The sequence below is a fragment of the Roseburia sp. AF20-18LB genome (assembly GCF_003461185.1).
GTDB lineage: Bacteria > Bacillota > Clostridia > Lachnospirales > Lachnospiraceae > Roseburia_C > Roseburia_C amylophila.
This window is the reverse complement of record NZ_QTWP01000001.1, coordinates 920,428-978,098: the sequence shown is the minus strand read 5'-3', so window position 1 is coordinate 978,098 and position 57,671 is coordinate 920,428. Positions and strand designations below refer to the sequence as shown.

The 57,671-nt window shown below is 41.0% G+C and carries 48 protein-coding genes and 5 tRNA genes (2 of these 53 only partly in view); 47 read left to right on the top strand and 6 right to left on the bottom strand.

The genetic code is table 11. The annotated features are described in order from the left end of the window. Positions 1–557: the 5' portion of a GntR family transcriptional regulator gene (locus tag DWX65_RS04650; RefSeq protein ID WP_117697741.1), read on the bottom strand. Its footprint begins 154 nt before the window's first position; the window shows 557 of its 711 coding nt (coding positions 1–557); it begins with the start codon at positions 555–557; the stop codon falls past the left edge of the window. A gap of 164 nt (positions 558–721) precedes the next feature. On the opposite strand from DWX65_RS04650, the gene DWX65_RS04645 reads away from it, so the two are divergent. The 28 genes from DWX65_RS04645 to DWX65_RS04510 all read left to right on the top strand — a co-directional run bounded on the left by DWX65_RS04645 (position 722) and on the right by DWX65_RS04510 (position 30,679). Further along, the gene (locus DWX65_RS04645) at positions 722–1,732 is read left to right on the top strand and encodes an SIS domain-containing protein (RefSeq protein ID WP_117697739.1); all 1,011 of its coding nucleotides are present in this window, start codon (positions 722–724) and stop codon (positions 1,730–1,732) included. Continuing rightward, entirely contained in the window at positions 1,732–2,361 is a 630-nt protein-coding gene (locus tag DWX65_RS04640; protein WP_117697737.1) for an HAD family hydrolase, read from the top strand. The genes DWX65_RS04645 and DWX65_RS04640 overlap by 1 nt, the downstream gene beginning before the upstream one ends. Before the next feature lie 296 nt (positions 2,362–2,657). Continuing rightward, positions 2,658–3,971 (top strand): anaerobic C4-dicarboxylate transporter family protein, encoded by a 1,314-nt coding sequence (locus DWX65_RS04635; protein WP_117697735.1) that lies wholly within the window; start codon positions 2,658–2,660, stop codon positions 3,969–3,971. A gap of 234 nt (positions 3,972–4,205) precedes the next feature. Then, positions 4,206–4,730, top strand: coding sequence for a PfkB family carbohydrate kinase (locus DWX65_RS15320; RefSeq protein ID WP_330414749.1), 525 nt, complete (start codon positions 4,206–4,208; stop codon positions 4,728–4,730). Between the two features lie 23 nt (positions 4,731–4,753). Further along, positions 4,754–5,110 (top strand): PfkB family carbohydrate kinase, encoded by a 357-nt coding sequence (locus DWX65_RS15315; protein WP_242997797.1) that lies wholly within the window; start codon positions 4,754–4,756, stop codon positions 5,108–5,110. A gap of 22 nt (positions 5,111–5,132) precedes the next feature. Further along, on the top strand, positions 5,133–5,552 hold the full coding sequence (locus tag DWX65_RS04625) for a cupin (protein ID WP_199535027.1): 420 nt from the start codon (positions 5,133–5,135) through the stop codon (positions 5,550–5,552). A gap of 42 nt (positions 5,553–5,594) precedes the next feature. Beyond that, the gene (locus DWX65_RS04620; protein WP_118172886.1) at positions 5,595–6,578 is read left to right on the top strand and encodes an SIS domain-containing protein; all 984 of its coding nucleotides are present in this window, start codon (positions 5,595–5,597) and stop codon (positions 6,576–6,578) included. A 133-nt stretch (positions 6,579–6,711) separates the two neighbouring features. Next, positions 6,712–7,413: an aspartate/glutamate racemase family protein gene (locus tag DWX65_RS04615; protein WP_118172885.1), complete on the top strand. Its 702-nt coding sequence runs from the start codon at positions 6,712–6,714 to the stop codon at positions 7,411–7,413. A gap of 268 nt (positions 7,414–7,681) precedes the next feature. Continuing rightward, the gene (locus DWX65_RS04610) at positions 7,682–11,011 is read left to right on the top strand and encodes a tetratricopeptide repeat-containing diguanylate cyclase (RefSeq protein WP_118172884.1); all 3,330 of its coding nucleotides are present in this window, start codon (positions 7,682–7,684) and stop codon (positions 11,009–11,011) included. Between the two features lie 22 nt (positions 11,012–11,033). Further along, complete coding sequence (locus DWX65_RS04605) at positions 11,034–12,368, top strand: CCA tRNA nucleotidyltransferase (RefSeq protein WP_118172920.1); 1,335 nt, start codon at positions 11,034–11,036, stop codon at positions 12,366–12,368. A 50-nt stretch (positions 12,369–12,418) separates the two neighbouring features. Continuing rightward, entirely contained in the window at positions 12,419–13,426 is a 1,008-nt protein-coding gene (locus DWX65_RS04600; RefSeq protein WP_158564696.1) for a phosphotransferase, read from the top strand. 66 nt (positions 13,427–13,492) lie between these two features. After that, positions 13,493–14,755, top strand: coding sequence for a hypothetical protein (locus DWX65_RS04590; protein WP_147339133.1), 1,263 nt, complete (start codon positions 13,493–13,495; stop codon positions 14,753–14,755). A 94-nt stretch (positions 14,756–14,849) separates the two neighbouring features. Continuing rightward, the gene (locus tag DWX65_RS04585; protein ID WP_118172881.1) at positions 14,850–16,586 is read left to right on the top strand and encodes a phospho-sugar mutase; all 1,737 of its coding nucleotides are present in this window, start codon (positions 14,850–14,852) and stop codon (positions 16,584–16,586) included. Between the two features lie 134 nt (positions 16,587–16,720). Further along, positions 16,721–16,996: an HU family DNA-binding protein gene (locus tag DWX65_RS04580; RefSeq protein WP_022242343.1), complete on the top strand. Its 276-nt coding sequence runs from the start codon at positions 16,721–16,723 to the stop codon at positions 16,994–16,996. Positions 16,997–17,608: 612 nt separating this feature from the next. After that, positions 17,609–17,848, top strand: coding sequence for an RNA-binding S4 domain-containing protein (locus DWX65_RS04575; RefSeq protein ID WP_118172919.1), 240 nt, complete (start codon positions 17,609–17,611; stop codon positions 17,846–17,848). A gap of 82 nt (positions 17,849–17,930) precedes the next feature. After that, positions 17,931–18,218, top strand: coding sequence for a sporulation protein YabP (gene yabP, locus DWX65_RS04570; protein WP_022242341.1), 288 nt, complete (start codon positions 17,931–17,933; stop codon positions 18,216–18,218). Continuing rightward, positions 18,215–18,691, top strand: coding sequence for a spore cortex biosynthesis protein YabQ (gene yabQ / locus DWX65_RS04565; RefSeq protein WP_118172880.1), 477 nt, complete (start codon positions 18,215–18,217; stop codon positions 18,689–18,691). Before yabP ends, yabQ begins: the two co-directional genes overlap by 4 nt. A 14-nt stretch (positions 18,692–18,705) precedes the next feature. After that, entirely contained in the window at positions 18,706–19,008 is a 303-nt protein-coding gene (locus DWX65_RS04560) for a septum formation initiator family protein (RefSeq protein ID WP_022242339.1), read from the top strand. A gap of 170 nt (positions 19,009–19,178) precedes the next feature. After that, positions 19,179–21,014 carry a SpoIIE family protein phosphatase gene (locus tag DWX65_RS04555; RefSeq protein ID WP_242997796.1) on the top strand — a complete coding sequence of 612 codons (1,836 nt, stop codon included), beginning with the start codon at positions 19,179–19,181 and terminating at the stop codon, positions 21,012–21,014. 1 nt (position 21,015) lies between these two features. After that, a complete protein-coding gene (gene tilS / locus DWX65_RS04550; RefSeq protein ID WP_118087833.1) occupies positions 21,016–22,476 on the top strand; it encodes a tRNA lysidine(34) synthetase TilS in 1,461 nt (486 codons plus the stop codon). Further along, a complete protein-coding gene (gene hpt, locus DWX65_RS04545) occupies positions 22,469–22,993 on the top strand; it encodes a hypoxanthine phosphoribosyltransferase (RefSeq protein ID WP_022242336.1) in 525 nt (174 codons plus the stop codon). The genes tilS and hpt overlap by 8 nt, the downstream gene beginning before the upstream one ends. Positions 22,994–23,005: 12 nt before the next feature. Then, complete coding sequence (gene ftsH, locus DWX65_RS04540; protein WP_022242335.1) at positions 23,006–24,856, top strand: ATP-dependent zinc metalloprotease FtsH; 1,851 nt, start codon at positions 23,006–23,008, stop codon at positions 24,854–24,856. 786 nt (positions 24,857–25,642) lie between these two features. Next, positions 25,643–26,377: a LytR/AlgR family response regulator transcription factor gene (locus DWX65_RS04535; RefSeq protein WP_117697707.1), complete on the top strand. Its 735-nt coding sequence runs from the start codon at positions 25,643–25,645 to the stop codon at positions 26,375–26,377. Next, complete coding sequence (locus DWX65_RS04530) at positions 26,374–27,684, top strand: sensor histidine kinase (protein ID WP_242986082.1); 1,311 nt, start codon at positions 26,374–26,376, stop codon at positions 27,682–27,684. The genes DWX65_RS04535 and DWX65_RS04530 overlap by 4 nt, the downstream gene beginning before the upstream one ends. An 85-nt stretch (positions 27,685–27,769) precedes the next feature. Further along, positions 27,770–28,099 carry an LptM family lipoprotein gene (locus tag DWX65_RS04525; protein WP_118087832.1) on the top strand — a complete coding sequence of 110 codons (330 nt, stop codon included), beginning with the start codon at positions 27,770–27,772 and terminating at the stop codon, positions 28,097–28,099. 141 nt (positions 28,100–28,240) lie between these two features. Further along, on the top strand, positions 28,241–30,352 hold the full coding sequence (locus DWX65_RS04520) for a glycoside hydrolase family 13 protein (protein ID WP_118057119.1): 2,112 nt from the start codon (positions 28,241–28,243) through the stop codon (positions 30,350–30,352). Between the two features lie 106 nt (positions 30,353–30,458). Then, a tRNA-Tyr gene (locus DWX65_RS04515) sits at positions 30,459–30,540 on the top strand. A 55-nt stretch (positions 30,541–30,595) separates the two neighbouring features. Further along, positions 30,596–30,679 (top strand) — tRNA-Leu (locus tag DWX65_RS04510). Between the two features lie 90 nt (positions 30,680–30,769). On the opposite strand, the gene DWX65_RS04505 is transcribed toward DWX65_RS04510, so the two are convergent. Beyond that, complete coding sequence (locus DWX65_RS04505; protein ID WP_118172879.1) at positions 30,770–31,789, bottom strand: LacI family DNA-binding transcriptional regulator; 1,020 nt, start codon at positions 31,787–31,789, stop codon at positions 30,770–30,772. A gap of 336 nt (positions 31,790–32,125) precedes the next feature. On the opposite strand from DWX65_RS04505, the gene malQ reads away from it, so the two are divergent. The 9 genes from malQ to DWX65_RS04460 all read left to right on the top strand — a co-directional run bounded on the left by malQ (position 32,126) and on the right by DWX65_RS04460 (position 41,498). After that, positions 32,126–33,577, top strand: coding sequence for a 4-alpha-glucanotransferase (malQ, locus tag DWX65_RS04500; RefSeq protein WP_199535025.1), 1,452 nt, complete (start codon positions 32,126–32,128; stop codon positions 33,575–33,577). Between the two features lie 75 nt (positions 33,578–33,652). Beyond that, positions 33,653–34,936, top strand: a complete 1,284-nt coding sequence (locus DWX65_RS04495; protein ID WP_117697701.1) for an extracellular solute-binding protein — start codon at positions 33,653–33,655, stop codon at positions 34,934–34,936. 130 nt (positions 34,937–35,066) lie between these two features. After that, on the top strand, positions 35,067–36,449 hold the full coding sequence (locus DWX65_RS04490) for a carbohydrate ABC transporter permease (protein WP_117947132.1): 1,383 nt from the start codon (positions 35,067–35,069) through the stop codon (positions 36,447–36,449). Further along, entirely contained in the window at positions 36,449–37,327 is an 879-nt protein-coding gene (locus DWX65_RS04485) for a sugar ABC transporter permease (protein ID WP_117947131.1), read from the top strand. The genes DWX65_RS04490 and DWX65_RS04485 overlap by 1 nt, the downstream gene beginning before the upstream one ends. 606 nt (positions 37,328–37,933) lie before the next feature. Beyond that, positions 37,934–39,646 (top strand): alpha-amylase family glycosyl hydrolase, encoded by a 1,713-nt coding sequence (locus DWX65_RS04480; RefSeq protein ID WP_118172878.1) that lies wholly within the window; start codon positions 37,934–37,936, stop codon positions 39,644–39,646. Positions 39,647–39,778: 132 nt separating this feature from the next. Continuing rightward, positions 39,779–39,851, top strand: a tRNA-Phe gene (locus DWX65_RS04475). A gap of 21 nt (positions 39,852–39,872) precedes the next feature. Continuing rightward, positions 39,873–39,942: transfer RNA gene (locus DWX65_RS04470), tRNA-Gly, on the top strand. A 21-nt stretch (positions 39,943–39,963) separates the two neighbouring features. Beyond that, positions 39,964–40,036 (top strand) — tRNA-Gly (locus tag DWX65_RS04465). A 229-nt stretch (positions 40,037–40,265) separates the two neighbouring features. Further along, a complete protein-coding gene (locus DWX65_RS04460; protein ID WP_118172877.1) occupies positions 40,266–41,498 on the top strand; it encodes a DUF4317 domain-containing protein in 1,233 nt (410 codons plus the stop codon). A 95-nt stretch (positions 41,499–41,593) separates the two neighbouring features. On the opposite strand, the gene DWX65_RS04455 is transcribed toward DWX65_RS04460, so the two are convergent. Beyond that, positions 41,594–42,013 carry a restriction endonuclease gene (locus DWX65_RS04455; RefSeq protein ID WP_158564695.1) on the bottom strand — a complete coding sequence of 140 codons (420 nt, stop codon included), beginning with the start codon at positions 42,011–42,013 and terminating at the stop codon, positions 41,594–41,596. A gap of 194 nt (positions 42,014–42,207) precedes the next feature. Between DWX65_RS04455 and DWX65_RS04450 the strand changes: the two genes are divergently transcribed. Then, on the top strand, positions 42,208–43,995 hold the full coding sequence (locus DWX65_RS04450) for an aminopeptidase P family protein (RefSeq protein ID WP_334294267.1): 1,788 nt from the start codon (positions 42,208–42,210) through the stop codon (positions 43,993–43,995). 104 nt (positions 43,996–44,099) lie between these two features. Here DWX65_RS04450 and DWX65_RS04445 read toward each other — a convergent pair whose 3' ends face one another. Then, complete coding sequence (locus DWX65_RS04445; RefSeq protein WP_242988748.1) at positions 44,100–46,100, bottom strand: amylo-alpha-1,6-glucosidase; 2,001 nt, start codon at positions 46,098–46,100, stop codon at positions 44,100–44,102. 714 nt (positions 46,101–46,814) lie between these two features. On the opposite strand from DWX65_RS04445, the gene DWX65_RS04440 reads away from it, so the two are divergent. Both DWX65_RS04440 and DWX65_RS04435 read left to right on the top strand, forming a co-directional pair. Continuing rightward, positions 46,815–47,318 carry a hypothetical protein gene (locus DWX65_RS04440; RefSeq protein ID WP_117841622.1) on the top strand — a complete coding sequence of 168 codons (504 nt, stop codon included), beginning with the start codon at positions 46,815–46,817 and terminating at the stop codon, positions 47,316–47,318. A 13-nt stretch (positions 47,319–47,331) separates the two neighbouring features. After that, on the top strand, positions 47,332–47,514 hold the full coding sequence (locus DWX65_RS04435) for a DUF6472 family protein (RefSeq protein ID WP_117697689.1): 183 nt from the start codon (positions 47,332–47,334) through the stop codon (positions 47,512–47,514). Between the two features lie 3 nt (positions 47,515–47,517). Here the strand turns inward: DWX65_RS04435 and DWX65_RS04430 are convergent, their stop codons facing one another. Further along, entirely contained in the window at positions 47,518–47,802 is a 285-nt protein-coding gene (locus tag DWX65_RS04430; protein ID WP_117841623.1) for a GNAT family acetyltransferase, read from the bottom strand. Between the two features lie 67 nt (positions 47,803–47,869). After that, positions 47,870–48,919 carry an AraC family transcriptional regulator gene (locus DWX65_RS04425; protein ID WP_118057068.1) on the bottom strand — a complete coding sequence of 350 codons (1,050 nt, stop codon included), beginning with the start codon at positions 48,917–48,919 and terminating at the stop codon, positions 47,870–47,872. A 193-nt stretch (positions 48,920–49,112) separates the two neighbouring features. Here DWX65_RS04425 and DWX65_RS04420 point away from each other — a divergent pair, with 193 nt between their 5' ends. The 7 genes from DWX65_RS04420 to DWX65_RS04390 all read left to right on the top strand — a co-directional run. Then, positions 49,113–50,630, top strand: coding sequence for a sugar ABC transporter ATP-binding protein (locus DWX65_RS04420; RefSeq protein ID WP_118057069.1), 1,518 nt, complete (start codon positions 49,113–49,115; stop codon positions 50,628–50,630). A gap of 12 nt (positions 50,631–50,642) precedes the next feature. Then, the gene (locus tag DWX65_RS04415; protein WP_242988749.1) at positions 50,643–51,602 is read left to right on the top strand and encodes an ABC transporter permease; all 960 of its coding nucleotides are present in this window, start codon (positions 50,643–50,645) and stop codon (positions 51,600–51,602) included. Positions 51,603–51,668: 66 nt separating this feature from the next. Continuing rightward, on the top strand, positions 51,669–52,922 hold the full coding sequence (locus DWX65_RS04410) for a sugar ABC transporter substrate-binding protein (RefSeq protein WP_118057070.1): 1,254 nt from the start codon (positions 51,669–51,671) through the stop codon (positions 52,920–52,922). 78 nt (positions 52,923–53,000) lie between these two features. Further along, positions 53,001–54,008 (top strand): ABC transporter permease, encoded by a 1,008-nt coding sequence (locus tag DWX65_RS04405; RefSeq protein ID WP_118057071.1) that lies wholly within the window; start codon positions 53,001–53,003, stop codon positions 54,006–54,008. Further along, positions 54,009–54,644, top strand: a complete 636-nt coding sequence (gene pgmB, locus DWX65_RS04400; RefSeq protein WP_117697681.1) for a beta-phosphoglucomutase — start codon at positions 54,009–54,011, stop codon at positions 54,642–54,644. It abuts the gene before it with no gap. Positions 54,645–54,698: 54 nt separating this feature from the next. Beyond that, entirely contained in the window at positions 54,699–56,381 is a 1,683-nt protein-coding gene (locus DWX65_RS04395; protein ID WP_022242961.1) for a glycoside hydrolase family 3 protein, read from the top strand. Between the two features lie 33 nt (positions 56,382–56,414). After that, positions 56,415–57,671: the start of an alpha-L-rhamnosidase gene (locus DWX65_RS04390; RefSeq protein WP_118057072.1), read on the top strand. The gene runs 1,284 nt beyond the window's last position; 1,257 of the gene's 2,541 nt are visible here — the first part of the coding sequence; the start codon lies at positions 56,415–56,417; the stop codon falls past the right edge of the window.

Here is a 57,671-nt window from a genome sequence, read left to right as displayed (position 1 = left end):
ATATCAAGTGTTTTACGTGAATGATCCAGAATGATATTGTGTTTTCTTAGTATTTCATACAAAGATGAGTCGTTTAAATCTTCTCCAAATAAAAAAGAAAAGGATTCAGGAAATTTATTGAACTCTAAGATGACAGGGACATTATCCATATAACGGATTCTTTCCACTACGAGTATTTTATCCCCTTCGTGTAGTGACATTTCAGTTAAATCCCGTTCAGAAGGATCTTCCAATGCAATTTTTATGGTCTTAGCTCCAGGTGTTGCGTTTTTCATCCGGCACATATCAGAAAAACTTATGACTTCTGTAATATTACGCTGCAATTTTTTTTCCGCTACAAAAGTTCCTTTTCCTGATTTCCTTTCTAAATATCCGGATTCAGATAAAACGGCTAATGCTTTTCGGACAGTAACTCTGCTCACATGGTATGATTCACTTAATTCATTTTCTGTAGGCAGACGACTGCCGGCCGCCCGTTCTCCGGCGTCAATTTCTTTTCGTATTTTTTCCTCCAATTGTTTGTACAGTGGTGTGGCAATGGTGTTGTTCAGTTCCATATAAATACCTCTCTCCTAATATAACTTTCACAAATATTATAAAACAAAGTTGCAAAAATGTATATATTTTCCTATATTGTATGATATATATTGACAGAATGTATTATATTGTATTATAGTAAACACATAGAACAAATAAATACATTATAAAAAGGAGAGAAAAAATGGGATACGTAAGTAAAGACATTAAAAACATTGTGAAAGAAATTTTAGAAGAAAAAAAAGACATCGGTGGAATTAAAAATATTTATTTTGTGGGATGCGGAGGATCACTTGGCGCACTTTATCCGGCAAAAACATTTATGGAGAGAGAATCACAGGTTTTGAGATCAGCCTGGATAAACAGTAATGAGTTTGTGCATAGCACACCAAAGGACTTTGGAGAAAATTCTATTATATGTCTTGCCTGCCACAAGGGAAATACACCGGAAACGATTAAGGCTGCCAAATTAGGAAAAGAAAAAGGAGCGGCGGTTATTATTCTGACATGGCTGGAGGAATCAGAAATTATAGAATTTGGAGATTATATTATACATTATACATTTGATGCAAGTCCTGATCATCTTGCAGGGGATATTGATTATGCAGGAGAAAAGACGCAGTGTGCATTGCTTGTGGCAGTGGAATTAGTTGCACAGACGGAGGGATATGCTAATTATGATAAATTCTATGAAGCTTTAGGCATGATTAGCAATATCATCAGAAATGCACGTACACATGTGGCTGCCAGGGCAGAGGCATTTGCAGAAGAGTATCAGAATGATTCAGTGATTTATACAATGGGAAGTGGTGCAGCATATGGAGCTGCCTATATGGAGAGTATCTGTATATTTATGGAGATGCAGTGGCTTGATTCAAGCAGTATTCATACCGGTGAATTTTTCCATGGTCCATTTGAAGTTACAGATGCAAACCGTCCGTTTATGATTCAGATATCAGAAGGCTCAACCCGCGAACTGGATGAGAGAGCACTTACATTCCTGAAAACATATGCAAAACGTATTGAGGTTCTTGATGCGAAAGAGCTTGGCTTATCCACAATTGATGCAACAGTAGTAGATTACTTTAACCATGCACTGTTTAATAATGTATATCCGATTTACAACCACGCACTGGCAGTAAAGCGTGAACATCCGTTAACAACCCGCCGCTATATGTGGAAGGTAGAATATTAATGAAAAAATTCTGTGAAAAAAAATATGTATTGTTTGACTTTGATGGAGTTATAGCAGATACAGAAGAGAGTAATGGTAATTATCTGGGTCTGGCATTAAAAGAGTTTGGAGTGGAACTGACACAAAAAGACAGGGATAGACTAATTGGCTCACATGATTCCCATATTCTGCTGGAACTGCTGGAACGCTCGCCGGAGAAAATAACAATGGAACAGCTTTTGCAAAAAAGAAAAGAAATAGGAAATACATATGAAAATGGCTGCATTAAGCCGATGGAGGGATTACTGGAGTTTATTGCCGGTTTGAAAAAACAGGGGAAAAAGCTGGCAGTGGTTTCTTCAACCTCTACACGGCTGATTGTAGTAGCATTGAACCGGATGAAAATGCTGGGTTTGTTCGATGTGCTGGTATGCGGAGACATGTGCCGGAATAGAAAACCGGATCCGGAATGCTATAGAAAAGCAATGCAATATTTAGAAGCAAAGCCGGAAGAATGTATTGCAATAGAAGACTCGTTTATTGGTATACAGGCAGCAAAGGCTGCAAATATAGAGGTAGTTGCGTATACAGGAGCTGGTGAGAATCAGGATGTAAGTCAGGCGGATTATGTTATTTCTTCATACGTTTAACTGCCTGAGTGAAAGAAAGAGAAAACAGAAGAATAAAAAGTATTTAATTGTATGCCCGCCAGTGCTCCTGGCGGGTTTTACTATGCACAATTAAATTGATATTGATGTACAAAAAGTGAAACAAAAAATTGTGCATAATGTCGAAAATGTATTTCTTTATTGACACAAATGTATGGAATCTATATAATACAAATAGATACAAAATAAAACAATACAAATAAAAACAAATTAATACATTTTGGTTTTAAAGTAGTGCACATGCTTTGGAATAAATAAAAAAGAGGAGGTAGATGTCCATGTTTTGGATTGAATTTATTGTTTTAATGCTGATTATTGTGTGGGGAACCAGAAAAGGTGGAAGTTTCCTGGCAATGGCTGGCGGCATCGGAATGTTGATTTTCGTATATATCTTTAGAGTGACTCCATCAGATCCACCGATTACTGTTATACTGATTATGTTGGCAGTAATTACCGCAGCCTGTACGATGCAGGCGACTGGCGGATTGGATTTTATGGTACAGCTTGCAGAAAAAATATTACGGAAAAATCCGAAAAACATTACTTTGGTAGCACCTTTTGTAGCGTATTTATTTACATTCTGTTGTGGAACCGGACATATTGTATATTCGTTACTTCCGGTTATTAATGAAATAGCATTGGAAAATGGAATTCGGCCTGAGCGCCCGATTTCTGTTAGTATTATTTCATCCCAGCAGGCAAATACCGGATCACCAATAACAGCTGCAACAGTAGCTATTGTGGGTTATATGACTATTTTTGAAAAAGTAAATCTGGCAACAATTATGCTGGTAGCAATTCCGGCAGCACTGATAGGAGTATTGGTTGCAGCATTGTCTGTATACAAGAAAGGTCTGGAATTAGAGGATGATCCTGAATATCAGCAGAGGGTTGCAGATGGACTGGTAAAGGATTTTAAAAAGAAAGTAGAAGGAGAAAAACAGGTAACCAAAAAAGCAAAGATTTCTGTTGCTATCTTCCTGGTTTCTATGGTAGTAATTGCAATATGCGGTATTTTCCCGGCACTCCGTCCAACATTTAGCGATGGTACACAGTTAGCAATGACATCTTTAATCCAGATTATTATGTATGTAGCTGCCGCAATTATTGTTATTGTAAGTAAAATTGATAGTAACGACATTTTAGAAGTACCGTTGTTAAAGACTGGATTCTTTGCTGTTATTCTTGCAGCGGGACTTTGCTGGCTGGTAAATACTTTTGTTGGTGCACAGACAAACTTCATTACAGAAAATTTGTCAGCTTTAACAAATGAACATCCATGGATTTATATTATTGCAGTATTTCTGGTAGGTGCACTGACAAGTTCACAAGCGTCTACGACAATGATTATGATTCCAATTGCAATTGCATTGAATCTGCCGGCTTATATTATTGTAGGTGGATGGATGGCATGCTCATCCAACTATTTTATCCCGGATTCCAGCCAGTGTATAGCAGGTCTTGCTTTTGACACGGCAGGTACTACGAAGATTGGAAAATTTATATTTAATCACAGCTATATGCGGCCGGGACTTGTATGTACAATTGTATCAGTATTAGTAGCAACAGGAATAGGATATTTTGTTTTCTGATAAAAACCGGTGGTGGCAAAATAAAGAAAACAATAACAGCACACAGCCTGTGTTATTCTGACAGGCTGTGGGAACTGCCACCTCATGATGGATTGCCAGATATACATAAATATTAATAATGGCTATCTGAAAAAATGAAAGAGCGAATCTGGAAAAATAATTGCTTGTTGCAAAAAGAAGAGGTGAGGGAGTCTGGGTGAAAGAAAAATTGAAAGAAAGGAGAAAGAAATAAAAATGAGACAGCCTAGAATAATTGCAATTGGAGATGCAGTTTGTGACAAATATCTTTCCAGGGGGAAAATGTATCCAGGAGGTCAGTGTGTTAACACATGTGCATATGCACATATGAATAATGCAGAAAGTGCATTTTTAGGTAAATTTGGAAATGATGAAGTAGCAGAATGCATTCAGGCAGCACTGAAAAATATGAATGTAGACTTTTCACATAGCAGGAATTATGAAGGTGAAAATGGATTTGCATGTGTGACACTGAATCAGGGAGATCGCGTATTTGTCGGATCCAATCATGGAGGTGTGGCAAAAGAGTATCCTTATGATTTTACGCAGGAAGATTTTTCATATATAAGAAAGTTTGATTTGATTTATACAAATCTGAATGCCTATATAGATGATGACATAGAAGAAATTGCTTCTTTGGGTCTTCCAGTTGCATTTGATTTTTCAAATCGATGGACAGACGAATATCTGAAAAAATTTGTCCGCATATTAAAGTGGCAATGCTTTCCTGTGCACATTTAAGTGATAAAGAACGCGAAAGGGAAATGAGTAAAGTAAAAGAGCTTGGAGTTCCGCTTGTTCTGGGAACAATAGGAGAAGATGGCTCATACATTTTATACCATGGTGAAATGATGTATGAAAAAGCTGTAAAGGCAGAAAGCATTATGGATACTATGGGTGCAGGAGACTCTTATTTCGCGACATTTTTGACATATATTTTACGGTATAAAGAACCGGAATTTTTTAAAGAAGAAAGTAAAGATGATGGGAATGTTAAAGAACTTTTAAAGAAAGCCATGCAGGCTGGAGCAGAATTCGCTTCAAAGATTTGCGGTGTCGAAGGAGCGTTTGGGTATGGAACGCCAATTGCAGGAAGAATAATTGATAATAGAAATAATTAAAAGGTTTAAGGAGGAACGCTATATGGATATAAAGCCGACAAGTTACAGGTATGATGGAGAAGGAATAGAATGTGCATATCGGAATGAAAAATGGGTTGTTTGTATCAAAAATTGGAAACCGAATAATGACATTGATGGGTTAGAGCATTTAGAGATACATCATACGACAGATGAACAATTCATTTTGATTTCTGGGAAATGTATTATTATTACAGCGGACAGAAAAGATGGAAAGTTTAATATTGAATTAACTCCGGTGGAGAAAGGAACATTGTACAATGTACCGAAAGAGCGTTGGTTTTTTACCATTGTAGAAAAGGATACCAAAATGATGTATGTGCAGGATGCCGGATGTAGTATGGATAATAGTGAGTATTGTAAACTGAGCCAGGAAGAAATTTCATATATTCAGAAATTAGCGAGACCAATGCTTGCAGAATAATATAACAACAATTTATTAAAAATATTTATGGGAGGATTATCAATGAAGCCAACAGAAATCAAGAATGTAATTACAGAAATTTTAGAAAGCAGAAAAGAAGAAGGTGGTATTAAAGCATTATATTTTGTGGGATGCGGTGGTTCTAATGGAGCACTTTATCCAGCGAAAACATTTATGGAAAGAGAATGTGCAAATATTAAGTCAGCACTAATTAATAGTAATGAATTTGTATATAGTACTCCGAAGGATTTGGGAAAAAATGTAATCGTGTGTTTATCGTGCCATAAGGGAAATACACCGGAAACAATTAATGCAGCGAAGCTGGCAAAGGAAAAAGGTGCAGCTGTAATTATTCTGACATGGAAAGAGGAATCAGAGATTACCCCATTTGGTGATTATATTATCAATTATACTTTTGGAGATAACAAGGATATTGCTGGTGAAAAAATTATCTGTGCACTTCTGGTGGCAGTGGAACTGTTGAATCAGACAGAAGGGTATGAGCATTATGAAGAATTTATGGATGGTGTTGGACGTATTGATGGTATTGTGAAACATGCATGTAAGCATGTGGAAAAACGGGCTGAACTGTTTGCCAGGGAATATAAAGATGATAAAATTATTTATACTATGGCAAGCGGAGCGGGTTATGGTGCAGCATATATGCAAAGTATATGTATTTTTATGGAAATGCAGTGGATTCATTCTTCCAGTATTCACAGTGGGGAATTTTTCCATGGACCTTTCGAAATTACAGATAAAGAAGTACCATTTGTGCTTCAGGTTTCTGAGGGAACCAATCGACCGTTGGATGAACGTGCATTGAAGTTTTTGAAGACTTATGCAAAACGGATTGAAGTAATTGATGCAAAGGATTTAGGGCTGTCTACAATTGATGCATCAGTCGTAGACTATTTTAACCATTCCTTATTCACAAATGTATATCCGGTTTATAATAAGGCTTTGGCTGAGGAGAGACAGCATCCACTGACAACACGACGCTATATGTGGAAGGTAGAGTATTAAAAAATGATGTAAACATACAGCATGTCAGATTTTGATGGAAAATTTGAAGTACATTACAAGGAAAGCCTGGAAATGATAATGATTTCCGGGCTTTCTGAGCTTTGACACATGACCTGAGGAAGAAGGAACGGAATTGAAAAAAACAATAGGTATTATTGGTGGCATGGGACCGATGGCTACCTGCGATTTAATGAAAAAGATTTTTGAAGTGTCAGATGCAGACTGCGATCAGAACTATGTGCATGTTTGTGTTGATTGTAACACGAATATTCCGGATAGAACGAAAGCTATTCTTGAAAAGGGAGAGGATCCTATACCAGAGATGGTAAAAAGTGCAGTAAGTCTGCAAAATATGGGAGCAGATTTATTGATGATACCTTGTAACACAGCACATTTTTTTTATGATCGGTTAAAAATATTTACTGATATCCCGATATTGCATATGCCCCGCGAGACAGTAAAAGCTTTAAAAGAGCAGAATATATCATGTGCAGCCGTATTGGCTACGGATGGCGTGATAAAGAGTGGGGTTTATGAGAAAGAGCTTCGGACACAGGGAATCAAAACGATTTATCCGGATGCAGAGCAGCAACAGAAAATTATGGCAGTAATCTATCAATGTATTAAAGCTGGAAAAAAGGATGTAGAAAAGTACGGACTTGACGATATTTTAAAATCCTTGATTAAACAGGGTGCGCAAAGTGTGATTCTGGGATGTACTGAATTACCAATTGCTTTTTCCTTGGCAGGAATCAGAGAAAATATAGTTGACCCAACGGAGATTGCAGCAAGAGCTGCATTAAAATTTCTGCAATTACCAATACATGCATTATAAAACTGCAGTATTTTAATGAAAATAAATGATATCGGGAAAGGACGGGATTTCTATTAAAACCTGCTTCAGGACTTCATTCAAACTCCCTTCAAAAAGCCCCCAAAAAGTCGCAACAAACATTGACAATCCGTGGGTTTGAGGACTATACTAATATATAAATTATAAATACCAGACAGGTTATTACAGAAAGAGAAAGGGAGGTATATGATAACAGGGAATTATCATATATTTTCAGAGCCTTTTTGAATATTTCTGAAGGGGGAAACAGATGATTCAAAAATATTATAACAGTATTCTGGAACAGGTTTTTGCACAGATTGGAAAGAAAGAACACAACATTGTTCTGGCAAAATACAGCAATGATTTTTCATTAAAGCAGCTGGAAATATCAGAGCAGATAACGAATAATAAAGAGGTTCGTTTTGTAGCCTACGAATTCCGGGCAGAGAAATTATCGGGAGCATATGAGCCTTTTCTGGATTTGATTTTGGAACTTTTCGACCAGCAGAAGGAGATGACATTTGATGAATTCCTGGACAAGTGTAATGTCTATTCCCTGCAGCGTCCGATTATTGCAGCATACCGGGAGAGTGGAAAATGTATCCGGAAAGAGAGTTTATTGTATACAGAAGTTGACTATGAGCGGGAGCGGATGCATGATGCTATTGTGGCAATGCTTGTTGAAGTTTCTAAGATACAGCCGTTTATGCTTTGGATTAACCGCATGCAGTTTGCCGGAAATGGAACCATAGAAATAGTCTATGAACTGTTAAAAGCAGAGCATACAGAGAATATCGGAATCGTTCTCGGCATGAATGAGCAGCAGCGTCTGCCGGAATATATGCTGCCGGGCTGGGAAAACGTAACGGAGGAATTGGATAATAATGTTGCAATATTCCGCATTGGAAATGCCGGAGAATCCCGGGAACAAAGAGATGAGGTTATTACAGCAGAAAGTATTGAAGATGATATCAGAACATTGCAGAATCTTGTCTTTTTCATGGATTTTGAACAGGCGTTGTTTTATCTGGAAAAAGTAGACCGCAGAATCAGATTTGATAATTTTACAGTATCGGATGAAGTGAAATACGAACTCTGGCAGTTCTATGCATATGTATCGGTATATATGAGGGATTTGCCAAAAGCACTGGAAATAAGTGAGGGTATCTTACAGCTTGCAGAGAAGAAAAAGAACCGCAGGATGCGTTTTTATGCATATTATCTCCGCTCTGTAATTTATATGTATCAGTCAAAACTGCAGGAAGCCACTGAATGTGCAGGTGTTGCAAAAAGTATTGCAATAGAAGGCGGCATGGAGCGCGGTCAGTTTGAAGCAGAGCTGGTAGAAATACAGGCGAAGATGGCAGGCTGGAATAATATTTTCTTCTGTGCACAGAATGTGGAAGTCAGTGATGCCATGATTGAAAAATTAATGAAATATGACTACCGGAATCATCTGGCGTACATTTATGTATATGCCTATGACAATAAGCCGGAGATTGTGGCAAAGGCATATTATTCCGAATCCCAGCTTATTTATTTCAGTAAGGGAATCAGACTGGCAACAGAAATTGGCAATACACAGCTTATTTACAATGCATATCAGAAGAACATTATGCTGGCGTCTACCAACGGTATGTATCCGATTGCGCTGCTGTATTCGGTAAGAACTTTTGAAGCACTGGATAATAAACGCTCCTTGGAAAGTGGACGTATTTTCTCGGGAATCGGTTATACCTTAACGGCATTAAGACAGAACGACCTTGCAAAGCGTTATTTTCAGAAAGCAGTAGAAATTTTATATAATCTGGAATTGCCGGAGGATATTGCGGAAGTATATTACAATATGGCAATTAACTGTATTGCAGCAGAAGAATTCAAGGAAGCCAATGAATATCTGATGCGCTGTATGAAGACCATTGAACGTCTGCATTTAAATAGTCTGAGGGTCTGTAATTTAAGTAAATTGTATGGACTTCTGGCACTGTGCAGCCAGAAACTTGGCAACCGCTTCAACTGTGAACAGTACCTCAATAACTGCAAACAGTTCTTGAATTACATAATTGAAAAAGAAAAGCTTCAGAATGATGTGGGAATCATCCACGATTATGCACGTTGTGATGACGATATGTTCCTTTATCATTTCACACGGGCATTACTTGGAATGGATTCCGGTAATGATTCGTCTGCATTTGAAGATTTTAATTGTGCAGAGACACATCTGGTGCGGACTGAGGGAAACCAGTTCTTCTGTTATCAGCTGTTCCGTAAGGACAGGATCCGCTTTTATGGGCAGACAGGAAGAATGGAACTTAAGAGCAATGAAGAGGCAATCTTAAAACAATATCTTGAGGATAATACCCATTCTCTCACAGATGAAGAAATTAAGGTATTAGAGCCATTAGAACAGTATTTATCAGAAGAACCTCTTCATGTGATATCTTCCCAGGAGATGGAAATGCAGCTGAAGCAGGAAAGCATAAACCGTGCTTACAAGCAGGAACGCCGTCAGATGGATTTTCTGTCGACATGGCAGAAGACAATTGATGTGACGGATGTTTCGGCAGAAGTAATGGTAGAGAATGTTATGCGGACATTCCTGTATCATTTTAATTTGGACCGGGCATTATATATACAGTATCATGGAAGAAAACCAAAGGTACTTTATGATAATACAGAAGCCAGCCTTTCTATGAAGGAGCAGAAGTATTTAAAGGAAGTGTTCGAAAAGACACAGAGAGGGTTTGTTGTATCGAAAATCAGCAGTAACTATTCGGAACATCTGAATGTGGTCAAACTGTTTGGTGAAGATAATGTATGCTCCCTTGTTGCTATTCCATTCTTTGACAATGGAAAAGTAACAAGTATTATGATAGCATATATTCTGATGAAGGATAACTGGCATTCCTCCATCAGCCGCTATATGTTAGATGAGAGTGATATGCGGATTTATGAGCTTTTGTTCCGGGAAGTGCAGTATGCACTGAATCGTCTCTATGCATATGAGAAGCTCTACGAAATGAATACTGCATTGTATAAATCTGCAGTAACCGACCAGCTGACAGGAATTCTCAACAGGAAGGGATTCTATCAGAACATCGGGGAAATTATCCGGAAGATTAAAAAGGGCCACATGAAGCATGATTTTGGTATTATGTTTATCGATCTGGATAATTTCAAAGGATATAATGACACCTTTGGGCATGATGTGGGAGATTTGCTGCTTAAGTCCATGGCAAATATCTTCAGCAGGGTCTGCAGGGACAAGGGCTTTGTGACACGTTTCGGTGGTGATGAATTTATTATTTTCCTCTACACCGGAGAAAAAAAGACCTTAGAGGCTACCGCAAAGGCTATCTATAAAGAGATTAAGAAACAGGATGGGTTCAGGGAACTGATTGCAAAAGAAATCGGACAGCCGGTTGAGATTGATGATAAGAAATTACTTTCCTGCTCTATTGGTATTATTTCTTCCAATCAGGTAAAGAAGGCAGAAGACATTGATGAAATGATTAAAGTGGCAGATGATCTTCTGTATGCAGTAAAAGCAGAATCCAAAGGAACGTATAAGTTCTTTGAAGAACAGGAACAGAAGTAAAGCAAAGGAAACGGGAAAACGTATGGTAATGAAGCTTCCAGAGCATGTTAAGTTTATAATTGAGAAGCTGCAGGAAGCAGGCTTTGAAGGATATGCAGTAGGAGGGTGTGTCAGAGACACCCTCCTTCAACGTGTGCCTCAGGACTGGGATATTACCACTTCTGCTTATCCGGAAGACGTAAAAGAAATTTTTGGGCGCACCATCGATACCGGAATTGAGCATGGAACGGTAACGGTAATGCTGGATAAAAAAGGGTATGAGGTGACAACTTACCGGATTGATGGCGAATATGAGGATGCCAGACATCCGAAGGAAGTAACCTATACAGATAATCTTTTAGAGGATTTAAAACGCAGGGATTTTACCATTAATGCCATGGCATATAATGAACAGCGGGGACTGGTGGATGCTTTTGACGGAGCAGGAGATTTAAAGCGTGGCATCATCCGCTGTGTAGGAGAACCAAAGGAGAGATTTGGGGAAGATGCTTTAAGGATGCTTCGGGCAGTGCGTTTTGCGGCACAGCTGGGCTTTGATATAGAAGAAGAGACAGCAGAAGCGATTCAGGAGCTTGCACCGATGTTAAAAAAGGTCAGTGCAGAGCGTATTCAGGTAGAACTGGTTAAGCTTCTTACCTCAGTCCATCCGGAGGAGATGCGTACCGTATATGCCACAGGAATTGCGGATGTGGTACTGCCGGAATTTTCGGTGATGATGCGTACACCACAGAATAATCCCCATCACTGTTATACAGTAGGAGAGCATACCATTGAAGTGTTAAAAGGTGTGGAAGCAGACAAGGTGCTACGGCTTGCAGCATTATTTCATGATGTGGCAAAGCCCGACTGCCGCAGTACAGATGAAGATGGAATTGACCATTTCTACGAGCATCCGCAGGTGGGAGCAAAGAAGACGAAGACAATTTTACGCAGATTAAAATTCGACAATGCAACCATTGATATGGTCTGCCGGCTGGTGGCAATTCACGATATTAACCCGGTACTGACACCGGAGTCCGTACGAAAGGCGGTACAGAAAGCCGGATTAGAGTGCTACCCGGTTATATTTGAACTGAAGAAAGCAGATATTTTAGCCCAGAGTGATTATCAGAGGAAAGAAAAGCTTGAAGCATTGGACGGATATCATAAGATTTATGATAAAATAATCGAAGATGCAGACTGTCTGACACTAAAAGACCTTGCACTTAACGGACGGGACTTAATAGAACTTGGTGTGAAGCCCGGTCCGCAGATAGGGAACATTTTGGCAAAACTTTTAGATGTGGTAATTGAAGAACCGGAAAAGAATACAAAAGAATATCTGACAGGTTATACTTTAAAGAACCTCTTCATATGATAGAAAGACGCATAAAGATTTGTGCGAATTCGTCGTATGGAGGGGTTTTTGTGTATAATTTATCGAGCCAGTTGTTAGAACAGTATCCGTTTGAGGTAACCGCCATCCAGAAAGGAAGGGGAACCTATATCTGCACGACATCAGAGGGCGGAAAAATAATAATAGGATCTTTTCGCGGGTCAAAAGGCAGAGCGGAAGCTATAGAACATATTCTGCTCCGTCTGAAAGAAAATGGAATAGAAGCAGATGAAATCATACATACCAGGGAAGGAGAAATTTTAGTCCAGGAGGTGGATGAAACATGGTACTATGCCAGAAAATATATGGAGGGCAGGGAGTGTGAGACCAGGAGCCGTGATGATGTACTTGCTGCGGTAGAAGAACTGGCAAAGCTGCATCTTGTCCTGCAGAAGGTGGAGGATGAAAATTTAAAAATTGGCGGACAGGATTATGCCATGGAGGTATTCCGGCACAACCGGGAGCTTAAAAAGGTGCGCAATTATATTCATGGAAAGCATAAAAAGAATGAGTTTGAAATGATATTTATGCGCAATTATGAGATTTTCTTAAAACAGGCACTGGACGTGGAACATCGGCTGATGAAACCAAATCCGGGTGAAACGCAGGGGCAGAGCGGAAAGCAGAGCCGGGAAGCAGCAATGTATGGAATCTGCCATGGAGACTTTAACCAGCATAATGTATTATTTGCCCATGGTAAAATTATAATTACAAATTTTGAACAGGCACATTATGATGTGCTGGTAGGGGATCTGGCGCATTTCTTACGGAAACTGATGGAAAAACATAATTTTAATATCGGGCTGGCAACGGATATGCTGGCAGCTTACGAAAAAAGACGAAAATTATTACCAGAGGAATGGGAGCAGCTTTATGTAAGGATGGCATACCCACAGAAGTTCTGGAAAGTGGCAAATCACTACTTTAATGCCAATAAGGCGTGGGTGTCCGGCAGAGACATTGAGAAGTTGAACCGGGTTATCGAACAGGAAGAAATCCGCCAGCAGTTTTTAAGAATGTTATTTTATTTTGTGGAATAATCATGTATAATCATGTACAGGCAATTGCCGGAGGAAAAGAGCATACAGGAGAAAAAGAGGTGCGAAATGAAGCAATCAGGGAAGCACTGGCTGTTGGCCTTGGCTATTTTCACAGTATTTGTGGCCTTGAGCGGCTGTGGAAGGAAAGACGATGGGCCTGTCAGCATGAAAGGCTATGTATCAGGTGTTGAGGCAGCAACGGAGGAAGTGACACAGGCAGAGGAAAGCAGCCTGTATACGGTAAGTGGTGCTGATACAACACTTTCAACAATGACATTTCTGAATATTGACACGGGACGTTATGAACAGTATTCTTATACAGATGGGACAATTTTTAAAGACAGACATGGCAGTCTGATTTCGGCTGCATCCATGGTACCGGGAAAAGTGGTTACTTTAACACTCCGGGATAAAGACCTGATATTAGAAAAGGTGGAGCAGTCGGCAGATGCATGGGAGATGGACGATATCGGAAAATTTTCCTATAATGAAGAAGATAAGATATTTACCATAGGAGACACAAAGTATTCTTATGATGAAGAATTACAAGTGTTTTCCGGAGATGCAGCCATAGAATTGTCCGCAGTTACCGGACAGGACACCTTAAGAATACAGGGAATTGACCGGAAAGTGCTGTCAGTGTCCGTTACAACAGGACACGGAGTCATCCAGCTTGTAAATACACAGGCATTAGAGGGCGGCTGGTTAAGCCTGAATCATAAGAATTATTATAAGATCACGGAGAATATGCAGTTAGAGGTGCCGGAAGGAACCTATGAATTAACCGTTGCCGGCAATGGCTACGGCGGTTCCACAGAGGTAGCTGTAACAAGAAATGAGCAGATTTCCGTGGATGTAGATTCCATAAAGGGTGAGGATCCGAAATATTGTACTTTAACCTTTGCGGTTGATGTTGCAGGCGCTTTGATGTATATTGATGGTAGTCAGGTTGATTATACACAGCCATTACAGCTGCAGTATGGCATCCATTCCATACAGATTACTGCAGATGGATATGACACCTGGTCGAAGCGGCTATATGTAAATTCGCCGGAAGCGCAGATAGAGATTGCGTTGTCAGGTGATGATACGGGCAGTACAGAGACAGAATCGACGGAAACTGCCGGAAATGAAGAGAACACAACCGTGGAGCATAAGCATTCCGACAGTACATCGAATTCCAGTGGAACGAACAGCTCCAGTGGAAGTTCATCCAGTGACTCTGATGCATATAGGAAGGCATTGAGTGAAATTATTGATACATTAACCAGTAACAATAATTCTTCGACAAGTACATTAAATCAGGTAGTTAACAGTCTTACGGATTAGTGAGAGAAATGAAAGGGCGAGACATCCGAAGGAGGCTGCCACTGGCAGGCTCTTTTGGTAAACAACATAAATGAAAAGTAGGAGGAAATCAGGAATGGGTTACAAGGAAACTTACGAAGCATGGCTTGAGGGAGCGTATTTTGATGAGGCAACCAAGGCTGAACTTCAGGCAATCAAAGACAATGACAAGGAAATTGAGGATCGTTTCTATAAAGATCTTGAGTTTGGTACAGCAGGATTACGTGGGGTAATCGGTGCCGGTACCAACCGTATGAACATCTATACTGTCCGCAAAGCAACACAGGGTCTTGCAAATTATATTTTAAAAGTAAATGCACAGGATAAGGGTGTGGCAATTGCCTTCGATTCCAGACATATGTCACCGGAATTTGCAGATGAATCCGCACTTTGCCTTGCAGCAAACGGAATCAAAGCATATGTATTTGAGTCATTAAGACCAACACCGGAATTATCTTATGCAGTCCGTAAATTAGGATGCACTGCCGGAATTAATATTACAGCAAGCCACAACCCGCCAGAATACAATGGATACAAGGTATACTGGGAGGACGGTGCACAGATTACACCACCTCATGATACCGGAATTATGGATGAAGTAAAGAAAGTAACTGATTACAGCACCGTTAAGACCATGTCCTTAGAGGATGCCAGGGCAGCAGGTCTTTATGAGACTATCGGCGCGGCAATCGATGATGCTTATATTGCAGAGCTTAAGAAGCTTGTGGTACATCAGGATGCCATTGATGCAGTAGGCAAAGACCTTAAGATTGTATACACACCATTACATGGAACAGGAAATATCCCGGTCCGCCGTGTGTTAAAAGAGCTTGGCTTTGAAAATGTATATGTTGTTCCGGAACAGGAGCTTCCGGATGGAGATTTCCCAACCGTAAGTTATCCGAACCCGGAGGCAGAGGAAGCATTTGCATTGGGACTTGCACTGGGCAGGAAAGTAGATGCAGACTTAATCCTTGCAACTGACCCGGATGCAGACCGTCTCGGTGTATATGTAAAGGATTCTAAGACGGGAGAATATCATTCCTTAACCGGAAATATGTCCGGCTGCCTGATTGGTGATTATATCATCGGACAGAAGAAAGCAATCAACGGCTCCCTGCCGGCAGATGGTGCGTTTATCAAATCCATCGTGTCTACCAATATGGCAGATGCCATTGCAGAATACTATGGCATTCAGTTAATCGAAGTATTAACCGGATTCAAGTTTATCGGTGGCAAAATCTTAGAGTTCGAAAAGACCGGAAAAGGAACCTACCTCTTTGGTATGGAAGAAAGCTACGGCTGCCTGACCGGAACCTATGCAAGAGATAAGGATGCAGTGGTAGCATCTATGGCGTTATGTGAGGCTGCTGCATATTACAAGACCAAGAATATGACTCTTTGGGATGCAATGCTTGCCATGTATGAAAAATATGGATACTATAAAGACCATGTTGAGTCTATTACATTAAAGGGAATCGAGGGTCTGGCTAAGATTCAGGAAATCATGGATACACTGCGCAGCGAAACTTTAACTGAAATCGGTGGCTATAAAGTTGAAAAAGTACGTGATTACAAGAAGGATACCATTACAGACCTTGCAACCGGGGCAGTAACAGCAACAGGACTTCCAAGCTCTAATGTACTTTACTATGAATTAAACGATGCTGCGTGGTTCTGTGTAAGACCATCCGGTACCGAGCCGAAGGTAAAATTCTACATCGGAGTGAAGGGTTCCTCCATGGAAGAAGCAGAGCAGAAATATGAAGCTCTTGGAAAAGCAGTTTTGGACAAAATCAACAAAATGTTATAGACCAAATTGTATGCCTTAATTTACCGTATTTTCCTTGACAAATAAAGGAAAAACAAGTATAAATATATTCGTAGGTAATCTTGGAGAGTGTAGACCTCAAGAAGAATTATAAAATCCAGAGGAGGAATTTTAACATGAACAAAGCAGAATTAGTATCAGCTATGGCTGAAAAAACAGCTTTATCTAAAAAAGATGCAGAGGCAGCTTTAAAAGCTTTCACTGATATCGTAGCTGAAGAATTAAAAAAAGGTGAGAAAATCCAGTTAGTTGGATTCGGTACTTTCGAAGTATCTGAAAGAGCTGAAAGAACAGGAAGAAACCCACAGAGCGGTAAAGAGATGGTTATTCCAGCTTCTAAAGCACCTAAGTTCAAAGCAGGAAAAGCTTTAAAAGATTTAATCAATAAATAAGTTGATAAAATGATTCTGATTAGAGGTGTAACGAAAGTAGAAAACTGCTTTTGCTACACCTTTTTTTATTGAAATTCGAAGGAGAAAAGAATTTTCTATCATTCTATATGCATGAAGACACAGAAACGGAAACTGTTTTTGTGAAACCAGAATGCTGTAATTGCAGCCCTGATTTTTCCTTTTGTTAATTGAGCCTGTCTTTCCAATGTTTGACAAAATGCGGTGGGTGTTCGCCTGTATGCGGATACATGAACGAGACGGTTAGGGTGGCTTGCATTCTGCATAGCAACCGGCAACGCTGACACAGGGAGGTGTCAGCGAGGTGCAATTGGAGCATGGATGCGACTTTGCGCCGGTTGCCAGAATAACCATTTTCTTTAAGCAGAATGCTTAGCCCCCCTTGCTGGCGAGTGGTCGTATCCGCAGCAGACGGACAACCGCCGCATTCCGTCAAAACAAGCGGAAAGACAGCCTTACATCAAGGAAAAATCAGGACAGAAATTACAACGCATTCTGATTAGATACAAAAGCCAGTTTCCGTTTCTTTGCTTCATGGAACATAGAAGGATGGACAATGCTGCTTTGAATTTCAAAAAGAAAGAAGGTAAGCAAATGAGATTAGACAAATATTTAAAGGTAACCCGCCTGATTAGACGCAGAACCGTTGCCAACGAAGCCTGTGATGCCGGACGTGTTACCGTAAATGGCAAACCGGCGAAAGCATCCGTCAATGTAAAAGCAGGTGACATCATCGAAATCATGTTTGGCCAGAAGACGGTGAAAGTAGAAGTGGTTGCAATCGCAGATACCACCAAGAAAGAAGAGGCAGGAGAATTATTCCGCTATCTGTAAAAGAGTAAAAACGCATAAAAAGAGAAACAGTCTCATATATTTTGGAAAGGACTAACTTTCGGGTAAAGGAGTATGAGACTGAATGGAAGAATTGAAAACAGCAAAAGCACATAAAGTATTGCTGGCAAACCGGAAAAGTGCAAACTTCAGCGGAGTGCTGGATGTGCTTTCTTTTGATGTAAATGAAATTTTACTGGAAACAGAACAGGGAATGCTTCTGATAAAGGGAAATGACCTTCATGTAAACCGCCTGTCCTTAGAACAGGGGGAAGTGGATGTCACAGGGAAAATTGATGGCTTAACCTATTCGGATGTGGAAACCTATCACAAAGGTGGCGGAGAATCCTTCTTAGGCAGGTTGTTTAAATGATAGAAATCAGCCCGGAAATTTCCGGTGAAGCCTTAAGGTTCCTCCGGTTCATACTGGCAGGGATATTATTAATCTTAGCCTTTGACCTGCTTCGGATTCTGCGCAGGCTGATACCCCATAGAACCGGAGTGGTTGCAGTGGAGGATATGCTGTACTGCACCGGCAGCGCCATATTTATATTTATTATGCTCTGCCGGGAAAATGACGGAGCAATCCGGGGCTTTTGCATGCTGGGCATGAGCGTTGGGATGCTGTTATGCAATTATGCCATCAGTCCATGGCTGGTGAAGGGAATCGTAAAAGTATTTAAGAAACTGTTTCAAGTAGTGGGGAAACCATTGCGGGCAGTATTTCGCATAGTGGCAGTACCCTTACGTTTCCTGAAAGGGAAAATCAGAAGATTATTACGAAAATTACAAAAAACGTTGAAAAAAATCCGTAAAACTATTAGAATGGTGTTATGTAAACTATAGATGAGGAAATGAGTATGACAAATAGTCGAAGAAAAAGAAAACAGAAACGAAACGGAAGAATCTGTATCTCTTTGATTGCGATAATGTTCTTAGTGATTATGTCAGTTCAGATTGTTAAGCTCTACCAGAAGGAGCAGGAGTATACTGCCAGAGAGAAGGCACTGACGGAATCTTTAGAAGATGAAACAGAACGTCAGAATCAGCTGGATAATTACGAAGAATATACCAAGAGTCAGGAATATATTGAAGACCAGGCAAAGAGCAAGCTGGGACTGACCCATGAAAATGAGATTATCTTCAAGGAAGACAAGAAGTAGAACAGCTTCGAAAACATAAAGACCATAGAAAAACTTAAAATAGACAAACCATTCCGCTTTTTGCCGAAAACTTTTTTGAAATGAGACAACGGTTTGACAAAGATTTCGGACAAACATTTCTATAATAGCTTCTGCTGTCACAAATGACAGGAGAAGGAGGAACAATGGAAATGAAGAAATTGAGAACGAAACAGGCGGTAATATGCTTTATAGGGGTAGCAGTGTGTAAATTAGGATTTGCAGGCTGCTACCCTTTTATCCCGGCATATTTTGCGGCAGCTTACCTGGAACGGGGTGGACGGCTGCTGCTGGGAATTGGAATGTTTCTTGGAATGGCATTTATGCTGCCGCTGACACTGATGACAAAATATGTAATGACACTGCTGGTAACCATAGTAATCATCAAGCTGGCAGAATGGGTAAATAAAGGCTGCTATACCTGGATAGCTGCCTTTGGCGCAGGCTGTTCGGCAACCTTATTATCCGTATTTGGAGAAATGTTAAACGTAAGAGACGGAATGCGGACGGAAATGGCGGTCTTAGAAGGAGTCTTTATATTTGCAGCCACCATGGTGTTAAGTCGTATCATACATAGCTTTCTGGAATTCACATTTGTGAATCAGCCAATACCGGAGATAAAGAGTAATGAAGAAGAAAAACTACTGACCTATGCAAAGTCCTTTCAAAGCCTTTCAGATATATTCGGGCGGATGAATGTGGAACATACCAGTTTCTCGGCAGAGGAAATGGGCAGGATGCAAAATGAGATAACCGGGAAAATGTGTGTTTCCTGCGACCAGTGCGCTCTTTGCTGGGAAAAGGATGACAGCCCCATGTACGGCTATTTGTCGTCACTGCTGCAATCTATCCGGGAGGCGGGAAAGACAAACCGCGATATTGAAAAGAAAATGGAAGAATATTGCCCCTATATGCAGGAAATGACGGCGGAGGCTCTTCGGATATTTGAAAAAGCTTCTTTAAATATGGCGTGGTACAACCGGCTGGTAGAAAACCGTGAGGTCATAGCCGAGCAGCTGGATGCCATGGCATATATCATGGAGGATTGTGCAAAGAAGCAGAAAAATATTACAGAAGAGTGCCGGTCAAATCTGCAGGACATAGCTTACCGGGCAAGAGAGCGGGGCATAAAAGTGATTGATGAACAGCTCTGGGAAAAGGAAAACGGCCGCTGGCAGCTTGTGATGAAAGTCATGGTAAAAGATGGCTGTGTCACTACGAGAGAACTGACAAAGGCAGTAGCCGGAGCACTGAACCGGCGCATGATTCCGGAGAAGGATACCAAGACGCTGATTGGAAAAGGCGTCAACCTCTATACCTATGAAGAAGAGCCGCGGTTTCAGGCAATTTATGGCGTAGCCCGGATGGTAAAGGATGGAGCAGCAGTTTCCGGGGATAACTTTTCCTTTTTGGAGCCGGAAAGTGGAAAAATGGTCATGTGCTTATCGGATGGCATGGGTTCTGGAAGTCTTGCCTGCAAGGAAAGTGAAATGGTTATTGAACTGGTGGAAAAATTCCTGGAGGCGGGATTTGATGTGGAAACGGCAGTCCGCATGATGAATTCTGCCATGGTGATGAAAGGGCAGGAGGATTTATTTTCCACGGTGGATATCAGTGAACTGGATTTATATGACGGAACCTGCCACTTTTATAAAATCGGAGCGGCGGCAACCTTTATCCGGCGAAATGGCATAGTGGAATGTCTTATTTCCACCAGTCTTCCGGTGGGCGTGTCTTATAAACTGGATATGGAAAAAAGCGAAAAGGACTTATATAACGGAGATTTCCTTGTCATGGTATCAGATGGTGTGCTAGAATATTTACATGTGCCGAATCCGGAAGAAACCATGCAGGAAATTATAGAAAGCATTGAGACCAATAATGCAACAATTCTTGCAAAACGCATTTTGGAGCGGGTGTTACTTTTTACCGGAGGAAAGGCAGCAGACGATATGACGGTGCTTGCTACCGCAATTTGGGAGAAATAATATGATTCCTGGTGTAGAATCTTTTCTGGAACAATATCATATGATTGAGCAGTCGGATGTAGTGGTTGCCGGAGTGTCCGGTGGTGCAGATTCCGTATGCCTGCTGCTGCATCTGCTTGAATTGAAAGAAAAACTTTCCTTTACGCTGGCAGCAGTCCATGTGCAGCATGGCATCCGGGGCGAAGAAAGCCTTCAGGATGCAGCGTTTGTAGAGGAACTTTGCAGGCGGTATCAGGTGCAGCTATTCCGCTATGATTATGATGTGCCGGAATATGCAAAGCAGCATGGATATTCGGAAGAAGAGGCGGGAAGAAATTTACGATACGAAAGTTTTCATAAAGCGTTAGAAGAACTGGGTGCGCCGGAAGGGAAAATTGCAGTTGCCCATAACCGTAATGATCTGGCAGAGACCATGCTCTGGAATATGATCCGGGGCAGCGGCATGCGTGGCATGGCTGGAATTCCGCCGGTGAGAGATGGCATCATCCGTCCGCTTCTTCATACGGCAAGGGTGGAAATCGAAAATTATTTAAAAGAAAAAGGTGAAAGCTACTGTACGGATGCTACCAATGCATCTTTGGATTATAGCAGAAACCGGATCCGTAATCAGGTGCTTCCAGTGTTGGAGGAACTGAATGCCGGAGTTTATGCCCATATGGAACAGCTTGGGGATGACATCCGGAAGACACAGGAATATCTGTCTGCTGTAATAGAAGAAAAAAAAGCACAATATGTAGAAAAAGATTTCCGGAAGACGCAGGCTTTCCTGATATCGGAGGAACTTTTAAAAGAACCGGAAATCCTGTATACAAGCATGATAAAGGAGTGTATCTGTGAGACGGCCGCAAGCAGTAAAGATATTACAAGAACCCATGTAGAACTGGTGCAGAAACTTTTTGCCATGCAGACGGGAAGAAGCGTGAACCTGCCTTACCAGGTGGTGGCAGAGCGGACTTACGGCGGGGTGCGTCTGCAAAAGTGCGAAAAACAACCGGAGCATAAAATTACAGAACCGGTAGGAATGCTATCCAGTCAGTCTTCCAGTCAGCCGGTCGGACGACAAAGCGGTCAACCAGCCGGTTGTTGTGGGATTTCAATAGAAGAACATCCGGATTTTACCTGCCGGATTTATAAACGGGAAGAGTTACCGGAAGGAATTTCTAAAAAAAAGTATACGAAATGGCTGGACTATGATAGAATAAAAAATAGTCTTTTGATTCGGAACAGACAGCCGGGCGATTATTTTGTGCTGGATGAGACGGGCAGAACACAGAAGCTGAAGCAGTATTTTGTAAATGAGAAAATTTTAAAAGAGCAGCGGGACACGATTCCGTTGGTGGCAGACGGTGCTCATATCCTGTGGATTGTGGGATACCGAATCAGTGCATATTACAAAGTAAGCAGTACAACGAAGACAATTTTGGAAATACAATATCATGGAGGAAGAGAAGACAATGAGTGAGCAGATTCGTGTATTACTCTCAGAGGAAGAACTTGATCGTAAAATTGCTGAATTAGGAGAAAGAATTAGCAAGGATTATGAAGGTGAAAGCGTTCATTTAATCTGCATACTGAAGGGAAGTATATTCTTTACCTGTGAACTGGCAAAGCGTATTACCGTGCCGGTAACAATTGATTTTATGTGCGTTTCCAGTTATGGCGCGTCAACCGTGTCCAGTGGAAAAATCACCATAAAGAAAGATTTGGAAGAATCTATTGAAGGTAGAAATGTAATTGTCATTGAAGACATTATTGATACAGGAAGAACACTGCGTTATCTGCTGGATGATTTATCCGCCAGAGGACCGAAGAGCTTAAAATTGTGTGCAATGTTAGATAAACCGGATCGCAGGATAACAGACGTTGCGGTAGATTATACCGGTTTTGAAATTCCGGATGAATTTGTAGTAGGATATGGTCTTGATTATGACCAGCGCTATCGCAATCTGCCATACATTGGCATTCTTGATTTGGGATAGGAAGGAGTTTGCGTGAAGAAATCATATAGAGGATGGGGCTTTTATATCAGTCTGATTGTAGTTGTGGTTTTGGTCTGGTTCTTACTGGACGGACAGCATCTGAATCAGGATGACTATAATTATGCCCAGTTTAAACAGGAACTGGCTGATGATGAGATTAAATCTGTAGAAGTGCAGCCAAACAGAGTTTATCCAACCGGAAGACTGGATATTGTCAAAACGGATAAGTCAGAAGAGACCTTATATGTGCTGGATGTCAGTGAGGCTCAATCGCTGATGGATAAGGAAAAATTTACTTCTTATGTGGTGAATGATATTCCGGCAGAAAACTGGCTGATGAATTTATTGCCGCTCTTACTTGTGTTTGGAGCAATGTTTATTCTGTTTATGATTGTTATGAACAATCAGGCAGCAGGCGGTGGTGGTGGCAGCAAGATGATGAATTTTGGAAAAAGCCGGGCAAAGATGACCACCGATGAGAACCGCAATGTAACCTTTGAAAATGTGGCAGGACTGCGGGAAGAAAAAGAAGAATTAGAAGAAATCGTAGATTTCTTAAAAGAGCCGAGAAAGTATACCAGACTGGGAGCGAGAATCCCGAAGGGAGTTCTTCTGGTGGGACCTCCCGGAACCGGTAAGACTCTGCTTGCCAAGGCAGTTGCCGGAGAAGCAGGCGTTCCGTTCTTTAGTATTTCCGGTTCTGATTTCGTAGAAATGTTTGTGGGTGTCGGCGCATCCCGTGTACGTGATCTTTTTGAAGATGCCAAGAAAAATGCACCATGTATCGTATTTATCGACGAGATTGATGCAGTGGCAAGAAGAAGAGGAACCGGTATGGGCGGCGGGCATGATGAACGGGAGCAGACGTTAAACCAGCTGCTGGTAGAGATGGACGGATTTGGTGTCAACGAGGGTATTATCGTGATGGCAGCCACCAACCGTGTGGATATCTTAGATCCTGCTATCATGCGTCCGGGCAGATTTGACCGTAAGGTACATGTGGGACGTCCGGATATTGGTGGAAGAGAAGAAATCTTAAAGGTACATGCAAAGAATAAACCCCTGGCAGAGGATGTGGATTTGAAACAGATTGCACAGACTACAGCAGGTTTTACCGGAGCAGACCTGGAGAATCTTTTAAATGAGGCGGCAATTGTTGCAGCCAAAGAAAACAGAAGTTATATTATCCAGAAAGATATTAAGGAATCCTTCTTGAAAGTAGGTGTCGGTCCGGAGAAGAAGAGCCGGATTATTACCGAGAAAGAAAAGAAGATTACCGCATATCACGAATCGGGTCATGCGATTTTATTCCATGTACTTCCAGATGTGGGACCGGTATATACCGTATCCATTATCCCAACCGGAGGTGGAGCAGCAGGCTATACGATGCCATTGCCGGAGCGTGATGAAATGTTTGATACCAAGGGAAGAATGCTGCAGCAGATAATTGTTTCCTTAGGTGGACGTGTGGCAGAAGAGTTGATTTTTGATGATATCACAACCGGAGCTTCACAGGATATCAAGCAGGCAACCGAGCTTGCCAAAGCAATGGTAACGAAATATGGATTTTCTGAAAATGTCGGACTGATTAATTATAACAATGATGATGACGAAGTGTTTATCGGAAGAGACCTTGCACATACCAGAGGCTATGGCGAGGGTGTGGCATCCAAAATTGATGAAGAAGTAAAACGTATCATTGACGAATGCTATGCCAAAGCAAGGGCAATCATTCAGGAAAATAGTGATGTACTCCATAAATCAGCAGACCTTCTTTTGGAAAAAGAAAAGATTGGAAGAGATGAATTTGAAGCATTATTCCAGAGCGGAGCTGATGTTGTAACTGAGACAACGGAGGAATAGAACACAAATAGAAAGTTTTTTCGAAAATGGGAAAAAGGTACTATATAAAGTATACAAAAAGTAGGCACAACTTTTGTGAAGTTTGTGCACACTTTAAACGGGAGAGGTGATACTATAATTAATGTAAAAACCCCCCAATACATTATATATATAGTTTTTACTACACCCCATAGTAAAAATACCTTCTCCTTAAAAGGGCAGCCGATCGGTGGCTGTCTTTTTTTTACGCGAGTAATGAGGAAAAGAGCAGAAAAATGGTCAGACCAAAATAGAAGCCTAAAAAAGCCATTCTTTTGTGCAAAAAATAAGTGGTATTTTCGCCATGAAATTTATGAACTATACAGATTGAATAAAAGGAATGTGAATTTTTTTGGAAGTTTGTGCACACTTTTGAATGGGAAAATGGTACTATAATTAACGTAAAAACCCCCCAATACATTATATAATTTTTGCTACACCCCATAGTAAAAATACCTTCTCCTAAAAGGACGACCGTGCGAAAGGTCGTCTTTTTTTTACGCGAGTAATGAGGAAAAGTGACAGGCGAGGAAAAGAAACCAAGCTTGCTTGAGTTTCTTTTTTACAGCTTGGAACTTTGACGAATACCGCGATAGCGAGGGAACTTGTTCCCGAGCCTATCGCGGAAGTGAGGGAGTTTTTCCCTCACTTATCTCGCATAGAAAACTCCCATCCCTCAAACAGTGGACATCGGCTCCAAAACTGCCTATAATGAATCTTGAGAAAAGAATATTTCGATAAAGTTGCTACATAGATGGGAGATACAACATGATAAAGGCAGCATTTTGCGATGATGACGATACGGTTTTAAAAGAACTGCAGAGCTTACTGGAGGAGTATCGCAGGGAGCGTGATTACAGAATAGATGCAAAAGTCTATCACAGTCCGCTGGATTTGCTGAATGAAATGGAAAAAGGAACCCGCTTTGACATTTTGTTTTTGGATATTTTAATGCCGGGGGTAGATGGAATCCAAACGGCATCCGAGATTCGGAAGTTTGATAATAATATCAAAATTATTTTTCTTACTTCTTCGGTGGAGTTTGCGGTGCAGTCTTATGAGGTGAAAGCATATTATTACCAGTTGAAGCCGATTGAAAAGGGCAGCTTTTATCATCTGCTGGATTCTGTGCTAGAACAGATGGAAAAAGAGCATGGCAGCAGTATTGTACTGCGCTGCAAGACGGGAATTACCCGGATTGCGTTAAAACAGCTGGAATACTGTGAAGTAATCCACAGGACATTATTGATACATCTGACCGATGGAACCGTATATGAATGCAACGGCAGCATGGATGAACTGGGCCGGCAGCTTATGCCTTATGGAACTTTTATACGTCCACATCGTTCATATCTTGTGAATCTGGAATATATAAAGAATCTTTCTTATCGTACCATTACGATGTCAAGCCTTGTGGAAATTCCTGTTCCAAGAGGGAAATACAATGAAATAAAGAGTGCATTTCTGAAAAATGCATTTGAAGATGGGCAGGTGACGTTATGAGCCTTTGGATGTCCCTTTTTAACAATGTGGCAGTCAGTGTTTTTGGAAGTGTGCTGGCGGCATCCTTCTGTGATGCACTGGACCGGCGGAAAAACCGGATCATATTCTGGATATGCATCGCACTGATTCCGATTGCACAGGGGATTATTTACTATGTATGGGATGATGGCTTTTTGAGGCAGATTTATCCGCTGCTGGTACATGTTCCGTTGATTTTACTGTTATGTGGACTGACCGGTAAATTGCTATGGCCATTTTTCTCTGTGATGGCAGCCTACCTTTGCTGCCAGTTACGACGCTGGCTGGCACTTCTTGCAGTAGAAATTTTGGGTGGAGGAGTATTGATGCTGGATGTGGTGGAATTATTGATTACGCTGCCACTACTGTTTGGACTGATGCACTTTATGACGCCGGCAGTCCGCTATATTTCTGGTTATTCCAGAAAAATGCAGTGCCAGTTTGGTGTGATACCGGTGCTGTATTATGTATTTGATTATCTGACAAGGGTGTACACAGATCTTTTGTCCAGTGGGGCTCCGGTTGTTGTGGAATTTATGCCGTTTATCTGTTGCGGGGCATATCTTGTGTTCTTGTTGTATAACTTTACAAAAGGGCAGGAAGAAAACCGGATGAAGGAGATTCAGAAAAGCCTTGATATGCAGGTAGCACAGTCCATGCGTGAAATAACGGCGTTGCGGGAGTCGCAGAATCTGGCCAGCCGTTACCGCCATGACCTGCGTCATCATTTACAATATCTATATGCCTGTTTGGAGAACCATCAGATACAGAAGGCAGAGGATTATATATCTGATATCTGTAATGAGCTGGAACAGCAGAAGGTGATACAGTATTGTGAAAACGAAGCTGCGAATCTGATTTTGTCATCCTTTGCAGGAAGGGCAGAAGCGGAAGGAATTGTGATGAAAGTGGAAGGCGGCATGAAAGCGAAGACGGTGATAAGTGATACTGACTTGTGTGTGCTATTGTCTAATGCCCTGGAAAATGCCATCCATGCCTGCAGGGAAGTACAAAAAGAGGGAAAAGAAGCCAGAATAGAAGTACAGATTTATGAAAAACAGCAGCAGGTATTTTTACAGATAAAAAACTCCTGTGCCGGAGCACCAATCTTCGAAAACGGAGTCCCGGTTTCAAAGAAAAAAGGACATGGTATCGGAACCCGGAGTATCTGTGCCATTGTGGAACGCTATGGAGGTGTATATACATTTTCATTGGAAAAAGAGTATTTTGTACTCCGTCTGAATCTGTCGGAAAAGAATGTCGATTCAGTACATTTTACTGCCGTTTGAGACGTGAATCTCCTGCTGGATAAGAAAGAATGGTAAAATATATCTAAGTCGAGGATGACACACAAAAGACAGGAGGAAGATAAAAATGAAGAAAATAATTTCATGTTTAGTGGTATTAACTATGTGCATTTCACTGGCTGCCTGCGGGGGAACGGATAAACAGGCTGCAATTGATGCATTCAATAAAGCAAGCACATCATTCAATGAAGTAGCGAATGCCATCAATGCGAATCCGGATGCATACGACCAGGATGTGATTGATACCATGGTTGAAATGGCAGATGTCTTACAGCAGCACAAAGAGCTGTTAGAGGGAGACACTGAAATTGAAGAAGACAAATTAAATGAAATGATTGAATGGTATGGTACCGTAGAAGAATGGGTATCAGACGTAAAGGCGGAGTTAGGTATATAATAGATTTCATAGAGTTACTTCTTTAAAGAGGGGACGGATACGGAAAATGTATCCGTCCTTTTCTGGTTGTAATCTTTGGAACTTTCGTATATTATAGTAATAAAAATAATTATTTAGAAACGAGAGGCTTGTTGTAAGATGATGAAGAAACAGCAATCGATTTATGAATTGAACAGAATTCAGCAGTATATTATGCAGATGCGCCCGATTCTTAGAAAACGCGCACTCTTTTCTGATGGAACAGAAGATTATCGTAGTCCGGCAGAACCCAAAGTCGGAGAGCTGGTGACCATTCGTTTTCGTACAGCAAGAGATAATGTAGATGCAGTCTGGCTTTGTACAGAACAGAAAAAATATTTTATGGAAAAGACCGAGTCAGAGGGGCTCTTTGATTATTATTCCGTAGAAATCCGTATGACAGAGGAGCATTTCTACTATTACTTTGAAATTGAGACGGGAATGCTTCACTGTATCTTTGACCGCTATGGCGTGAATCAGACACCAAGACCGCAGTATAATTTTGAAATTGTACCGGGTTTTTCCACGCCGGACTGGGCAAAAGGGGCGGTTATGTATCAGATTTTAACAGACCGTTTTTACAATGGAGACACTTCCAACGACCCGTTGACGGATGAATATTTCTATATCCGTGCTACCAGTCAGAAGGTAGATAACTGGGAGAAATGCCCGGAGAATTTTTCGGTAGCAGAATTTTATGGCGGAGATTTAGAGGGCGTGAGAAAGAAAATGGATTATCTCACAGAACTTGGAATAGAGGTGATATACTTCAATCCACTGTTCGTTTCTCCGTCCAATCATAAGTATGATATTCAGGATTACGATTATATTGACCCGCATTACGGCAAAATAGTGGTGGATGAGGGAGAACTTTTACAACCGGGTGACCGCAATAACCAGCATGCCAGCCGCTATATCACCCGCGTGACGGATAAACGGAATTTGGAGGCAAGCAATGAACTTTTTGCAACGCTGGTAAAGGAAGCGCACCAGAGGGGCATCCGCGTTATCCTGGATGGAGTGTTTAATCATTGCGGTTCCTTTAATAAATGGCTGGATCGTGAAAAAATCTACCGTAGTGAAGCAGGCTATGAACCGGGAGCCTATATCAGCAAGGACAGTCCGTACAATGACTTTTTCCAGTTCCATGATCAGAATGCATGGCCGGATAACGGAAGTTATGATGGCTGGTGGGGACATGATACATTGCCGAAGCTTAATTATGAAGATTCAGATACATTGCATGATTATATTCTTCATGTGGCTGCAAAATGGGTTTCTCCACCTTATAATGCCGATGGCTGGAGACTGGATGTCGCGGCAGATCTGGGACACAGTCCGGAATATAACCATCAGTTCTGGAGAGAATTCCGTGATGCCGTAAAGAAAGCCAACCCGCAGGCGGTGATTTTGGCAGAACATTACGGCGATCCGAGAGACTGGCTGGGTGGAGACCAGTGGGATACGGTTATGAACTATGATGCCTTTATGGAACCGGTGACATGGTTTCTTACCGGAATGGAGAAACACAGTGATGATTTTAAACCGGAAAATATAGGAAAGTTTGAGAACTTTAAAGGCGCTATGAAGCATTATATGGCAAGCTTTTTGACACCATCGCTGCAGTGCTCCATGAATGAACTTTCCAACCATGACCATTCCAGATTTTTAACCAGAACCAATCATAAAGTAGGTAGAGCGGAACACCTTGGAACAAAAGCGGCAGAAGAGGGCGTAAATACAGCGGTTCTACGGGAGGCGGTTGTTATTCAGATGACCTGGCCGGGAGCACCTACCGTTTATTACGGTGATGAAGCCGGACTATGTGGATTTACAGATCCGGATAACCGCAGAACTTATCCGTGGGGCCGGGAAGATAAAGAACTGATTCGTTTCCATCGTGATATCATCAGAATTCATAAAGAAAACCCGGCACTTCGTACCGGAAGTGTGAAATTTTTAAATGGTGAGGATAATCTTCTCTGCTATGGAAGATTTAACCGGGAACAGCAGTTTGTCATTATTGTAAATAATGATGAAAATATCCGGCACATTGATTTGTCTGTATGGGCAGTGGGGCTTCCGAAGTACGGAACTTTAGAACAGATACTTTTTACCAGTGAAAATGGATATTCCATTTCTTCTGTCAGTTATGACATCGTCAATGGAAGACTGGATATTACATTGCCAAAGCATGCGGCTGTCATTCTGAAAGGAAAGAATCCAGAAGAATAAAAAAATGGCAAAATAAAAAATGCAAAAAATGCATAAAAACGCCTTGCGCACAGCAGGGCGTTATGCTATAATCTATATTCGTCAGGACAATTAAGGACTGATAAATGGGCAGATTCCCGAGTGGCCAAAGGGGACAGACTGTAAATCTGCTGCAAATTGCTTCGGTGGTTCGAATCCACCTCTGCCCATTCTCGTTGTGGTTATGCAATGAGAATTTTTTTATGTAACTATAAAAAGATACTTGCCCGCGTGGCGGAACTGGCAGACGCGCAGGACTTAAAATCCTGTTGTGGTGACACAGTACCGGTTCGATTCCGGTCGCGGGCATTAAAAAAGGAAACGGTCGTTTCCTTTTTTTTATGCCGGAAATCCGCAAAGCACATTTCCGATGTTATTATGTTCTCTTTATGAATAGTCCTATTCTTTTTCTGCCTTTTCTTCCCTCTCTGCACATGGAGCAGTAGAAGCTCTTGTAATAAGCTGGGGGCGCAGTAAAGTCATGCTGACGGAGACGTGATTAATAAGGCTGCTCAGAGTAGCATATCCACATTTGCCGAGCTCGGTTCTTTCCTGACGGACTGTAGTCAGTGGCGGCTCTAAGAAAGATGAAATCGGCAGGTCGTCAAAACCAACCACACTGATATCATCCGGAACAGAAAAACCTCGAAGCTGGCATTCTGTAATGACACCGGAAGCAATCAGGTCATTACCGCAGAGAATTGCTGTTGCTCCGGCAGCAAGAAAATTCGGTACATGATATTTTGCACTGTCGGCAACATAGTAGCCATGTGCAACCATATCTTCCTCTACTGGAAGATTGTGGGATTTCATGGCATCTAAATATGCCTGATAGCGTTTCTCACTGACCATGGAATAGAGAGAACCGTTGAGAAAAGCAATCTTTTTGTGACCAAGCTGATAGAGATGGTCGACTGCAGATTCAATTCCTTCAGAGTTATCTGTTCCTACATAGCACACATGTGGATTCTTCTTAATATAATTATCGAAAAGAACGGTCGGAATGGAGGTGAAGGCAAGCTGCCGCATCCAGTCATCATGGAGAGCAAAGCCTACCAGGAACCCGCCGGAATAACCGTTCTTTAACATGTAAGTATCATATTTTTCAGTCATCTGGAAAGCCGGAGTAACCGGAATTACACTGACGGACCAGCCATCCCGGAAAGCAGCCTGACGGAAACCCAGGATGATTTCGTATCCGAACTGGTTGGCTGTTTCATAGTCCATATTTTCTATAAAAAGGCAAAGCTTCTTGTTTTCGTCCTTTTTCATCTTCTTGGACTGATATCCCATTTCTACAGCGGTATCAAGAACCATCTGCCGTAAATCTTCGCTGATATCACTGGCACCATTTAATCCTTTGGAAACAGTGCTGACGGAAATACCGAGCCGGTTGGCAATATCTTTAATTGTGACCATAACAAGCCTCCATAAATCTGGTATATTTTAAGTAAAATTATATCAAAAACCTCTTATATTCTGTATTATATAGAATTTGCATGACAGGTGCAAGTACTGCAAAATATTATTTTTCGAAAAAAACAGGGTTTTAAATAGCAATATAACCAAAAAAACAATGCGAATTCCGTTAAAAACGGCAAAAATGATGCTAAAAGGACTGTTTTGTTTGACAAAATTGTTAAAAAGACGTAAAATAACCTCAGATACGAAAATTAACGAAAAGCAAAAAACAAAAACCGATGTGGGGGAAAAACATTGGAGGCAAAGAGACTAACCAGAGGAGCAGGAATCCTGATGGCAATAACAAGTCTTCCATCTGATTATGGAATCGGAACTCTGGGTGATGCAGCTTTCAATTTCGTAGACTTACTTGTAGACCTGAAACAAAGATACTGGCAGATACTTCCGATTGGACCAACCAGTTTTGGAGACAGCCCGTATCAGTCAATATCAGCATTTGCAGGAAATCCGTATTTGATAGATTTAGATGACCTGGTTCGCGACGGTCTGCTTATGGAAAGCGAGATTCGAAGCTATAACTGGGGTGCAGATGAGAAAGATGTTGATTATGCCAATCTTTTTGAAAACCGTTTTCAGATATTAAAGAAAGCATTTGAACGGTTTGATACTACAAAGCCTTCTTTCCGGAAGTTTGAAGAAGACAATGATTGCTGGCTGGCTGATTATGCATTGTTCATGGCAGTCAAAGGAAAAGAAAATAACCGGGAATGGATGGCATGGGAACCGGGAATCAGAAATCGTACACCGGAGGCATTACAGGAATACACAGAATTACTAAAAGAAGAGATCCTGTTTTGGAAATTCTGCCAGTATAAATTTTATGAACAGTGGAAATTCTTAAAACAGTACGCAAATACAAGAGGAATACAGATTATTGGGGACATACCGCTGTATATGGCAATGGACAGTGCTGATGTGTGGGCAGACCGGAAACTCTTCTTATTAGAAGAAGACGGAAGCCAGCAGTATGTAGCAGGCAGCCCGCCGGATAATTTTTCAGAAGAAGGTCAGAAATGGGGCAATCCCGTATATGACTACTCTTATATGGAAGAGTACCGGTTTGACTGGTGGAGACACCGGATTGAGAAAAACGCAGCGTTATATGATGTAATCCGGATTGACCACTTCCTTGGAGTTGTAAGGTACTATACGATTCCGTTTCGGGAAAAGGATTGCTGCAATGGGAAATGGAACAAGGGTCCTGGAAAGAAATTGACAGATGTGATGGAAGAAAGTGCCGGTGACTGCAGAATCATAGCAGACAATGCCGGAAGTGCCATCGCCGGGAGCAGAAAGCTTCTTGCAAGAATTGGATGGCCTGGAAGTAAAATCCTGATGTTTGCATTTGATGGAAATACAGGAAATGAAAATCTTCCACATAACTTTGAAGAAAATAACATAGTGGTATATACCGGAACACATGATAATGATACTGTTGTTGGTTATTTCCGGGATAAGACAGAATATGAACTGGCTTACCTCTATGAATATTTGAATATCGGCTCGAAGGAAGAAATTCCGGACGCCTTAATCCGTCTGGCTTATTCAAGCATAGCGGATGTGGTAATTATTCCAATGCAGGATATTTTACAGCTTGGCAATGAGGCCAGAATGAATCAGCCATCCACAGTCGGACAGAACTGGAAATGGCGGGTGGGAAAAGATACTCTGAGTGAAGAACGAAGAGCGTGGATCCGCACCATTGCGGCAGTATACCGCAGATAATTTCTATATGATATAGAACGGATTACCGTTTTATATAAATGCTTAATCGAAATCACATTTTTAAGGAGGAAGAAAATGAAAAAGAAAGCATTATCATTATTTCTTGTAACAGCTATGGCAGTATCCATGGTAGGATGCGGTAGCAAAGACGCAGACAAGAACACAGAAAAGAAAAGTACTGAAGCAGCAGTAGAAACAGAAAAACCAGCTGCAGCAGAAGATGAAGCTTGGGAGGGTGACTTAACAGTATGGAGCCCACAGGAAGATCAGGATACAAACTGGCTTCAGGATCAGTGTGAAGCATTCGCAGCTGAGCATCCAAACTGGAAAATCAACTTCAATTATGGTGTATGTGCAGAGGGTGAAGCAAAAGACAACGTAACAAAAGACGTTGAAGCAGCAGCAGACGTTTACATGCTTGCTAACGATAACATCCCGGATCTGGTATCTGCAGGCGCATTATCAGAGCTTGGTGGAGATTATCTTGGATATGTAACATCTACAAACTCTGATTCTATTCTTGCATCTGTTACATACAACGATTCAGTAGTAGCATTCCCATTTACCTCTAATACATGGTTCATGTACTATGATAAGAGCGTATTCTCAGAGGATGACGTAAAGAACTTTGATACAATGTTAGAGAAAGCTGGAGAAGCTGGAAAGAAAGTTTCTTTCAAATTAACTGATTCCTGGTATATTCAGGCATTCTATGTAGCTAACGGATGTACATTATTCGGTGATGGAACTGATACAGATGCTGGTATCGACTTCGGTGGAGACAAAGCAGCAGCAGTTACAGAGTACTTAGTAGACTTAGCAGCTAACCCTAACTTCTTAGTAGATGCTGACGGATCTGGTCTTGCTGGATTAGGCGACAGTGTAGCAGCAGTATTCTCCGGAACATGGGATGCTGATGCAGTTAAAGAAAAACTTGGTGACAACATGGGTGTTGCAGCTCTTCCTACCGTTACAATCGACGGAAAAGAAGGCCAGATGAAATCCTTCATCGGATCTAAAGCAATCGGTGTTAACCCTAATGCTGAGAACCAGCAGGTAGCTATGTCTCTTGCAGCTTACTTAGCAGGTGAGAAGGCTCAGACAGCTCATTATGAAATGAGAAACATCCTTCCTTCAAACATCAACATCTCTTTAGCTGACGATCCAATCGCAACAGCAGTTACAAATGTTATGACAGATACATCTATCATGCAGCCATTATGTAAAGAAATGGGTAACTACTGGTCACCAGCAGAGAATATGGGTAAAAATATCCAGTCTGGCGAAGTAACAAAAGACAACGCTGCTGAGAAGACAGAAGAAATGAACACAACTATGAATACAGACGTTGCTGAATAAGCAGAAGATGTAATTGGAAGTTCATTATAAGAATTCCTAAAAAAGCGGTTTGGAAAAGAACCGGGGACTCCAGGATACCGGAAACGGTACCCTGGATGTCTTACTATAGAGAGTATAGGAGGCCCATAGCGTGAAGAAGGCTGCTACGAAAAAGAAAAAAGTAAAAGAGTTTCAGACACCATATACCGTTACTGGTGCGTTAGTTAAGGGAAATGTAATTACTAAGCTCTCCATGTTAATCATGGGCTTGGGCAATATTGCACATAAACAGATTGTAAAAGGTCTTATGTTTTTGGCAATTGAGGTTGTGTATCTTTATTACATGATTTCTTATGGATTCTATGCAGTTTCCATGCTGCCATCACTTGGATGGAGAGAGCAGGAAAAGGTATGGAATGATGCAAAGAGTATTTATGAATATCAGGCTGGTGATAATTCACAGCTTATCTTACTTTATGGAGTTGCAACATTATATCTTACCTTCATGTTTATCATTGTATGGAGGGAAGCAGTAAAAAGTTCATATAAATCAGAACTGCTGGCAAAAGCAGGTAAGCATTTAAACACATTTAAAGAAGACTTCAAGAGTTTGTTTGATCAAAATTTACATAAATTGCTGTTGGCACTCCCACTGACGGGAATTTTGCTCTTTACTGTTCTTCCATTGATTTACAATATTACAATGGCATTTACCAACTACAGTACGTCTGGAGAACACTTAGTGTTATTCGACTGGGTTGGATTTGCTACCTTTAAGAAAATATTGAATGTTGGAGACAGTATTGGAAAACAGTTCTATTCCGTATTAGGATGGACCCTGATCTGGGCTGTGTTTGCAACAGCATTAAACTATATTTTTGGTATGATTCTTGCAATCATTATCAACCGGAAAGAAACAAGGGCAAAGGGATTCTGGAGATTCTGCTTTGTATTATCTATCGCAGTACCACAGTTCGTTTCCCTTCTGATTATGAGAAGTATGTTACAGCCAACCGGTATTGTTAACACGCTGCTTATGAAATATGGTATTATCGACACTGCATTGCCATTCTTTACCAAGGCAATCTGGGCGAGAGTTACCGTTATTGTAATCAACCTGTGGGTAGGTATTCCATATACGATTCTTCAGGTAACCGGTATTTTACAGAACATTCCGGCTGAGTTATACGAAGCAGCAAAGATTGACGGTGCTAACGCTGTCCAGACTTTCTTCAAAATTACTCTGCCATATATGTTATTCGTAATGACACCGTACTTAATTACGCAGTTTACAGGAAACATCAACAACTTCAATGTTATTTACCTTCTGTCCGGAGGAAATCCTACGCCGGTGGATGCAACCGCAGGAAAGACAGACCTTCTGGTTACCTGGTTGTATAAGTTGACTGTTGATAAGAAATATTATAACCTGGGTGCCGTTATTGGTATTATGACATTCGTGGTATTGGCTATTGTTGCCCTGGTTACTTATCGAAATACCACATCCTACAAAGATGAGGAGGGATTCATGTAATGAGTAAGCAGAAAACAGCCACATCTGGCGCAAAAGTACGTAAAACACTTGTAAATGTTTTGGTTCATATATTTCTTGCAGTATTAGCATTTATCTGGGTACTTCCGGTATTCTGGGTAGTACTTACAAGCTTCCGTGCGGAGAAAGGTTCTTATGTTGAGACCTTCTTCCCGAAGAGTTATACTTTTGACAATTATATTAAAATATTTACAGATACAAGTATCCTGAACTTCCCTAAGATGTTCATGAATACACTGATTATTGCAATCTTTACCTGTATCATTTCAACCATCTTTGTACTTTCAGTTTCATACTGTATGTCAAGAATGCGTTTTAAAATGAGAAAACCGTTTATGAATATTGCAATGATTTTAGGTCTGTTCCCATCCTTCATGTCCATGATTGCGGTATACTTTATCTTAAAGGCACTGGGATTATCCGAAGGATCCATGATTCGTATTGCGTTGATTATTGTATTCTCCGCAGGTAGTGGTGTTGGATTCTATGTAGCAAAGGGATTCTTTGATACCATTCCAAAGTCCTTAGATGAGGCAGCAATCATCGATGGAGCAAGCAGATGGCAGGTATTTACTAAGATTACCATTCCGCTTAGTAAACCAATTATTGTATATACCATCCTGACTTCCTTCATGGGACCATGGATTGACTTCGTATTTGCAAAGGTTATCTGTGGTGCAAATGCAGACCAGTTTACCGTATCAATCGGTTTATGGAAGATGTTAGAGAAAGAGTATATCAACAGCTGGTATACATGTTTTGCAGCAGGTGCTGTAGTAGTATCAATTCCGATTGCTATCCTCTTTATGTTTACACAGAAATTCTATGTAGAAGGAATGAGTGGAGCAGTAAAAGGCTAAATTTTACAGTCGTTTAAAATGTTTAAAAGAGAGGCAGTTTTTTGCCTCTCTTTGTTATATCAGTTGATAATGAAGGGTGTGGAAGATTGCGAAGGATATTTGTTCTGTGTTTGAAATAACAGGTATTTTCATTCAGACAGAATGTGTCTCAATTCTTGGCAGTACATTTTTCTGATTTTCAGATGTCTTGCCACTGCTTTGACTGGATGCAGTGGGTGTCCGGCTGATACGGATACCTCATGCAACCGGTAAGGGGCGCTAAGAATTTCAATCTACATTACATCTATTCCGGCAACCGGCGCAAAGTCACATCCGTGTTCCAGTTGCGCCTCGTTGGCACGTCCTGTGCCAACGTTGCCGGTTGCCAGATGAAATTCCAAGCGCCCCTAACCAGTCACAAAATGGTATCCGCATTCAGCCGGACAACCACTTGCATTCTGTCAAATATTGGAAAGACAGATGATAATAAGAAAAGAAAAATGTGCTGGTTAGAATTGGAGCATTCTGTCTGGAAAATAACGTTATTTCAAATGCAGAACAAAAGCATCGCATTTACATCACCCCTTCATTTCAACGAAATAAGAAAGAGAAGAAAAGGAGAATCATATGAAAAAAAGACTACAGGCGTTACTTCTTGCACTGTGCCTTACCCTTGGAACTATAGGTGCCGGCTGTGGCGGCAGACAGGATAACAATGCTGCGGGAACAGAGACTGCTGCGGCGACAGAAACTGAAAAGACCGCAAGTGTGGAAGACTCTGCTATGGCAAAGGCAAATGCAGGAGAACTGAATATCATTGATGATAAATACCGCACCTATTATGAAGTGTTTTTATATAGCTTTTATGACAGTGATGGAGATGGAATCGGAGATATCCAGGGATTAATTGATAAACTGGATTATATCAATGATGGAGATGACAGTACAGATACAGATCTTGGCTGTAATGGAATCTGGCTGATGCCGATCATGCCATCACCGACCTATCATAAATATGACATTTCTGATTATGAAAATATTGATGAGCAGTATGGAACTATAGATGATTTCAAACAGTTAATCGAAGCATGCCACAAGCGCGGAATCCGTGTGATTATTGATTTCCCGATTAACCATACATCGTCCAAGCACCCATGGTTTACACAGGCGGTGGAATATCTGGAGGGATTAAGTGACGGGCAGCAGCCGGATAGCAGCGTTTGTCCGTATGTAGATTATTATAACTTTACAACAGATCAGTTAAGCAGTGTGTATTATAAAGCTGGCAGCAGCAATTGGTATTATGAAGGAAAATTCTGGAGTGAAATGCCGGATTTGAACCTTGACTGTGAAGCGGTGAGAGCTGAATTTGATGAGATTACATCCTTCTGGATGGATCTTGGGATAGATGGTTTCCGTATGGATGGTGCCAAAGAATATTTTTCAGATAATACCACAGAAAATGTGGAAGTCTTAAAATGGTTTAATGATATGGTAAAGGCAAAAGATGAGAATTCCTATATCGTGGCAGAGGTCTGGACGGATCGTGAGACATATGCAAAATATCTGGAAAGTGGAATTGATAGTGTATTCAATTTTGATTTTGGAGATGGCGATGGGATTATTGCCAATGCAGTAAAAGGAAGCTCAGAGTCCGGAGCAAAAGGATATGCCAATGTCTGCGGCAAAATGGATGAGCTTTTAAGCCAGTATAATGAAAATTATATTGATGCACCGTTTTATACAAATCATGATATGGCAAGAGGTGCCGGATACTATAGCGGCGAGTATAAGGCTGCACAGATTAAGACTGCCGGAGCCATGAATCTTATGATGAGCGGCAATGTATTTCTTTATTATGGGGAAGAAATTGGTATGAAAGGCTCTGGAAAAGATGAAAACAAGCGTGCACCAATGCAGTGGTCCTCAGATACATCTGCAGAGGGTATGTGTAAAGGGCCGGATGGAATGGAAAGCATTAAGATGACAAATGGAAGCTTGGAAGACCAGCAGGATGACCCGGATTCCATTTATAATTATTTCAAACAGGCAATCCGCCTGAGAAACCGTTATCCGGAAATCGCCCGTGGTATCGCTGCAAATGTAGAGAATCTTTCTGATAAGAATATAGCAGCAATTACCAAGACATATGATGGTAAAACCACATTACTGGTATTTAACCTTTCCCAGGAAACCCAGAAGGTTGACATTTCAGGTGTAGATTTAGGCGGAGAAGGTATTATCGGTGGAATGCTTCTGACTGGAGAAGATATAATCACGCTGGATAATAATGAACTGACACTGCCATCTTATTCCATGGCGCTTATTACAGTAGAATAAAGCCGAAATGCATAAAACCGGAACAGAGTTATCGTGCCACCGGAATAAAAATGAAAAAAGCAGGAAAATTGTCTTGACAACCCCTGCTTTTTCCGATAAAATAATCAGTGCTGTGAGTGCTTTACAGCACAAGCCCAGTTAGCTCAGTTGGTAGAGCAGAGGACTGAAAATCCTCGTGTCTCTGGTTCGATTCCGGAACTGGGCATTGCCGAAGGGCAATGAACTACGGGTGTAGTTCAATGGTAGAACACCAGCCTTCCAAGCTGGATACGTGGGTTCGATTCCCATCACCCGCTTTGCAGACTATAGTTGCATATGCGATAGTGGCGTAGTTGGTAACGCGCGACCTTGCCAAGGTCGAGACCGCGGGTTCGAGCCCCGTCTATCGCTCTTTCAAAAAGCAAGAAATTTATCTTGCTTTTTTTTGACTTTACAGGAAATTGCTTTCCTGTAAAGTCAAAAACGCTCCGCGAGGATGCGCACTGCGGCGTATAAGGTAGATGTCGCAAGCGACCGCCGCAGGCGCGGGAATGTGCCAAGGCACATTCGATGTTCTATAAAAGTCTGATTTGCGAACATAAGAAATAAAAGAAAGGTAGTAAAGGAGTAGATTCATAGTATGGATAAAAAAGGTGTGGCAGAGTTAAAGAGACGTTTTACAAAAGAAAATTGTACCTTTACCAGATTGTGTGGCTGTTATGTAGATGCCGGTAAGAATAAGGTAGTTGATTTAAGTGAGACATTTTTAAATCTGGAAGATGAAGAATTTTATAAATATTTAGAGATTGCCAAGAAAACCTTATCAGGAACCATTGGAAATAATCTTTTGGAATTGAATTTTCCACTGGAGGAAGAAGCAGCAGGTGGACGACAACAGTTTCTATTAGGTTTAAGAGAAAGTAAATTAAAAAATCCGGAGTTATTAGACCGTTTTTATGATATGGTCATCGAAAGCTATGACTATACAGGCAACTATCTGATTTTGCTGTTCCATGATGCTTATGATGTCATGACCAAGACCACGGACAATAATGCACTGGATGAATCAGAAGAAGTGTTTGAATACCTTCTGTGTGCAATCTGTCCGGTACAGTTATCCAAACCGGGACTGGGTTACAGAGAAGATGAAAACCGTATCGGACCAAGAATCCGTGACTGGGTGGTAAGCATACCGGACAGCGGTTTCTTATTCCCGGCATTTACCGACCGCAGTACAGATATTCATTCCCTGATGTTCTATACTAAGGATACCAAGGCACCGCATGCGGAATTTATGGAGTTGGGATTAGGCTGTGGCGCAAGACGCACTGCAACGGAGCAGAAGATGACCTTCCATTCTATCGTCAAACAGGCATATGGCGATGATGTGGAAAAGAGCGGTGAAGTGCTGATGGAGATTCAGCAGAACTTAAATGATCTGGTAGAAGAGAAAGCAGAACTGGAAGAAGACCCGGTAATTCTGACACCGGAGCTTTTGACCAATGTTATGGAAGAAAGCGGCGTTGCACCGGAAAAGGCAGAAAAGATTGGAAAGACCTGCGCAGAGGAATTTGCAGAAGAAGCACCACTGGCAGAAAATGTAGTAGACAGCAAAGCACTGGCTGCCAATGAGCAGATTCAGAAGGAAAAGGAGCTGGTAGCCCAGGTTGAAGTGCTGCAGCAGCAGTTAAAAGAGAAACAGATCGAGGAAGAAGCAGACGAAGTAGTTAAGACCTATGATGTTGTGCTTCGTGTAAAACCGGAAAAAGTTTCACAGATTAAGTCCGAGGTTATCAACGGACAAAAATGTCTGGTAATTCCAATGGCAGAAGACGAACATGCCAATGTAAACGGAGTAAATACAACGGTATAATAAATAAGAATACCATCCTTACCGGCAGGTAGATTGAGCCGGTAAGGATGGTATTTGTATATAGAATCATTAAGATGAAATACTTCTTTTGAATATCAGATTAGTGCAGATTCCGGAGATAGGATGCAAAAAATCAGCAATCCACACAGCAGAAGAAATAGGAGAAGCTGGAAGAATCTGCCCCAGCGGAAGCTGCGATGGTTTAACTGGGTGCCGTCAATGAGAATGACATCATTGGCTTCGGCAAGGGCAATGGCACCGGGATAGAAAACGCTGTTGGTAATGACGATCGCTTCATCACAATCATAATAGGATTTGCCGGCAACGGCTTCCTGTACGGCACTGTTTCCTACTTTGCCCTGATATAATTTGCACTGGACTGCATAGGTAGTCCGGTGTTTTTTTGCAATTAAATCCACACCAAAATCTCTGGAAGCTTTGGTGACAGTAACCTTTGAATATCCGTTGCGTTTTAAATATCCGGCAGCATATTCTTCAAATTCGTAGCCATTCATTTTGTCAAAATTGACACCAAAAAAGAAATGCCGCAGTCCATGGAATACGGCGAACGGAAGATGTATAATAAATCTTATGAAAAAGAAAAGTATTTTTCCAATCAGGCGAAACATAAAAGAATTCCTTTCCGTTCATAATAACGGATGCTATACTGTAATTGACCCGCTTGCATTCATTATAGCATAACATAGAGGTGATAGATTTGAAAGAAGAATTGATGGAATTAAGACAGAAGATGAAAGAATACGGCATGGCGGCATATCTCATTGTTTCCGATGATTTCCATGCATCAGAATATGTAGGAGAATATTTTAAATGCCGTGAATATATTTCCGGATTTAACGGTTCGGCAGGAACACTGGTAATTACTGAAGATATGGCAGGACTCTGGACAGACGGAAGATATTTTATCCAGGCAGAAGAACAGCTTGCCGGCACCGGCATTATGTTATTCCGGAGCGGACAGCCGGGAGTAGTGGATATTGGCACTTTTCTGGAAGAAAAAATGGAAGATGGCACCGTATTGGGGTTTGATGGAAGAACCGTAAGTACCGGCATGGCAAAGAGTTTAAAAGAAAAATTGCGGGAGAAAAAGATTACATTTGCTCCAGACCGTGATGTCGTAGGCGAAATCTGGGTGAATCGTCCTGCATTATCCTGTGATCCAATCTGGGAGCTTGGCGTGGAATATGCAGGTGAGAGCCGGAAGGATAAGGTGGCGGGGGTACGAAAAGCAATGGTGGATTGCAAGGCGGATTACTTTTTAATTCCGTCTCTGGATGAAATCGCATGGCTTTTTAATATCCGTGGAAATGATATTGCATACAATCCGGTGGCATTATCTTATGTGCTGATTGCACCGGATGAAATCCGCTGGTATGTAAATGAAATGAGTGTGCCGGCTGACTTAAAGGAAAGCCTTTCCGCTGAAAAAATCTTTATTTACAGATATGAACAGATTTATACGGACGTAAAGAAAATTCCGGCAGACAAAAGCATTCTTATAGACGAGAGTATGACAAATTATGCACTGTATGATGCCATTCCAAAAGAGGCACATAAGGTAAAGAAGAACAGCCCGATTGAGCTTATGAAGGCAGTGAAAAATGCCACCGAAATGGAGCATGAGCGGCTGGCACATAAGAAGGATGGCATTGCTTTAACAAAACTTATCTACTGGTTAAAGCATGTGAAAGATAAGCGGCAGATAACGGAGCTTACGGTATGCGCTAAATTAGAAGAATTCCGGAGGCAGGGAGAAGGTTATCTGGGACAGAGTTTTGCACCAATTGCTGCATATGGTGCCCATGGAGCTATTGTGCATTATGAGCCGGATGGGAAGAGCAATATTCCACTGGATAACAAAAGCTTTCTGCTGCTGGATACCGGCGGACAGTATCTGGATGGCACAACGGATGTGACAAGAACCATTGCCCTTGGAGCATTAAGCTCAGAGGAGAAGAAGCATTATACTGCCGTATTACGAGGAAATCTGAATCTTTCGGATGCAAAATTTAAATATGGCTGTACGGGAGTCAATCTTGACTATCTGGCAAGGGAACCGTTGTGGCACATGGGGCTTGATTATAACCACGGAACAGGTCATGGCGTTGGCTATTTGCTAAATGTGCATGAAGGACCGAATGCATTTCGTTACCGGGAACGGTGCGGTACCGGAACCATCATGGAAGAAGGTATGATTACTTCAGATGAACCGGGACTGTATCTGGAAGGAAAATACGGCATCCGCCTTGAGAATCTGTTGCTTTGTAAGAAAGCGGAGAAAACGGAATATGGACAGTTCATGGAATTTGAAACATTGACCGTTGCACCATTTGATCTGGAGGCTATTGACTGGGAAGAATTAGACAGCCGGGAAAAGGCACTGCTTCGGAAGTATCAGCAGTATGTCTGCGATACGATTGCAGACTTCCTTTCTGAAGAAGAAAAGAAATGGCTGAAGGAGCAGATTCCGGCATAGAGATATGGGCATTGCACGGGAATGAAAAAAGAGGCTTGGTTTCAAGCCTCTTTTTTCATCCGTAAGAAACTGCCGGTGGCCGGTTCTGTTGGTATAAAAATGATTTATTTATATGGCAGAATATCCTCCGTATATGCCCGGAGAATTTCTCCGACACTCCATGCCTGGGCATAGCAGCCGCGGGAGGTGTGCGGTTCATCTCCGTCAAAGATTTCTGCAATAGAACCAATACAGCCGTGATAGAACTGCTCTCTGGTGGCATCTAACATGGCATCGGCCTGTTTGATGACTTCTTTGGAAGTTCCATAGACATGCACATAAGCAGTCAGAAAACCGCCTAAGAGGAAACCCCAGGAAGTACCCTGATGGTAAGCATGGTCACGTTTATCAAGACAGCCTTCATAGGTCGGATGGTATTCCTTATCATCAGGGCTTAAGGAACGAAGACCGGTTTTAGCATATAGTTTCTCGTAAACCTTATCTACAATCTCCTTTTCTTTGTCTGCATCTAACATGCGGTGTGGCAGGGAAACGGCATAAATCTGATTTGGACGAAGGGTGGCATCACCTTCCAGTCCGTCTACCACATCATAGAGACATCCATCTTTTTCATTCCAGAATTCTTTTGTGAAAGATTCCTTTGCATGCGCAGCAAGAGCTGCATAGTGGGAGCCGTCTTCTCCAAAACGCGTTGCCCATTCCTCCATCAGGCAGAGTGCATGATACCAGAGCGCATTGATTTCTACCGGCTTGCCGTGCCGTGGTGTAGCAACCCAGTCGCCCACACGGACATCCATCCAGGTTACCTGGTCGAGACCGCTTCCGGCATGGATAAGTCCATCTTCTTCCATATAGATGGAGAAATCTGTTCCGTGCTCATAAGCTGCAATAATTTCTTTTAATTTCGGATAAATGGTTTCCTGCACAAAAGCATAATCTTCCGGAGTGCCGGTATAATCGAGATATTTTCCAACTGCATAGAAATACCACATGGAAGCATCCGCAGTGTTATACAATGGGGCGCTTCCTTCATCCGGGAACATATTTGGTACCATGCCATGGTGGACATAGCGGGCAAATGTGGTCAGGATGTCTCTGGCATCCTGATAGCGCCCGGTAGACAGAGTTAAGCCGGTGAGGGCAATCATGGTATCCCGGCCCCAGTCGGTAAACCAAGGAAGTCCGGCAAGAACAGTCATCAGTCCGGTAGACTGCCGGTATGCAAGAAAATGGTCAGCGGCAATGGTCAGAGTCTCTGCCAGTTCATCATGGTAGCCAGCTTTTTTCTCTAACGCATTAAAACGTGCCATTTCTGCGGCAGCAGTGGCAAAAGCATCCTTTTCATAAGCATCTTCAATGGTGCAGACGATAGATATTTTCTTGCGGCATCCGGCGTCCAGCGGAAATTCAATCTGGTATGGCGTGTAGTTATCATCTAAAGCATCGGATTCTACATCCAGTTCTTTTTGTAACTGCATTCCGGTGGTATATTTTTCTTCACATGGAACAACGGTTCCGTCATCGGTAAAAAGACGGATGGTGACATCTTTATTCTGCTGCGGAACCAGTCTGATTTCCGGCTGCTCATAAGTAGTATCGAATTTTAAAGTGTCTACGGTAGAAGCATCATGGTGTACCCGGTAATTAAAGAGCGGAGTCAGCACCAGTGTAGCAGCCTCTCCATCATTCTGGATATCATAGGAAACTGCAATAGTATTCTTGCCGTGTTCAAAGGCGAGAGTCTTTGTCATGGTAAATTCCGGAGCTTTGGTGGTAAAATGTACCAGCCCGTCATAAGTAAAGGAATTAAGGTATTCAATACCTTCACGGTAAGCAGTGCTGCCATCACCGGCAAGATACTGTTCTACGGTAAAATCTATTTTCTCGGAAGAACGAATCAGACACTCGTTGATTTTGGAGAGAATGACGAAACGTTCTACCGGCGGGTGCAGGCTGGCAATCAGATAGCCATGGTGCTTTCTTGCATGAGCACCGGTTACAGAACTGCCGGCATAGCCGCCGATTCCATTGGTCAGAACCCATTCCTTCTGTACACCCACCGACATTGGGGTGAGGGCATCTTTATTTAAATGATATGCTTTCATAGAGATCTCCTTTATCGTGTAATCTGTCCGGGTGGCGGGGGAGAAAAAAACAGGAAAACAATTGTAAATGTCATTTCAGGCTTCGGCTATTTTTGATACAGAATGCTGCAGAACTAAGCTGCTTTGTTTTCTTTTGTTATTCAGCCGGTCTTTCCAATGTTTCACAGTATAGCGGCACGGTTCGCTGCAATGCGGATGCATGAGAAAGGCTGATAGGGACACTTGGAATTTCATCTAGCAACCGGCAATGCTGGCACAGGACGTGCCAGCAAGGTGCAATCTGAACATGGATGTGAATTTGCACCGGTTGCCAGATGAACGATTAGCCTTTTTGAAATTCTTGGTGCCCCTTGCAGGCTTTCTGTCGCATCCGCATGCAACGGACAGTACCGCTATCCGGTGAAAGCAACGGAAAGACAGCCTGCAATCAGAAAACAAAGGCAGCTAAGAACTGCTGCGCATTCTGTCTCCATAAAAAGGAGCAGAAGCTTGAAATAACATTGAAATATGTTTTCGTCTTATAGTTCTTTCCTCCACCCGGACTGTTTGCCTCTATTGTAACGAAATAAATCGAAAAAATCTACTGAAAAACACGGAAAAAACATAATTATTAAATAAATATAATCTACTGGATTAATCGCAGAAAAAGAGATATAATGAAAAAGAATCTGCATGAGAAGCAGCTGCAAAAAGAAAAATTGAGAGGTTTGAAGTATGAGTATTTTTGAAAACACAGTTTTAGTAGATAAGAAGGTGTCTGTTGTAAATGTAATCTTAAGGTATCTTTGTATCGCATTGGCGATTTTCTGTGTACTGGTTTCCATTATTGTGTATCCAGGAATTTTACTGGTTCCTGCAATTATCTTTGCAGTTTTCTGGTATCTTCTTAAAATTGCATCACAGATTGAATGGGAATATACCTATATTGAAGGAAGACTTAGCTTTGCACGCATCAAGGCAAAGAGAAAGAGAAAAAATGTTGCAAAGATTGAGATGGAAGAGGTTGTGCTGATTGCACCGTCAACTGCACATGAATTGTATAATTATCATAATAACAATCAGGTGAGCGTAAAGGATTGTTCTTCCAAGCAGTCGGGAGCGAAGACCTATGAAGTGATTTATAAGAACGGTAGCGGACTTGGAGATATTATCTTTGAGCCGGATGAAAATATGCTGGATATGATCTGCAACCGGAATGCAAAGAAAGTCATCAGATAGGAGAGGTGATTTTATGGCAGAGCAGGGAAATTGTGATACCTGTGTAAATTTTGTTTATGATGAAGATTACGAATATTATGTCTGTGATATGGATCTGGATGAAGATGATATGGTAAGATTTCTTACCGGCAACACCAATTCCTGCCCGTATTATCAGTTATATGATGAGTACAAGATTGTGCGTCATCAGATGTAAATTTTAAATAGGAACGGTTTTAAAGAGGTCTGCATTTTCTTCATAGACCTGATTGAGCCAGTCGCAAGCCTGACCAATGCCTTCGTCGGAATATTCGAAGGTGTTGGTCTTTTTTTTCTCATCCGGCGTGGCGGTAAAGCAATAAGGACCCGGCCACCAGGTGGCAAGCAGTGTGGTGGAGTCGTCTTCTACATGCTTCTCAATGCGGTAGCGCATGCCCAGATGGCTTCCGGTATACTGTGTTTTGTTATAAAAAGGAATGGAAAATAAATCTTTACGTTGTATCATAATTGCACCTGCTTTCGATTCTTTATTAAAAATAGCATGAAAAAAGTTGTCTGGCAAGGAAAAGGGATTAGATGATAATCCCTTTTTTTCTATATTCGGTTGGTGTGATTTTCAGATTTTTCTTAAATAATCTTATAAAATGTTCCGTTGTATCATAACCCACCTGGGAAGCAATATCTGCAACCGTAAGATTAGTATCAGAAAGAAGTACCTGGGCTTTTTCAATCCGGACCTGCTGTAACAGCTGGGTAAAGGTTTTCCCGGTAGTGCTTTTAAAAAGTCTTGAAACATGTTCAGGTGTATAGTGAAATTTTTCGGCAACCTGCTCTAATGTAACCGTTGCATAATTTTCCTGAATGAATTGAAGCAGGGCAAAACGCTGCACATCAGATTTACGGTTGAAAGTAGGAAGCTCGGAACTTTTTTCATAATTCCGGATTAAAAGACCAAAAGTTATCATCAGTGTGTAGGAAATCATCTGATCCCAGTAAAGGGAGCGGTTCAGAGATTCCCAGTACATCCAGAGAAAGCCAGAACGTATTTCATTATCATTGCCGGTGTGAAATACAATATAATCGTTGCCGTTTTCGGAATAGATATTATTTAAAAAGAAAGCGGACAGGATGTTTGGTGAATTTAAAAAATTGAAAAAGATATTATGTAAAGTGCTTTTTCGAATCAAAATATTTAAGATAACGCTGTTGTCATCGAAGACACTGACGGAATGTTTGATGCCGGGTGGAATAATACAAAGGTCTCCGGTGCGCAGTGTGAGCTGACTGTCACTGATTTTCTGGGAACAGCTTCCGTCATAGACATATAAGAGTTCAAAGAAAGTGTGGTCGTGAGTAAGTGCCGGAGAGTAACGGTTATGTCTGGTTACAGTAATAGAAACGTGGTTTCCTGCATCAAAAAAGAAATTATCTTCAAAGCGTGGAGGAATGGTTTCTTTGATTTCCGGAACCAGCAGATGCCGGCGCAGTACATCATCTATATTGATAGTACTTAAGAATTCCTGCAGGGAATACTCCTGCTGTTTGGCATAATAATATTTTTTGTAAAACTGCTCATCTTCATTCAATTTATATATTACTGTTCTTAACGCTTCATGATCCATAATGGAATCCTCCAATTCAAATATCAAAAATAGTCAATAACAACATAAAGAAAATGATATATCTATCAAAAAAAGTAAATAGAATTGGTTGTTACAAACAATTGGAAAACCACTTGAATAGATTATAATAGATTTAACAACAAAAGAAAAGTGATTTTCACAAAAACAATGATTACAGAGAAGGGGCATATGGATGAAGCAGGAAATCTTAGTAAAAGTAGAACATATGAATAAAAGATTTGGCTCTACCGTTGCATTAAAGGATGTTTCAATAGAGGTTTGTTCAGGCAGAGTTCTCGGACTTATTGGAGAGAATGGTTCTGGTAAATCAACAGTTACATCTATTATTGCAGGAATGCAGAACGCAGACAGCGGTACGATGACATATCATGACAAAGAATGGAAGCCGGAATCAATGCTGTATTCGTTGGAACATGGAATTGGAATGATTGTCCAGGAAACTGGAACAGTGCCGGGAATTACAGTAGCAGAGAATATATTCCTTGGCGAGACAAAATTTTTTAAGAGTTTTGGCGAAAAGCATAAATGGGGACCGGTTAAAAGGAAGCTGTTAAATCAGAAAGCACAGGAAGCCTTAGATGCAATCGGTGCCAGCCATATTCGAGCAGAACAGATGACAGCAAACCTTGATTTGCAGGAACGTAAGCTGATTGAGATAGCAAGAATTATGAATAAGCATCCGGAAGTGCTGGTAGTAGATGAGACTACAACTGCATTGTCACAGAAGGGAAGAGAGATTATCTACAATATTATGGAACAGATGAAAAAAGAAAACAAAGCGGTGGTTTTCATCTCCCATGATTTGGAAGAGATTATGGAAAAATGCGATGCATTGACGGTTCTTCGTGATGGAAATATTATAGTTACTTTTGATAAGAGCGAATTTGATGAAGACAAAATAAAATCAAGTATGATTGGAAGGCAGCTGGAAGGCGACTATTATCGAAGTGATTATGATGGAAGCTGCGAAGATGAAGTTGTCTTAGAAATGAAAGATGTAAATCTGACTGGCAAACTGATTGATTTTAATCTGCAATTGCATAAAGGAGAGATTCTTGGAATCGGCGGACTTTCGCACTGTGGAATGCATACACTTGGCAAAGTCATGTTTGGAAATAAAAAACCGGAGTCTGGTGAAATAAGAATCAAAGGAAAGAAATTGAAAAACGAAGCCGATGCAATGAAGCATATGGTTGGATATGTGGCAAAAGACAGAGACACTGAGTCGCTATGCCTGAATGCCAGCATCAAAGATAATATTGCTGTTGGCGGACTGGACCAGTTTACAACTGGTGGATTCCTGATTTTCCCGTGGAATGAAAAGAAATATGTTCAGAAACAGGTGGAAACATTAAGCATTAAATGTGCAGGAATAAATCAGTATGTTTCGGCATTATCCGGTGGAAATAAACAGAAGGTTGTATTTGGAAAATGGATTGGACGAGGCAGTGATGTATTGATTCTGGACTGCCCGACGCGAGGCGTTGATATTGGTGTGAAGCAGGCGATGTATCAATTGATGTACCAAATGAAAAAAGAAGGAAAATCAATTGTTATCATTTCAGAGGAATTAACAGAACTGATCGGTATGTCAGACCGTCTGATGATTATGAAGGATGGAAAGATTATGCATGAATTTCCAAGAAGTGAATCGCTTTCAGAAGCAGATGCGATTCAGTACATGATATAGGAGGCGGATGAAATGAAAACAAAGAATTTAAGAAAAAATGTTATGCTCCTTGCCCCTTTATTTGGTCTTGTGGCATTGCTGGTTGCTTTCTTTATCATTGGAACATCTAAAAATATAAATGTTGCATATGGAATGAAAAGTATTATCAACCAGTCAGTTGTGGTTGCAGTAGTAGCAACAGGTGCAATCTTTATTTATACCCTTGGTTCCTTTGATATCAGTCTTGGAGCATCTGTAGCAGTAAGCGCACTGGTAGGAGGGATTGTTTATAACAAAACAGAGAGCCTGGTAATAATGTTTGCAGCTTGCCTTGGAGTGGCGGTCTTTATAGGACTATTTAACTCAGTACTGGCATCTATTTTTAACCTCCCTGTTTTCGTAACAACGATTGCAATGCTAAGTGTATTGAATGCACTGGTACTGGTTCTGATTAAGATGAATGGAACAGGTTCTGAAATAAGAGTGCCAATGATGGCGGTCAGTAAGCTGAATACAACACAGTTTAAAATATTCGTATTAGCTGCATTTTTCTTAGTATGTTTACTGGTATTCTCTTTTACTAAAGTAGGAAGAATGCAGAAATTCCAGGGCGGAAATCCAATTTGTGCAAAATTAAGCGGTATTTCTGTAAAGAAAATGTCGATTATAGCATTTATCATGTCTGGAATAGGAGTTGGACTTGGCGCATGTCTTTCCATTGTCTATGCTCCGACTTTAACGAGAAATACTGCATCCAGTGTAGGAATGGATGTCATCATAGCGATTGTATTTGGTGGTATGCCGGTATCAGGTGGCGCAAGAAGTAAAATTTATGCAGCAGTAATCGGAGCTTTTTCCATGACATTGCTCAGTCAGATTATGGTGATGTTTAATCTGAATTCCGGAATTGGACAGATGGTAAAAGCAGCAATATTTATATTGGTAGTATTCCTGGCAACCAGTGACCAGAGAGGAAAGATGTTACCAAGATAATATCCATATGGTATTAAGTGATAGTCACTTTATACATAAACATGTAATGTACAGGAGGAAAGAAACATGAAAAAAATTCTAGCAATGTTGCTGGCAACGGTCATGGTAGTAGGATGCTTTACCGGATGCGGAAGCGACAAGAAGAATGACAGTTCTGAAGTAGTAAGTACAGAACAGTCAGGCAGCAAAGAAGAGACACCAGAACTTGATATGAGTGAAACCGTTAAAATGGGTATTCTTGTATCAGATGCAACAAGTGCAGAGGCGTTGGCATTCCGGACATACTATACAGAGTATATTCAGAAACAGTACAATGTTGAGCTTATTTATTCTGATGAATTAAAGGATGCAGCAGGGGAAACATCAGCAATTGATACTTTTATTACAAATAATTGTAAAGCAATTATTTCATTCTCATCCTTTGACCGTGCAGCACAGATTGAGCAGTGTGAAGCGGCAGGTGTGTATTATGCAGTTGCAACAGGAACTTTAACCGATGAAGAATATGAGACTTATAAGGGATATGAGCATTATGTAGGTGCAATCGGGCCATCTCTTGAAGTAGAATATCAGACTGGTTATGATATGGCAAATTACTATCTGGAGCAGGGCAAGAAAAACTTTGCTATCTTCGGTGGAGCAATTCCATATTATACAGATATGCATATTTATCGTGCAGCAGGTATGATTGCAGCTATGGTAGATGCAGGTGGAGCAGATGCTAATTACAAAGGTGCTACAGATGAAGCTGGAATTATTGGACAGATTTATGCAGATGGACAGATTGAAACCGGAGCAATTGGTGATGTAAATATCGTTGGTTATGTAGGTGGATATGACATGGATGATGCATGGTTTGGAAAATGTGCTCAGATGGCACAGACTCCTGACTTAGAGGTTATCTTAGCTGTTGGAAATGGTTCTGACTTCTTTGGAACAGCAATTGAAGGCACAGATGTTAAGATTGCCAGCGTAGATGCTTATGCAGAAAGCTATGGTACTGCAATGGATGGTGGAATGCTTGATTACCTTGCAGGTAAGTTCTCAGCAAGTATCGGACCTATCTTTATTGCAACTTATCGTGCAGTACTTGGAAGCCCGATCCGTACAGAAGATGGAAATGCTTTAGCTCTCAGCCAGGGTTACTGGGTTGCAACTTCACCAGAAGAGTTCTCTGAGTGCTATGCAGTAGACAGCTCTGTAGACAGCCCTGCATATACAAAAGGTATGTTAGATGGACTTCTTACAGCAGATTATGCATCATTTGAAAAATTTGTAAGTGCTTATGGATTTAAAGATATCCAGGAAGAAGCAAAATAAGTAACATATTAATAAAATTTTTGTTCTGCTCCGGAATTCTCCGGAGCAGAATTTAGAAAAGACATGAGGGAAAATAACATGAAAAGTAAAGGAAGAAATAGCATTTTAAAAAAGATAATTGGAACTTTGTGTATTCCGGTAGTGACACTGCTCGTAATGATACTCTTATGTCAGAGGAATGGTGTTGTATTTTTTGAATCAGAAGGAAACTGGATTTTGTTTTCCCGGGCAACAGCAACAGTAATGTTAACGACATTTGCTCTTTCATTGAATCTGAATTCCGGAAGATTTGATTTCTCAATCGGAGCAATTTCGTTATTGTCATCAGTAATCAGTGCATCAATTTGTTCATCCCATGGACTTTCAACACCATATATGCTCGTGATTTCTATTGTATCTGGAGCATTGCTTGGACTGATATCCGGAGCAATTTATGTAATTGTAAAATTACCACCGATTATTGTGTCACTGGGAGTAACACTGTTTTACGAAGGAATGGCATTCGCACTTACCGATGGTTATGGCGTGTCATTTGTAGCAAATAAAGAATTAACAAGTTTTCCAGGTGTTTTGAATTATGTACTTGTAATTGTAATTGGACTCGTTTTATTTATTGCGATTTTTGATTATACACAATTTGGTTATGAATATAAGTCACTATTATCCGGACAGAAGGTTTCTGTTAATACAGGAATTCATGAAGTATCCAATGCAGTAATCTGTTATACCATTGCAGGCGGCTTCATGGGTGTAGTTGGATTTATTAGTGCTTCAAATACAGGAAATATTCAGATGTCTTTAAACTTTGGCTCAATTGGAGTAATGTTTACAGCTTTCTTACCGATGTTTATCGGTGGATTTATCGGACGGTTCTGCAATGAAAAAATTGGTTATCTGTTAGGAGCAGTAACAACAGCATTCATATCATTGATGTATGCAAGATTAAATGTAGATGCATCCATTCAGCAGATTGTTACCGCAGTTATCCTGGTATTGTTCCTGATTTATCTGAATAACGAGAATAAGGTAATTGAGCTTGTAATGCTGAAGAAACAGTTGAAGAAAAAAAGACAAGAGGATAATTAGATGAAATATAAAGGAATCATTTTTGATTTGGACGGAGTAATCTGCTTTACCGATAAGTATCATTATCTGGCATGGAAGAGACTGGCAGATAAACTGGGAATATATTTTGATGAAACCATAAACAACCGGTTAAGAGGCGTAAGCCGGATGGAAAGCCTTGAGATTATTTTAGAGAAAAGTACAAAGAAATATTCCAAAGAAGAGAAAGAAGATTTCGCAGAGCAGAAAAATAAGATGTATGTGGAATTGCTGGAAGACATGACACCGGCTGATTTGCCAAAAGAAGTAAAAACAACCTTAGATGATTTAAGGAAACAGGGAGTTTTACTGGCAATTGGTTCATCCAGTAAAAATGCAAAGAGAATATTAAAACATTTAGGATTAGAAAATTATTTCGATGCCATCAGTGATGGAACGAATATTACAAAATCAAAACCTGATCCGGAGGTATTTTTGAAAGCAGCAGAATACCTGCAGTTAGAACCACAGGAGTGTCTTGTTGTAGAAGATGCGGTGGCAGGAATAAAAGCAGCTACAGCTGGAGGCTTTGATAGTGCAGGATTGGGTGAAGCGTCCGAATGTGAAATGACAACATATCCATTGAGCGGTTTTGCTGAACTGAGAAATATTAATTAAGAAAAGGAGCAGCCGTGGCTGCTCTTTTTGTGCCTTAAATGAAAGGAAAAAGAGATGAATTATAAAGAAAAACCATTTTATTTAGATGATGTAGACATTGCCTGGGTAGAAAATACGCTGGAAAATATGAGCCTGGAAGAAATGATAGGACAGTTGTTCTGCCCGATTGGATATTCAACGGATCCGGAGTATCTGAATATGTTATTACATTTCCATATCGGCGGATTATTTTTCCGGGATGGTGTGGCAGAAGAGATGCAAAGTACATTTACCTATGCGCAGGAGCACACAAAGATTCCGCTTCTGATTCCATCAAATTTAGAAGCGGGAGGAGATGGAGCGGCTACCAATGGAACTGCATATGGAAAACAGATGGCATGTGCAGCTGCAAATGATCCGGTATATGCATATCGTCTGGGAAAGATTGCCTGCTCAGAAGGAAGTGCATTAGGAATTAACTGGGCTTTTGCACCGGTAGTTGACATAGATAGAAATTATCATAATCCAATTACCAATGTCAGAACATATGGCGATGATCCGGAGAAGGTTTATGCCTATGCAAGGGAGTATCTTCGTGCAGCAGATGAATGCAATATGGCAGTCTCAATTAAGCATTTCCCGGGAGATGGTGTGGATGAAAGAGACCAGCATCTTTTGACATCGGTAAATAGTCTTAGCATGGAAGAATGGGATAAATCCTATGGAAGTATTTATCAGCGGCTGATTGACGATGGTGCCAAAACTGTTATGGCAGGGCATATTGCAATGCCAGCGTATCAGGAACATTTTAATCCACAGTTAAAGGGCAAGATTGTTCCGGCTTCTCTTTCCAGAGAGCTTTTGGTGAATTTGCTTCGGGACAAATTAGGATTTAACGGACTTGTCATTACAGATGCAACACCGATGGTCGGATTTACGGCAGCCGGTAAACGAAGTGAAACGGTACCAATGGCAATAGAAAATGGCTGTGACATGATTTTATTCAATAAAGATTTAAAAGAAGATTATCAGTTTATGCTAGATGGTTATAAGAATGGTCTGTTATCCCGTGAAAGATTACTGGATGCAAACAGACGCATACTGGCATTAAAGGCTTCTTTAAGATTACATGAAAAGAAGATAAAAAGACAGCTGGTTCCTGGAAAGGAAGCATTAAAAAACTTACGCACCACGGAGCATATACAGTGGGCAAAAGAGCTGGCAGACCAGTCTGTTACACTGGTGAAAGATATTGCAGAGAATCTTCCAATCAGTGCGAAGAAGACACCGCGTATTTTGCTGGAAATTTTAGGACATTTTCCGTCCAATGAAAGAGTAGTCGGAAAAGTAAAAGAAGAACTGGAAAAGAGAAATTTCCAGGTATTCCTCTATGAGAAGGAAGATTTCGAAAAGGGTGTCGATAATGTAACAGCTTTTAAAGATAAGTATGACATGGTAATTTACATCGGAAATGTGGAAAATGCCAGCAATCAGACCACCAACCGGTTAAACTGGTATACCTTCTGGGGACAGGGAAATAATGTTCCGTGGTTTGCAGAAGAAGTACCGGTAATTTTTATCAGTGTAGCCAATCCATATCATTTACTGGATGTGCCAATGATAAAAACGTATATTAACTGTTACTCCAATAATGATTATGTATTAGAGGCAGTAATAGCAAAGATTGCCGGAGAAAGCAGATTTAAAGGAGTAAGTCCGGTAGATCCATTCTGTGGACGAATCGAACTTTCCTACTAAAAGAATAACGAGACATAAGGGAGAACCGGTTATATGTATATCAGCAGATTAAGAGTAAATCATAAAAAAAATCCATTAGGTTTTAATTTGGCAAAAATCCATTTGTCCTGGGAAGTAAAGGATGTCTGTGGAAAATGGGCCGTGGAAACAAGAATTATAGTATCAGAGAGCAGCAATATGGAAAAGCTGGTATATGATTCCGGAGTACAGGAGAATTATCATGAGAACCAGATGCTGGTTTCCTTCGACTTAAAACCAAGAACCAGATATTACTGGCAGGTAGAAGTTAAAGATGACAAGGGAGACTGCGCAAAAAGTAATCCGGCATGGTTTGAAACGGGAAAACTGCAGGAAAGCTGGACCGCAAAATGGATTGGAACAGAAGAAAATGAAAAGAGAATGCCTCTTTTATATAAAGAGTTTGAATTAAAAGAGAAACCGGAGTCTGTCAGATGGCATGTATGTGGTCTGGGATTATATGAAGCATATGTCAATGAAAAGAAGGCGGGCAGAGAATTTCTTATGCCGGGTTATCATTGCTATGACAGCTTTTTAGAATATCAGACACTGGATGTTACAGAACTGTTATCTCAGGGAAAGAATAAAATTGCGGTTCTGTTAGGCGAAGGCTGGTATAAAGGAAGATTTGGATTTGATGGTGATTACAGAAATCTATATGGTAATCAGAAGAAGTGCATTGGAGAATTACATATACGATATGCCAATGGACAGGAAGAATGTATTGTAACAGACAGCAGCTGGAAGGCAGAAGAAAGCAGCATATGTGAAAATGGAATCTATGATGGAGAACATATTGATGAGACATTAGAACACAAAATGCTTTCCGTGGAGGAAATAGAAGAAACAAGACCACTTGTGGAACGATTTAATCCAAGAATTCATAAAGTAGAAGAATTTCAACCGGTATCAGTAAAACAGGAAGATGAAGCACTTTTGCTGGATTTTGGGGAAACAGTCACCGGTTGGGTAGAAATAACTGGTGCATTTGAAACAGGTCAGAAAGTTATGATGCAGTATGGAGAAGTTCTGCAAAAGGGCAGATTTTACAGGGATAATCTCCGTACTGCCAAAGCAGAATTTACATATGTATCGAAGGGAAAAGGAGAAACCATACGTCCTCATTTTACCTATTATGGATTTCGCTATGTGAAAATAAAAGGTCTGAATCCGGAAAAAGAATATAAATTTATTGCTTATCGTATTATGTCTGATATTGAGAGAACCGGCTGGGTGGCAACAGATCATGATAAGGTAAATCATTTATTAGAA

Coding starts and splice junctions, on each gene's coding strand:
- DWX65_RS04445 (WP_242988748.1), bottom strand. CDS start 46,100: ATGAAAGCATATCATTTAAATAAAGATGCCCTCACCCCAATGTCGGTG.
- DWX65_RS04610 (WP_118172884.1), top strand. CDS start 7,682: ATGATTCAAAAATATTATAACAGTATTCTGGAACAGGTTTTTGCACAG.
- DWX65_RS04645 (WP_117697739.1), top strand. CDS start 722: ATGGGATACGTAAGTAAAGACATTAAAAACATTGTGAAAGAAATTTTA.
- DWX65_RS04495 (WP_117697701.1), top strand. CDS start 33,653: ATGAAAAAGAAAGCATTATCATTATTTCTTGTAACAGCTATGGCAGTA.
- DWX65_RS04605 (WP_118172920.1), top strand. CDS start 11,034: ATGGTAATGAAGCTTCCAGAGCATGTTAAGTTTATAATTGAGAAGCTG.
- DWX65_RS04440 (WP_117841622.1), top strand. CDS start 46,815: ATGAGTATTTTTGAAAACACAGTTTTAGTAGATAAGAAGGTGTCTGTT.
- DWX65_RS04620 (WP_118172886.1), top strand. CDS start 5,595: ATGAAGCCAACAGAAATCAAGAATGTAATTACAGAAATTTTAGAAAGC.
- DWX65_RS04590 (WP_147339133.1), top strand. CDS start 13,493: ATGAAGCAATCAGGGAAGCACTGGCTGTTGGCCTTGGCTATTTTCACA.
- DWX65_RS04535 (WP_117697707.1), top strand. CDS start 25,643: ATGATAAAGGCAGCATTTTGCGATGATGACGATACGGTTTTAAAAGAA.
- DWX65_RS15320 (WP_330414749.1), top strand. CDS start 4,206: ATGAGACAGCCTAGAATAATTGCAATTGGAGATGCAGTTTGTGACAAA.
- DWX65_RS04485 (WP_117947131.1), top strand. CDS start 36,449: ATGAGTAAGCAGAAAACAGCCACATCTGGCGCAAAAGTACGTAAAACA.
- DWX65_RS04560 (WP_022242339.1), top strand. CDS start 18,706: ATGACAAATAGTCGAAGAAAAAGAAAACAGAAACGAAACGGAAGAATC.
- DWX65_RS04625 (WP_199535027.1), top strand. CDS start 5,133: ATGGATATAAAGCCGACAAGTTACAGGTATGATGGAGAAGGAATAGAA.
- DWX65_RS04460 (WP_118172877.1), top strand. CDS start 40,266: ATGGATAAAAAAGGTGTGGCAGAGTTAAAGAGACGTTTTACAAAAGAA.
- DWX65_RS04435 (WP_117697689.1), top strand. CDS start 47,332: ATGGCAGAGCAGGGAAATTGTGATACCTGTGTAAATTTTGTTTATGAT.
- DWX65_RS04410 (WP_118057070.1), top strand. CDS start 51,669: ATGAAAAAAATTCTAGCAATGTTGCTGGCAACGGTCATGGTAGTAGGA.
- DWX65_RS04640 (WP_117697737.1), top strand. CDS start 1,732: ATGAAAAAATTCTGTGAAAAAAAATATGTATTGTTTGACTTTGATGGA.
- DWX65_RS04505 (WP_118172879.1), bottom strand. CDS start 31,789: ATGGTCACAATTAAAGATATTGCCAACCGGCTCGGTATTTCCGTCAGC.
- hpt (WP_022242336.1), top strand. CDS start 22,469: ATGAGTGAGCAGATTCGTGTATTACTCTCAGAGGAAGAACTTGATCGT.
- pgmB (WP_117697681.1), top strand. CDS start 54,009: ATGAAATATAAAGGAATCATTTTTGATTTGGACGGAGTAATCTGCTTT.
- DWX65_RS04525 (WP_118087832.1), top strand. CDS start 27,770: ATGAAGAAAATAATTTCATGTTTAGTGGTATTAACTATGTGCATTTCA.
- DWX65_RS04415 (WP_242988749.1), top strand. CDS start 50,643: ATGAAAACAAAGAATTTAAGAAAAAATGTTATGCTCCTTGCCCCTTTA.
- DWX65_RS04480 (WP_118172878.1), top strand. CDS start 37,934: ATGAAAAAAAGACTACAGGCGTTACTTCTTGCACTGTGCCTTACCCTT.
- DWX65_RS04420 (WP_118057069.1), top strand. CDS start 49,113: ATGAAGCAGGAAATCTTAGTAAAAGTAGAACATATGAATAAAAGATTT.
- DWX65_RS04430 (WP_117841623.1), bottom strand. CDS start 47,802: ATGATACAACGTAAAGATTTATTTTCCATTCCTTTTTATAACAAAACA.
- DWX65_RS04580 (WP_022242343.1), top strand. CDS start 16,721: ATGAACAAAGCAGAATTAGTATCAGCTATGGCTGAAAAAACAGCTTTA.
- DWX65_RS04635 (WP_117697735.1), top strand. CDS start 2,658: ATGTTTTGGATTGAATTTATTGTTTTAATGCTGATTATTGTGTGGGGA.
- DWX65_RS04585 (WP_118172881.1), top strand. CDS start 14,850: ATGGGTTACAAGGAAACTTACGAAGCATGGCTTGAGGGAGCGTATTTT.
- DWX65_RS04395 (WP_022242961.1), top strand. CDS start 54,699: ATGAATTATAAAGAAAAACCATTTTATTTAGATGATGTAGACATTGCC.
- DWX65_RS04425 (WP_118057068.1), bottom strand. CDS start 48,919: ATGGATCATGAAGCGTTAAGAACAGTAATATATAAATTGAATGAAGAT.
- tilS (WP_118087833.1), top strand. CDS start 21,016: ATGATTCCTGGTGTAGAATCTTTTCTGGAACAATATCATATGATTGAG.
- yabP (WP_022242341.1), top strand. CDS start 17,931: ATGGAAGAATTGAAAACAGCAAAAGCACATAAAGTATTGCTGGCAAAC.
- DWX65_RS04405 (WP_118057071.1), top strand. CDS start 53,001: ATGAAAAGTAAAGGAAGAAATAGCATTTTAAAAAAGATAATTGGAACT.
- DWX65_RS04575 (WP_118172919.1), top strand. CDS start 17,609: ATGAGATTAGACAAATATTTAAAGGTAACCCGCCTGATTAGACGCAGA.
- DWX65_RS04455 (WP_158564695.1), bottom strand. CDS start 42,013: ATGAATGGCTACGAATTTGAAGAATATGCTGCCGGATATTTAAAACGC.
- DWX65_RS15315 (WP_242997797.1), top strand. CDS start 4,754: ATGAGTAAAGTAAAAGAGCTTGGAGTTCCGCTTGTTCTGGGAACAATA.
- DWX65_RS04530 (WP_242986082.1), top strand. CDS start 26,374: ATGAGCCTTTGGATGTCCCTTTTTAACAATGTGGCAGTCAGTGTTTTT.
- malQ (WP_199535025.1), top strand. CDS start 32,126: ATGGCAATAACAAGTCTTCCATCTGATTATGGAATCGGAACTCTGGGT.
- DWX65_RS04520 (WP_118057119.1), top strand. CDS start 28,241: ATGAAGAAACAGCAATCGATTTATGAATTGAACAGAATTCAGCAGTAT.
- DWX65_RS04555 (WP_242997796.1), top strand. CDS start 19,179: ATGAAGAAATTGAGAACGAAACAGGCGGTAATATGCTTTATAGGGGTA.
- yabQ (WP_118172880.1), top strand. CDS start 18,215: ATGATAGAAATCAGCCCGGAAATTTCCGGTGAAGCCTTAAGGTTCCTC.